This is a genomic window from Pseudomonas fluorescens group sp. PF-1, from assembly GCF_054481335.1.
In genome coordinates this window covers 1,055,001-1,112,671 of record NZ_JBTMNG010000002.1, presented here as the reverse complement: position 1 = coordinate 1,112,671, position 57,671 = coordinate 1,055,001, and the positions used below count along the sequence as shown (strand labels likewise).

Here is a 57,671-nt window from a genome sequence, read left to right as displayed (position 1 = left end):
GATGGCGAAGCCTGGCTGCTCGGCAGTCACATTACGCCCCTGATGACCGCCAGCACCCACGTCATCGCTGACCCGACACGCACCCGCAAGCTGCTGCTCAACCGGCGCGAGCTGGAAAAGCTGTCCGCCGCCGTGCAGCAAAAGGGTTACGCCTGCGTGTGTCTGTCCTGGTACTGGAGCAAGCACATGGTCAAGTGCGAGATCGCTCTGGGCAAGGGCAAGAAGGAATACGACAAGCGTGATACCGAGCGCGAGCGCGATGCCGGCCGCGAGTTGCAGCGTGCGGTGCGCAACAAGGGCAAGGAAGAGTAATTTTCCAGCCTGGTCACTGCTTTTGTGGCGAGGGAGCTTGCTCCCTCGCCCCATTGAATCTCATGACGACAGCTACATCCCCTTGCGCCGCTCCGCCCGAGCCATGCGCTGCACTTCCTGACGCACCTCCTCCAGCACTTCCTGCACATACAGGATGTGTCGACTGGAAACTTCGCGCGCCTGTTCCGCACGACCTTCGACAATCGCCAGGTACAACTCGCGATGCTGTGTGATCAGCATGTCCCGGGTTTCGGTACGCTGCTTGTACATGCCGCCAATGTTGGTCACCACGTTGCGCTTGAGCAAATCAAACAACCCACGAATGGTGTGCAACAACACGGCGTTATGACTGGCCTCAGCGATCGCCAGGTGAAACTTCGCGTCCGCCGCGCCCTCTTCCGCCCGGCTCACTTCATCGTGACGTGAATAGCAGTCCTGCAACTCGTTAAACGCCGCCGTCAGCCGCTCACGATCGACATCCGTAGCGCGTAACGCAGCGTAATAGGCACAGGACGCTTCAAGGGTATGGCGAAACTCCAATAGATCGCGCTGCGCTTCAGGATTGCTCTCCAGCAGGTGCAGCAATGGATCGCTGAAGGTTGTGCCCAGGGACTCCACGACGTAGTTGCCGCCACCCTGACGACTGACCAACAACCCCTTGGCAGCCAGCTTTTGTATGGCTTCACGCAATGAAGGGCGAGACACACCGAACTGCTCGGCCAATACGCGCTCGGCCGGCAAGCGCTCGCCTGCCTTCAGCGTGCCCTCGAGAATCATGCCCTCAAGCCGCTCGACAATATCGTCAGACAAACGGCGCTGACGAATCTGATCAAACCCCATAACTCAATTTCTCCACGGCCCCGACGATTCGCCGGCGGCTCTATTCTGGCCTATCGGCGCAGCGCCGACACCTGCCAGACAGCCATTGCACAAGCAGATCAGACGACCCGAACGCACAGGCATTCGACAAGAATTTTAGAGCGGCAAATTGACACACCGCCTCCAAGGCTTTTACCCTAGCCAACAGCGATTGTAAATTGGTATTACCAATTAACCAAGAACGCTGATCAGTGCCTGACCAACAACAATTAGGGGCCACCCCATATGCAAACCTGGCAACAGCTCTACAGCCCGCTCGGCAGCCTCGGCTTGTCCGCCCTCGCGGCCGTTATCCCTATCGTGTTTTTCTTCCTGGCCCTGGCCGTGTTCCGCCTCAAAGGGCACGTGGCCGGTAGCATCACCCTGGCCTTGTCGATTCTGGTGGCAATCTTTGCCTTCCAGATGCCGGTCGACATGGCATTCGCCGCCGCCGGATACGGCTTCGCCTACGGTCTGTGGCCAATTGCCTGGATCATCGTGGCCGCCGTGTTCCTCTACAAACTGACGGTCAAGAGCGGGCAGTTCGAAATCATTCGCAGCTCCGTGCTGTCGATTACCGACGACCAGCGCCTGCAAGTGCTGCTGATCGGCTTCTGCTTCGGCGCCTTCCTGGAAGGTGCAGCCGGTTTCGGTGCGCCGGTCGCGATTACCGCCGCGCTACTGGTCGGGCTGGGCTTCAATCCACTGTACGCCGCAGGCCTGTGCCTGATCGCCAACACCGCCCCGGTGGCGTTTGGCGCCCTGGGCATTCCGATCATTGTTGCCGGGCAAGTGACCGGTATCGATGCGTTCAAGATCGGCGCCATGGCCGGTCGTCAACTGCCGCTGCTGTCGCTGTTCGTACCGTTCTGGCTGGTGTTCATGATGGACGGCCTGCGGGGTGTCCGTGAGACCTGGCCGGCAGCACTGGTGGCGGGCTTGAGCTTTGCCGTCACCCAGTTCTTCACCTCGAACTTCATTGGCCCGGAACTGCCGGACATCACCTCGGCCCTGGCCAGCCTGATTTCCCTGACGCTGTTCCTGAAGGTCTGGCAGCCGAAACGCGCCGCCGGCCAACACATCGCCGGCGCCGTCTCGGCGTCCGTGGTCACCGCCAGCGCTGGCGGCTTTGGCCAGAAGCGCACCACCGTCGCTTCGCCTTACAGCCTGGGTGAAATCTTCAAAGCCTGGTTGCCGTTCCTGATCCTGACCGTGCTGGTCACCATCTGGACCCTGAAACCGTTCAAGGCCATGTTCGCCGCCGGCGGCTCGATGTACAGCTGGGTGTTCAACTTCGCCATTCCGCACCTGGATCAAATGGTGATCAAGGTTGCACCGATCGTCGCAGCGCCGACGGCTATTCCGGCGGTGTTCAAGCTTGACCCGATTTCTGCGACCGGCACGGCGATTTTCTTCTCGGCGCTGATCTCGATGCTGATTCTGAAGATCAACATCAAAACTGGTCTGACCACTTTGAAAGAGACCTTCTACGAACTGCGCTGGCCGATCCTGTCCATCGGCATGGTGCTGGCGTTCGCCTTCGTCACCAACTACTCGGGCATGTCCTCGACCATGGCCCTGGTATTGGCAGCCACTGGCGCCGCGTTCCCGTTCTTCTCGCCATTCCTCGGCTGGCTCGGTGTGTTCCTGACCGGTTCCGACACTTCGTCCAACGCCCTGTTCAGCTCGTTACAGGCGACCACCGCGCACCAGATCGGCGTTAACGACACCCTGTTGGTGGCGGCGAACACCAGCGGTGGCGTGACCGGCAAGATGATCTCGCCACAATCGATCGCCGTGGCCTGCGCCGCGACGGGCCTGGTGGGCAAAGAATCGGACCTGTTCCGCTTCACCCTCAAGCACAGCCTATTCTTTGCAACGATCGTCGGCCTGATCACGTTGGCCCAGGCCTACTGGTTCACCGGCATGCTGGTGCACTAAACGCCACAAGCGGCATGGAAAAAACCGACGCCGGACCACGATTCCGGCGTCAGCTATTCACCACCCGGTCTGTAAGGCTGCTGAAAGAATCACTCTCTATATTCAGCGGCCTCAGCGGACGGATAACCGGGATCACCCGGAGACACGCCTGATGAGCGAACTTTTTTACAACGCTGTGCCGAATGCGACCCGTGTCGCCCCGCCACTGCCCGAGCCTCGGCAATACCCCAGCGAAAAACCGCAAAGGGTCTACCTGTTCGGGACCTGCGTAGTGGATTTGTTCTACCCGGAAGCCGGAATGGACGCGATCCACTTGCTGGAGCGCGAAGGCATCCGTGTCGAGTACCCGCAAGGGCAAAGCTGCTGCGGCCAACCGGCCTACACCTCGGGTTACACCGAGCAGGCAAGGACCGTGGCGCGCTCGCAACTGGCGCTGTTCGCCGGGGATTATCCGGTGGTGGTACCGTCCGGTTCGTGCGCGGGCATGCTGCGTGAACACTATGCCGACTTGTTCAAGGACGAGCCGCAAACGTTGAAACAGGTTCAGGCACTGGCGGCCAGAACCTACGAACTCGCCGAATTCCTGTTGCATGTCTGCAAGGTGCGGCTCAAGGACAGCGGCGAGCCCGTGAAAGTGGCGTTGCATACCTCGTGTTCGGCACGCCGGGAAATGAACACCCACTTGCATGGCCGCGAGTTGCTGGCGCAACTGAGCAATGTGGAGCGAGTGGAGCACAGTCACGAAAGTGAATGCTGTGGCTTTGGCGGGACTTTCAGCGTCCGTATGCCGGACATTTCCGGCGCGATGGTGGCCGACAAGACCCGGTCATTGAAAGAATCCGGCGCGCACAAGGTACTCAGTGCCGACTGCGGTTGCCTGATGAACATCAATGGCTCGCTGGAAAAACAGAAGGAAGCGCTGCGCGGCCAACATCTGGCCAGCTTCCTTTGGCAGCGTACCGGAGGTGCCCGATGAGCACTTCCACGATTATTCCTACGGTCGCCGTAGAAGAAGATTTCCGCACCCGCGCTCACGAGGCGTTGGGTGACACGCAATTGCGAAACAACTTTCGCAAGGCGATGGATTCACTGATGACAAAACGGGCAGCGGCGTTCAGCGATGCCCATGAAAGAGAACATTTGCGAGCGCTGGGCAATGCTGTCCGCGCCCGAGCATTATCCAAGTTGCCCGACCTGCTCGAGCAACTTGAACAGAACCTGACCCGCAACGGTGTGAAAGTGCACTGGGCGGAAACGGTGGACGAAGCCAATGGCATCGTCCTCTCGATCATCCGTGCTCACGAGGGGCGGCAAGTGATCAAGGGCAAATCGATGGTCAGCGAAGAAATGGAGATGAACCATTTCCTCGCTGATCAGGGCATTGAATGCCTTGAATCGGACATGGGCGAATACATCGTCCAGCTCGACAACGAGAAGCCTTCACACATCATTATGCCGGCAATCCACAAGAATGCCGGTCAGGTCGCGTCCTTGTTCCACGACAAACTTGGCGTGGAATACACCAAGGACGTTGACCAACTCATTCAGATCGGTCGCAGGGTCCTGCGGCAGAAATTCTTCGAAGCGGACATCGGCGTCTCCGGTGTCAACTTCGCCGTGGCCGAAACCGGCACCCTGCTGCTGGTGGAAAACGAAGGCAACGGCCGCATGACCACCACGGTGCCGCCGGTGCATATCGCCGTCACCGGCATCGAGAAAGTCGTGGAGAACCTGCGTGACGTGGTGCCACTGCTGTCACTGCTGACCCGCTCGGCCCTGGGCATTCCGATCACCACTTACGTCAACATGATCTCCGGCCCACGCAAGGCGCATGAGCTCGACGGCCCGCAGGAAGTGCATCTGGTCTTGCTCGACAACGGTCGCAGCCAGGCCTTTGCCGACAGCGAATTGCGCCAGACCCTGAACTGTATTCGCTGCGGCGCCTGCATGAATCACTGCCCGGTCTACACCCGAATCGGCGGCCATGCCTACGGCGAGGTTTACCCTGGCCCTATCGGAAAAATCATCACCCCGCACATGGTCGGCCTGGCGAAAGTCCCGGACCACCCGAGCGCCTCGTCGCTGTGCGGCGCCTGTGGTGAAGTGTGCCCGGTAAAGATTCCGATCCCTTCATTGCTGCGTCGCCTGCGCGAAGAAAACGTCAAAGCCCCGGACAGCCCTCATCAAGTGATGCGCGGCCAGGGCAGCAAATATTCGGGCAAAGAGCGATTCATCTGGAACGCCTGGGCGAAACTAAACAGTTCGCCGACGCTGTATCGCCTGTTCGGATTCTTCGCCACACGCCTGCGCGCCCTCACACCGAATAATGTTGGCCCGTGGACACAGAACCACAGCGCACCAAAACCCGCTGCCCGCTCACTGCATGACATGGCCCGCGAGCATCTGGCCAAACAGGGAGATCGTTGATGAGCGCCAAGCAAAACATCCTCGCCAAACTGCGTAAAAGTCTGACAGGCACCACGCCGGTGCCTGACAACTTCGATGTCGATCTGGTGACGCAGCCCTACACCTACGCGCCGGAGCAACGCATCGCTCAATTGCGCAAATTGATGGAAGCGGTACACACGGAAATCCATCTGACCTCGGGTGAAGACTGGCCTGCGCTGCTCGCGCAATTGCTGCAAGAACGACAGTTACCGAGTCTGCTGATCGCACCGACGACGCCCCATGGTCAACGCATCACTCAACACTGGTCGAATAATCCGCACCTGCCGACACTCAAAGCCTACGACCGTCCCGTCGAGGAGTGGAAAGCCGAACTGTTCAACGACACCCCGGCCAGCCTGACCGCCACCCTCGGCGCAATCGCTGCCACAGGCAGCCTGATCCTCTGGCCGACGCGTGAAGAGCCGCGATTGATGAGCCTCGCGCCACCGGTGCATTTCGCCCTGCTCAAGGCGAGCGAGATTCGCGACAACTTCTATCAGGTGCAGCAGGAGTTCGAATGGGCCAAAGGCATGCCGACCAATGCGTTATTGGTGTCCGGCCCGTCGAAGACGGCCGACATCGAACAGGTGCTGGCCTACGGCGCCCATGGTCCGAAAGACCTGGTGGTATTAATCCTGGAGGACCAATGAGTCTACCGGCCGCTTTTCTGCGTGATGCACAGCAACTGATTCCACAGGAACGACGCTTCGACGACCCGTTGTCGACGCTGGCCTTTGGCACCGACGCCAGTTTCTATCGACTGATTCCAAAACTGGTAATACGCGTCGAATCCGAAGAAGAAGTCGTCACGCTGCTGAAACTGGCCCAGCGTGACCGGGTGCCGGTGACGTTTCGCGCTGCCGGTACCAGCCTTTCTGGTCAGGCGATCAGCGATTCGGTGCTGATCGTGCTGGGCGATAACTGGAACGGTCGCGAGATCCGTGGCCAGGGCACACAAATCCGCCTGCAACCCGGCGTGATCGGCGCCCAGGCCAATGCCTGGCTGGCGCCGTTCGGGCGCAAGATCGGCCCGGATCCGGCCTCGATCAATGCCTGCAAAATCGGCGGCATCGTCGCTAACAACGCCAGCGGCATGTGCTGCGGCACGGCGCAAAACACCTATCACACGCTGGCCGGGATTCGTCTGGTGCTGGCCGATGGCAGTCGCGTCGATACCGAAGACGCCGCCAGCGTCGCGGCGTTTCGCCAAAGCCATGCCGCGCTGCTGGAGCGTCTGGCGACATTGGGCCGCGAGACACGCGCAAACACCGAACTGGCTGCGAAGATTCGCCACAAATACCGTCTGAAAAATACCACCGGCCTGTCACTCAATGCCCTGGTGGATTTCGACGAGCCTGTGGATATCTTGAGCCACTTGCTGGTGGGCTCCGAAGGCACACTCGGTTTCATCAGCGCCGTGACTTACGACACGGTGATCGATCACCCGAACAAGGCCTCGGCGCTGATTGTGTTCCCGGATGTGGAAACCTGCTGCAACGCGGTCACGGTGCTGAAAAGCCAACCGGTGTCGGCAGTAGAGTTGCTGGACCGCCGCAGTTTGCGTTCGGTACAGAACAAACCCGGCATGCCGGCTTTCGTACAGCAGCTGTCGAATAATGCCTGCGCCCTGCTGATCGAATCCCGCGCGGCGTCGTCCACGCTACTGCATGAACAACTGGCGCAGATCATGGCGTCGCTGGCATCGTTCCCGGTGGAAAAACAGGTCGATTTCACTGAGGACCCACTGGAAAACGCACGTCTCTGGGCGATCCGCAAAGACACCTTCCCCGCCGTCGGCGCGGTGCGCAAAACCGGTACCACGGTGATCATCGAGGATGTGACCTTCCCGGTGGAACAACTGGCCATTGGCGTGAACCGGCTGATCGAGTTGTTCGACAAACATCACTACGACGAAGCGATCCTCTTCGGACACGCACTGGAAGGCAATCTGCACTTCGTCTTCACCCAGGGCTTCAATAACCCGGAAGAGGTCGCACGTTATCAGGCGTTCATGGACGACGTCGCGCAGTTGGTCGCGGTGGAGTTCGGGGGTTCGCTGAAGGCCGAACACGGTACCGGACGCAACATGGCACCGTTCGTCGAACTGGAATGGGGCAGCGATGCCTATCAGTTGATGTGGCGACTCAAGCGCCTGCTCGATCCCAACGGCATTCTCAACCCGGACGTGGTGCTCAGCGAAGATCCGCAGATCCATCTCAAGCATCTCAAGCCCTTGCCGGCCGCCGACGAGATTGTGGACAAGTGCATCGAATGCGGCTTCTGCGAACCGGTTTGCCCGTCGAAAGGCCTGACCCTGAGCCCGCGCCAACGCATCGTGATCTGGCGCGACATTCAGGCGAAGAAACGCGCGGGTGTGGACACCACCGAACTCGAAGCGGCTTACGAATATCAAGGCATCGACACCTGTGCCGCCACCGGTCTTTGTGCTCAACGCTGCCCTGTAGGCATCAACACTGGCGAACTGGTGAAAAAGCTTCGCGGCCGGCACGCCACGCATACGAAAACCGCCAATTGGCTGGAAGGAAATTTCGCTACGGCACTGCAAGGTGCGCGCTTGACCCTGCACGTGGCCAATGGTGCACGGATGTTGCTCGGCGCACCGCGGTTGACCAGGCTGTCCGCTACGGTAACCCGGCTTTCCAAAGGGCAAATCCCGCAATGGACCAATGCCATGCCGCAGCCTGAACGGGCGATCCGCTTCAGCCCGACCGTGTCGGACGAGCGCCCGCGCGTGGTGTACCTGGCCGCATGTGTCTCACGGGCCATGGGGCCGGCGGCCGGCGACAAGGAACAAATGTCGCTCTACGACAAAACCCGCGGCCTGCTGGAAAAGGCCGGTTATCAGGTGGTGTTTCCGGACAATCTGGACAACCTCTGCTGCGGCCAGCCCTTCGCCTCCAAAGGCTATGCCGAACAAGCCGAACACAAACGCCAGGAACTGATCGGCGCGCTGCTGCACGCCAGTCGTGGCGGGCTCGATCCCATCTACTGCGACACCAGCCCCTGCACCTTGCGCCTGACCCAGGACCTGGGCGATGTGCGCCTTGACCTGTACGACCCGGTGCGCTTCATCCGTACGCATTTGATGGATCGACTGGACTTCACCCCGCAGGACACGCCGATCGCGGTGCATGTCACCTGCAGCACCCAGCACCTCGGGGAAAGCCAGGCGCTGATCGATCTGGCGCGCAAATGCAGCAAAACCGTGATCATCCCCGAAGGCATTCACTGCTGCGGGTTTGCCGGCGACAAGGGCTTCACCACGCCCGAGTTGAATGCCCATTCGCTGCGCACCTTGAAAGACGCCGTTCAATACTGTGGGGAAGGCATCTCCACCAGTCGCACTTGTGAAATCGGCCTGAGCCAGCATGGCGGGATCGACTATCACGGGCTGGTTTATCTGGTGGACCGCGTGACGCAAGCGCGTCCGGCTTGAAGGTAATGGATTGAAAGGGGCCTCAGCCCCTTTTTCATGCAATTGCAATTTGCGACAGGGTTTGCGCAAACCGGCAAAAAAAAACCGAATTCCTCCTTGCAGCTATAGTCATTTAGCTAGGCCCTGTGAACGGGCTTATAACCACCTCGGCCAGCGGCCTCTTCTGCCGGCAGCACCGAGCCCTCATGCGCAAGGAGATCACCCATGAAGCACTCTGCAATTGCTGGATTGTTCATCACCGCTGCACTGTTGGCCTCGCCGGTATTCGCGGCAGACAAGGATCTTTGTGTAGCGAACATTCAACAAATAAGCGATTTCGTGGACAGTGCGCCCTCCATACCGGAAGGTTCCCTGAACAACGTCAAAGATGCGCTGGAAAAAGCCAAAGCAGCCGAGGCGGCCGGCAACGACAAGGATTGCGTGGAAATCTCCTCCGGCATGATCACCAAAATGCAGATTCGAAATCCAACCCGCAACTGATGCCAGGCGGGGCCAACCTTCGGGTTGGCCTTCCACCCCACATTGGCGTAGACTACGCAGGCTTGTTGCTCATTCAGATTCACGAGCAATGAGTTCGGGGCCGTTTAGGATTCGACGCCGGTCGCGAAACTTTAGGTGCATGCCGAGTTGGTAACAGAACTCGTAAATCCACTGTTGCAACTACTTATAGTTGCCAATGACGACCAATACGGTGCTGCTCTCGCTGCTTAATTGCAGCTGACATGCACTCCTGGTGCCTTCGGGTCCAGCAATCATCAGGGGATGTCTGTAAACCCGAAATGATTGTCATATAGAACAGAATCGCCGTGCAGTACGTTGTGGACGAAGCGGCTAAAACTTACACAACTCGCCCAAAGCACCCTGCCCGTCGGGTCGCTGAGGGTTAACTTAATAGACACGGCTACGCATGTAGTACCGACAGCGGAGTACTGGCGGACGGGGGTTCAAATCCCCCCGGCTCCACCAATCCCTACACAAGCCCCGTTTTTAGGGGCTTTGTGCTTTCTGGCGCTACCGTTTTCGATGAATGCGCCATTGAGGCATGACATTCTTGTGAGGCATCACCCGGTGCGCAGCCTGTAGCACAATCCCTTCTACTGCCTCTCAATCGCCACGGAACATATGGTTTGGGGATCATGATCCCTAAGCCCATCGGTCAACGGCAAACGTGAGACTCGACGCTCGCTCAAAACAGTTCGTCTTCAAACGCGCAAGACAGCGTGCCGTGCACTTTGAATCGGTGCTCGACCGGGTATCCGGTTCAACCCGTTCCAAGCGGGAGAATCCGGACGATGGAGGCGCCTTGAATCTGGCGGAAGGCGAAGGAGTCGCCCCCTGGCCGCTTCCAGTCGCTGCGGGTTCACACCGGATAGCCCACCACCGGACGCCACCTTCCAGACATGAAAAACCCCGCACTTGGCGGGGTCGGCCTGCATCATGGACACAGGCGTTTCAAAGATGCCGGGATCTTCCCCCGGCCTGCCCCATTGGGGCGTTTGAACAAACCTGCCACAGGCAGGCTTTGTCGGGACTCGGTTAGTTGCCCGAGCAACCGTTACCCATCGCGCTGTATTGCATGACGTGTTGCTGACCCTGATGGTCCAGGTAAGTCATCTGCAGAGGGACCACGGCGCAGACGTCATCGGGAACGGCGTCCATGTGAATCACTTTGGCGATGTCGAGGTGTGAGCCGTAGGTGTATTGCTCTACCGCAGACTGATCGGCAAAAGCCATTTGGCTACCCAGCATTACAAAAGAAGCAGCAATCAATGTCTTAAACAATTTCATTTCAAGTGTCCCAACGATGCAAACGATTCACGTCTTCAGTCGGAATGAATAAGGCCGAAGGCTCTACGATGCGCGGCAGGGTGGTTTGCTTGGACCCTTATGAGCTTGCGCTTCGTGGCTTTGTTTGGAAGCTGGGCCCATTTTATTCCGGTGGTGTTTTTGATAAAGACCAAAGACTGAAATGCATTATTGGAAAAATGGTAATAATCAGCACCCTCTACCGCGCTGGAGTTTATTCCCACCGGCCGGGCATTCTGAGTGGCAAAGTCGGAGCCGAATTGGCGCCATGAAGTGCTGTAGCCGGCTCAAACGGTCCATCAAGGAGTGGCCGGAGCAAGTCGTCTTGCGTCGGCATCGTGGCTCACAAAGCCTGTCATCGGATGCAGCCACGCCCAACAAAAAAGGCACTGACGATGATCGCCAGTGCCTTTTCAGTGCCTCGAACGTGTTTCAGCGCGACAACATAAAGGTGTCGTACTCGAGGTCTTCCAGTGCCGTGGACAACCGATGCAACCCCAGCAACACGCAGACCAGCAATGACAGGGTAAAGCCATAGCCGAAGAAGCTCGGCCCCAGGTGCATGCTGAGCAGGGTCAACCCGGCGTTCAGCACCGCGAAAATCACGCACAGTTCCAGCACCACGGCGCGTTTGTCGAGGTAGAAAAACACGTTGAGCAGCGCCATGAACACCACCTGGATGCTCACACCGATCAGGTCAATGTAGAACAGCGGCAGGTAGTAACTGGAAATGCCCAGCCAATCCAGCAAGCGCGGAGCGAACAGGAACAGCAGCACCACCGTCAATCCCTGTACCTTGCAGATTTCCAGCAGGCCCTGGCGGATCGACAAGGTCATTTCGGTTTTCAGCGAACCAATGTGTTGCAGGGTTTCGCCTTCGCGGATGGCCCGGAACAGGCGGTCGTACCATTCGGCAAAATCGGTTTCGATGCGCACCAGGAACACCGCCATTCCGGGGATGATCGCCAGATACGCGAGGAAGATCGGCAAGTCATACAGGATCGACGCACGCAGGGGGCCGACAACGAGATTCGAGGTACCGGGGTTGAACCAGAACAGGAACTTGTCGATCCAGATACCGAAGTTGTAGAAGAACCCGGTCGCCAGCAGGCTGAGAAACACCTGGCGGCGTTGCAGGAAGTCGAAGGCGATCAGCTTCTCCGCGCGGTACTCACGCAGGATGTCGTAGAGAAACAGAAACAGCAGCGTGCTGTGCCCGATCAGCAACGCCAGCAATAAGCCCGGCATCTGCAGGAAGCTCAGCAGGTAGGCACTGGCGACCATCAGCGTGTAACCCACCAGCATCACCAGCAGGATGCGGTTGTAGGCCTTCATCCCTGAAAGAAAGATGATCACCAGCCACAAGTTGCACAACACCACGAAGTTCGACAGCACCAGCAACCGGTAGATCAGCGGCTGGTCGAACAACAGGCTGAGCACCACGATTCCCAACACCCCGGCACCGACGGTTACCAGCAACAGCACGCCCAGCAGGTTGGGCAGAATCTGCTCGTACTTGTGCTCGAACAACCGGTCGGAAACGAATCGGGTGAAGAACAGTTGCAGACCGCCCGTGAGGATCAGCGAGCTGGCCATCAGGTACGTCACCGTCACCAGAAACTGCCCGACCAGCACATTCGGCAGCAACAGGCCCAGGCTGATGATGCCCACCAGCATCACGCTGATGATCGACAGCACCCAGGGCCCGGAGCTGATCAGTCCGGCGTAGACGTATGCGTGCAAAGTCGCGGTGTAGGAATCGCGCGACAGGATCTTGCGTAGTTCGAAGCCAATCCCGGCCATTTAACTGTTCTCCATGGCGGCTTGATACAAGTCGCGATAACGCTGCAGCATCAAGGCTTCGGTGTAGTAGCGATTGACCCGCAGCAAGCCGCTGGCCTGTGCAGCTTCCCAGCGTTGCGGGCTGCGCAGCAGTTCGAGGATCGCCACGCTGGTGGCTTGCGGGTCGGCAATCGCAACCACTTTGCCGGCCAGGCCGAGGTCGCGGTCCTCGACGCTGCCGCCTTCGATCAGCTCGCGGCAGGAACCCACATCGCTGCTGACGACCGGCGTACCGGCGGCCCAGGCTTCGAGAATCACCAGCGGTTGCGCTTCGCTGATCGAGGTCAGCACCATCAAGCCCAGTTGCGGCAGGATGTCCTGGATGCGCTGGAAGCCCAGGAAGCGCACCTTGCCTTCCAACCCCAGACTGGCCATCAGGCTGCGGCATTCGCTGACATATTCCGGGTCCTCCTCTTCCGGACCGACGATCCAGCCTTCGGCCTGGGGCATCGCACTTATCACCCCGCGCATCGCCCGCAGGAAGGTCTTGACGTCCTTGATCGGCACCACACGCCCGATCAAACCCACTACCGGCGCAATGCCGGGAGCGCGGGATTCGAGGGCGGCGGTCCATTGCGGCAGGTCAATACCGTTGGGAATGACCCGGGTGCGGACCGGATCGGCGCCGTCCTTGATTTGCCGCTGTCGGTTACCGTCATACAGCGAAATGATGCTGTCGGCGCTGTTGTAGGTCAGTTGCCCGATGCGCTCGAAGAAACGCACCCATAAGGTACGGATGTAACCCGAGCCGGCATCGAGGCTGCGGTTCAGCGCCTGGCCGGAACTCTCGGCGATCCAACTGGCCTGGGCCAGATCGATCTTGCGCTCCTTGGTATAGATCCCGTGCTCGCTGAGCAGGTAGGAACAGTTCCAGCGCTGCTTGAGAATGCAGCCCAACAGCCCGGCGTAACCGGTGGAAATCGAATGCAGCACCCGCGCCCGAGGCATCTTGCGCGCCGCCTCGGCGAGCATCAGCAAAGGCGACTGCATCGAGCGCAGGGTCCAGAAATAGTTGATGAACGACGGGTCGGCGCAATGCAGGCGATAACCCTCGCTCAACGCCTCCCAACTGGCGCGGCTGCGCAGCACATCGTCGAGGGTCAGATGGCCCTGGGCGATGTTGTCGAGCAAGCGCTCACCCAGTTCGGGCTCCGGCGCGTCCGGGTGATGCAGGAAGCGATACAAATCCTGCAACTGCTGCAGATCGGCGTCCCGTGGCGTGCCTCGGGTATCGGTCGGATGAGTGGCGTCTTCGAGAAAGACTTCTTCGATGTGCAGTACATTCGCCGGCACTTGATAGCGTCGCTGCGAATACGCCGAACGCTGTCCGCCAATGAACATCACCGAAAACGTCAGCTCCGGCAGACCGAGGATCATCTGGTGAATCCAGCTCGACACGCCGCCGCGCACATAAGGCCAAGTGCCTTCGAGCAGCAGGCAGATGTCGGCCATCGGTGCCGCTTGCTTGTGACTCATGTCCAGCTCCTCACCAGGTCAGCGAAGGGGGGTCGCTGACGGGTTTTCTCGGGGAGGCTCGCCAGCAACCCGGGAATCTCGCGATAACGACCCGCCTCGAATGCCAACTCGGCCTGGAAAGGCAGAATCTGCGCCGCGCCCATACCGTTGTCCTGGGCTTCCTGGAGCAACACTTCGGCACGCGCGATATCACCACGCTCCAGGGCAATGCGCCCGGCCAGCAGAAACAGTTCACCGCCCTCTCCCGCTTCCAGGCCCTGCTCGGCATGCTCGCTGGCCTGATTGAGCACGTGCTCGAGTACGCTGCCTTGCGCCAGCCCCAGGTACGCCAGCTCCCAGTACCAGCGCGCCAGCGTGCCATGCAGCACGCCGGCGGCTTTGCCCTTGGCGCCGTTCAGCTGGCCAAGGGCGATCTGGATATGCAAATTGATGTCACTTTCCTGTTTGTCCAGCATCGAATACGCCAGCAAGCGCACATCATCGCTCGGGTCGCCCAGTGCCAGTTTGAGGATCGGTACCGCTTCCTTGCCGCGCATGCGTCGCGTCGCCAATAGCGCGGCCAGACGCTGATCGGGGTCCGGCGCATGGCGCAGCACGTCCTGCAAACCGCCGTCGGCAAAAATCGGTTTATGCAGTTGCTGTTGCGCCCGATATGGCAGGCTCGGAATGCCGACCGCTTGCCAGGCTTGCTTGTCGCGTTTGCGTGGCAGGTACAGCGCCGGAAAAATCGCTGCGACCACGCCCACCGTGCCGAGCACAGGGACGAAGAACGCCATGCTGAAAATGAACAGCGGGCTCCACGGCAGCGGCGAACGATACCGCGCCGGCAACAGCAGCCACACTGCCGCGCACAACATCACGCACGCCAGGCCATGAGTGAGGGTGAACACCAGCAGTTGCTGCACCTCGGGCACGTCCACCCACAGACTGGTCCAACTGCCTGCCTCTAACAACAAGGCTCCGCTAAACAGCCACTTGCTGATCATTCAGACCACACTCGTTGAACAGGAAGTTACGCAGCCCGTTGTGTTCACCAGGCTCCAGGTTGAAAGGCATGACCCGTACGCCGAGGCTGTCCATGTCACTCTCAATGCCAAAGTGTTCGTGTATCAGCAGGTTGATACGTGACAGATAACCTTCGGTGCCCTGCGGGCTGGTCAACGGCAAAAGCACCAGCAGCAGCTGATGGTCGCGGTTGTTGCGCAGCGGCAGGTGCAAATCCAGACCGCGCTGACTGCGCTCCAGCAAGCGTGTCAGCTCTTCGTTGGCCCGGGTCATTTCAAAGGCGAACAGGCCGGCCGACAACTTGTGCTGCTCGACGTCCACCAGCGAACGCTTGAGTTGCAGTGTGAAGTGCTGCGCATCGGCATTGACCAATTGCAGCACCTGCGTGTCGCGCAGCAACAGGTCGGCGATATGTCCGGCCAGCAGCGCCAACAGGCTCAGGGTGCGATCCTGGAAAGCGAAGAACGGCATGTGCCGTACAGCCAGCACCGCCAACAAACGGCCCTCGGCATCGATTAACGGAATACAGGCCTGCAATGAGGAGAATTGCGCCGAACCGCCGGCATCGATCAGTTCCTGGCGCACGCTCACCAGCTCACCACGCTCCAGGCACAGCTTGACCAGCCCGTCTTCGGTGTCCAGATCCCCCATGACCCCGATGGTCGCCAACGGCTTGGGCAACACGTGCCCGGCGTGATCGTCCACGCGATACAAACCGGCTACCCGCAGCGCACCGTATTGCCCCAGCACCGCCACGATCGGGTCGGCCAATGCACCCAGCGCATCGCCTTCCTCCGGCATCACCCGCAGTTTTTCGCGCAGGCCCAGCAACGAGCTGCGCAAGCTTTGGTCACTGCCCGCCACACGCTGTTCCAGCAGATCGTGGGAGACCCGCAGAATCTGATGCGCGCGGGTGAATTCATCGAGTCGATATTGACGATAATCGTTGGCCATCTGCAGACGCTCCAGTCGGCGTTCCCACAGATCGCGCACCTCGCCCACCAACATCCCGCAGACCAGGACGCCGACAATCCAGGACGGCTCAAGCGCTGCATAACCGGCATGGCCGCTGAAGCGCAGCGCGAACACCGCCATCACCAACAACACGGCGCTGAGCAAACCGCGGACAAATCCGTAACGCACACCCAACAGCAGCGGCGCCAGGATCGGCCAGGGGAACCCGCCGTGCATTTGCATCGGGTCTTCCGGCGTCAGCCACAAGCCAAGGCCGATCGCCAGGCCTGTCACCAGGAACGTTTCCAGCCAAGACACCGGGCCGCTGGCGCGAGGCGCCAGGCTGTAATCCTTGTGTGGAGAATTCATTGCGATCACTCGAACCGAAGGGCGCCAACAAGCGTATCGAGCACTTTTTGCGCAGTGCCCGCGAGGCTTTCACGGGACCAGCCGGCACGTGCGCCACTTTTGCTCCAGAGCACCCGACCGCTGTCCGCATCGAGCACGCGCAGGCTGATGCCCACCGCCGGCTCGCCATCCAGGCCGTTCTTGTACTGCCACTCTTCAACGCTGCCGGTGACCACATAATCGAGTTTCTGCTCACGCGCCCAATCCAGCGCACCAGCCAGACGCTCGTTGTCATCCATCAACGCTTGTTCGCCCTGGGTGCTGGCCGGGTAAACCCGTGGTTGCAGACCATGGCTGCTGAGCACGCTGAGCAGGATTTGCTCGCTGCGCTCACCGGCCTGCGGTGTCTGCGAATAGTTGACCATCGGCACAATGCCCCACTGCGAAGTGCGCGGCAGGCTCGGGCTGGCGTCGCCGGTGAAGCTCGCGCAACCAGCGACGAACAGGACCGCCAGCGCCAGGCCCAGATTACGAATTGCTTGCATACGTTTTTCTCCCGTAGAAAATTCCATGATCAGCGTCCGAAACGCACGCCGTAGCTCACACCCAGTGTTCCGCCTGACTTGCCATCCCCGCCCTGTGGCGCGGATTGGTAGCCGAAGGTCAGGGCCAGTTCGTCGTCACCCAGCACTTCAACGCCAATCCCGGTGTTGATGCCGTAGTTGAAGGTTTGATCCGTCCATTGCCAGCCCGCCGTCAGGTCCACCAGCCAGGTGTATTGCGGCTTGGTCCGTACCAGTGCGCCGGGCAGACCACGACGCCAGGAGCTGCCGAAATACAGTTGGCCGTAGCGGCTTTGCAGCAGGTCGCTGGCGGTGACGGTTTCGATGTCCAGTGGATTGATCGGATCAGGCAAACCCGTATCAGGGTCGAACGTCTGCACAGGCGCGGCCCTGATGACCGGGCCACCAAAGTTACTGGACAGGTAATTCAGCGACTCATCCTTGACCTGGTTTTTCTGATAGTCGACACCGCTGCGCACGGTCCAGTTGGGACCGGCGAATTCCAGCGTGTGGTTGAGCTCCATTTTCAGCGCGTGACCATTGCCGAGGTCGTCACCGGCACGGGTGGAAAACGACCGCTGTGCGACCTCCCAACTGAACTGATCGCGAGCGGTCAGGCTGTGACGCCCCCCGAGGAACAGCCGGTCCTGCTGACCGAAAGCACGCATCAGGCCGCTGTCTTCGCTCTTGCGATGCCAGTCGACGCCGGTCTCCAGTTCATCGCTCACGTCCAACTGCCAGGTCCGCGAAAGGCCCAGGCCATTGCGGTCGTTGTCCTTGCGCTGGCTGGTGTCGGCGAACAGTTTGTAGCTGCCGTTTTCCACCGAACGTTGCAAGGTCAGCGCAGCGTTACGCTCTTCGCCGATTTTCGATGGCTCGATCTCGTCGCCACTGTAGTCGCCCTGTTCCAGCTCAAGATCGGCGTACCATTGATCACCCAGGTTGTGCGCAATTTCCAGGCGCGGCGCCTTGAACGCGAGACCGCCGAAATCCTGGTCATGCCACGACAACTGCGCACCTTGCGGCGTGCGTTCGTGGATTTCCACGGCCTGACGACGCAGTTGTTCGCGCACCGCTTGCGGCTGCTCGTCGCCGAGCGCCGTCAGGCTGGTGTCCAGGGCTTCGTTCAGCCGGCCCAGACGACTGAGGGCCTGCGCGCGTTGCGCCGGGTTCAGATCGCTACTGGCCAACAGCGTTTCGACCTGTTCCTTGTTACGGCTACGCAGCGCTTGCTGGATCTGCTCATAACGCTCGACCTTCAAGCCCTGACCGCGTGCCCAGTCCAGCCATTGGTCCTTTTGCGAGTCCTGGTTGGTCGCATCCAGACGCGCCAGCAATCGTTCGAACCACCATTGCAGCATCGCCGGCGAGCCGTCCTTCCACTTCAGCAATTCGTGCTGGGCCTTTTTCGGCGAGTAACTGCTGGCCATCAAACGCAACCAGATGCCATAGCGCCCGGACGACGGCTGGACATTGTCCACCTCGGGGCTGCGCAGCAACTTCAGGCGCAGGCGCTGGGCCGCATCCTGATAGCCGGCACTCTCCAGCGCATCGGCGTAGGCCGCTTGCACCAGCCAATCCTGCGGACTGGTCTTGAGGTACATCCGATACCAGGCCAGCGCTTCGCTGTCGCGACCGAGCATCTGGCTGGCACTGGCGAACGGTAGCCACAAAATCCGGTCTTCACGTGCCCGGGCTTTCCATTGAGTCAGCAACGGCTTGAGTTCGGCCGTATTGCCCTGATCGACGTAAAGCCACATCAAACGCTCGCGAAACAGGTTGTCCTCGGGGAATCGCGCCAGCCCTTCCTGATACAGGCGCTGCGCCTCTTCGGGCTGGTCTTTGTGCACGGCCAGTGCGCCGCGCACGGCCAACACTTGAGCCTGCCCGTAAGCGGCCGGGTATTGCTCGGCATCCTTGAGCAACGCCTCCACTTGTGACCAGTCCTGCAGTTCCTCGGCTTGCTGCAATGCTTCGACCAGGCGCTGCGGGTCATGGCTGCGCTGCCAACCGCCGACCATCAACTGCAAGGCGCGCCGGGGATTGCTGGTGCGATAAAGGGTGATCAATTGACTCTCGTCGCCGCTGTTGAGCGAGCCCTTGAGCGCCAGCATTTTTTCCAGGGACACCTGCAGTTCATCGTCCAGTTCCAGGTCCCAGGCCAGCGCGGCACGGGATCGCCAGTAATTCGGATCGGTGATTTTGCGGTTATCGACCTGCAACACCTGCCATGCGGCTTTGTTATCAAACAGCTTCAGGTAGGTATCGACCCAATCGACCCGTTCGGTGGTGGTCAGGGCAAAGCGTTTCGAGTAGTCCTTGTAGACCTTGGCCTTGGACGCGTACTGCCCGGTGTTTTCCAGGTTTTGCAGTAGACGCGTCCAGGCCAGACGATGCTGGGGGTACTTGCGCAGGTAAGCGTGCAGCCAGGCTTCAGCCTGTTGCGGCGTGCCCCGCGATTCGTGGCCGTAGATCAACGCGTCCAGCTCGATGTCGGTCAGCGGCCGTTGCGCCATGATCTCGGCGAGCAATGGAATCGAGCGGTCGAAGTCGAACTGCTGGCTCGCCAGGCGCCAGGCGTGCTCACGGGTTTGCGCGTCTTCGCGCAATTTCAGCAGGCGAATCCAGTAGTCGAGGGCCGTCTCGGTTTCGCCGTTCCACTCGCCGAGCTGAGCCATTTGCTCCAGTAATTGCGGGTCTTCGGGATGTTCGAGCAGCAGTTGCTGACCGCTTTTCCAGGCGCCCGGCAAATCGCCGAGTGCCAGGCGCATGCTGAAATCCTTTTGCAGGATTTGCGGATCGTCAGGTTGCAAGACGCGCCATTGTTGCAGGAAGCGTTGCGCCAGATCGAAGCGTTTGCTCGCGATCGCCACATCGACGCCCTGCTGCACCCAAGCCGTATCGGTTTGTGGATTGATCAGCCCGTCGACTTCATCGGCGAGCACCTGCACGGCCTGGTCGCCCTGCCCGGAAGCCAGGAGGCTGTTGAACGCCAGTTGCGCGTATTCACGGCGCTCGGTCGCCTGTTCGGTGGCCTTTTTCAGCTCCAGGTAAATCTCGGCGGCACGTCCCGGTTGCTCGCCGGCCAGGTACCACTGCGCGGCAGACTTGAGGGCATCGCTTCGCTGCTGCGGATCACGCGCGGCGATCTCTTCATAGACGCTGGCGGCAAAGGCTGGCGCCTGCAAGTTCAACGCGAGCTTGGCCAGGCTTTGCAATTGCGGCAGCGGCAACAGGTGATGATCGAAGCTTTTCAGGCGTTCGACCAACGCCTGCTGCGTGATCAGATCGCTGCCCTTGGCCGCTTCCAGCGCATCCAGTTCAAGCCGGTAATAGGCCTGCAATTCCCGGTTCGGCTTGGGCCAGTTCTCCAGATGCTGACGAGCCTTGGGGTAATCGCCGAGACGGATCAACAGATCGATCAGTTGCAGGCGCAGGCGATCGTCTTCGGGGTGGGCCGTCAGCAGCAGCTCGGCATAGTTGGCCGAGACGGCATCCGGTTCACGGCCATCGGGCTGGAACACTTCTTCGCGCTGGAACGTCGCCCACAGCAGGCCACCCACGGTGACCGCCACCACCGCCAATGCCCATGGGTTGAGCAGGCGACTGCCTTTAGTGACTGAGGCGTTAGTTGCAGAGGAGCTGACCATGACTCACCTGCTTCATCGGTAATTGAAAAGTCCACAGGCCGGCGGACGCCTTGCCTGTAAAACGCTGTCCATCCACTTCGACCCGGCAGGCGCTCGCCGAACGCACCGAGAAGCTCAGGTCGACTTGACCGGCAAACGAAAAGCTCACGCGTTGGTCATCCAGGTAACGCCAGTCCAGCAACGGCAAATTGGCTTCTTCAAGGGCCGGGCGTGAATCCCGGTCAGGGCGCAACACCAGCAATGCACGGTCACTGCTCAAGTGCACGTAGCGTCCCTGAGGCACATCACGCACCCCCGCAATACCTTGGGAACGCCGCAGATCCGGCCACCCCATTTGCGGATCAAGGCGCACGGTGCGCAACGCATCCATGCCGCGAATCTGCCAGTCGCCCTCGGCGGTGCGCGCCAGACTGGCCTGATACAGACCGTGCAGGCGATCAAGGTAATCGCTCATCCACAGCGACATCGGCTGCTGTTCGCGCATGTAGCCGTAGATCTCGTTCATCGCTTTGATCGAGGCCTGCTTGGTGCTCGAATAGAAATGGTAATAGAGGTGCAGGCCGCGCAGGCGTCGCGGGCTGTCGGTCAGCTCAAAGGTGTCAATCACATCGCGAAAACCGTAATACGGGCCTTTCCACAGATTGGTGTAGAGGTTTTCGTTGATGATCGGCGCGTAGTACTGCAGACCGCCCGAGGTCGGTCGCAACAGCGGGTTCAGACCGGTCAGCGACGGGTTGGCCTTGGTCAGCATGGTCTCGGCGCCGTTGACGTTTTTCAGGCCCGCGTCATAGGCCAGTTTGATCGTGGCCGCCGAAGGCAAGGCGTCGCCCGGCCAGAAGACCAGCTTCACCGGTTTTTCCGGGGTCGTCAGTTGCTGATTGATGTAGTCACGCGAACCAAAAATCTCGCGGCGGAAATCCAGTTTGTCGTAATTCGGAATGGCCATTTTCAAGCCATATTCCGGATTGAAGCCTTCGCGTTTCTGCGCCACTTCCGGCTGCATGAAAAACGGATGGCTAAAGGTGTGCGTCGCCACTTCGACTTTCGGGTTGGCGAACAACTCGCGAGCGATGGGCTCCAGCTCGCGGGCCAGGAACGGAAACATTCCGCGCGGGGAAATCTCGCCCTCGACAATCGATACCGAGGTCAGGAACGGGTTGGGCCGGATGAAATCATCCAACACCTGTTTGCCTGCGTAAGGCGTGCCACGCACTTCGGCGCGCGAGGGAAAGCCGTCGCCATCGATGTGCACCGTGGCGATGCGCCGCCCGTTTTCGGTGGTGGTGTCCGGCCGTGGCTGCACCGGCAGTCGCAGGCTGGCCTGGAGAAACGCGAACGGATCGAGAATCCAGCGACTGCGCTCGTTGTTGGTTTCCAGGATGTACGGCGCGAGTGCCAGACCGCCCCAAGTGGCTACCGCGACAGGGGTAAACGTTTGGCCGCCTTCGCCAGTCAACAGCAACGATGCTTTAGGACCATTGGGCAGCACAGACACCGCACTCAGGTCACGGGATCGCGGCTGCACCGGTGCTTCGAACGCCCCGAGCAGCGACTTGTCCTGATAGGTGATCGTCAGCGCTTGAGTGGCCGGAGGAGCCCGGCGTTCAAGGCCCAGGCGCTTGAGCAGCAGCTTGTCTTCAACCGGCAGACCGGCGAAGAACACCAGCGGCACCTGTTCGTCCAGACGCTTGCCCAGCCAGCGATTGAACGCCGGGCTGTCCTGCGGCGGGCCGCTGGTCATCCAGGTAATGATGCCCGCATACAAACCGCTGAAACGGTGCTCCGGCAGCGTTTCGTCAGCCGCCAGATAGTCGACCCGATAGCCCAGGTATTCGAGCAGGCCGCCCAACAGCGTGTGCCCGGCGTTGCGAATCACATCGCCTTCGCGCGGGTCGTAAATCAAGGCGATGCGACGTGGCTGGACTTCAATGCTGCTGATGCCCATCGAATCCAGATCGGGGGTGCCAATGTACGGGATGAAACCTTCTTCACGCAGACGCTTGGCCAGCTTGCGCGCTTCCTCGCGGCGCTCTGGCGGCAAGTAGTCGATGGCCACCAGCGCAATGCCTTTGGCGCGCAAGGGTTGCAGCTGGGTTTCCAGCCACTGGCGGTCAGCTTCGGGCACCGGACGATACCGTTTGGCGGACGCGTCCCAACCGGCATGGATGGACTCGACGGCCACGGCGGCTGCCACGCCATCGAGCTCTGCCAGCACTTCAAAACCGCGATTGAAAAACAGCTTCAGGTCCGGCTGACGCTGGTGCAGCTCCCGCAGGAAACTGGCCAGGGCATGGCGTTGCGCTTCTTGCTCCGCTTGCGGCATCAACTGGAAGCTGTCGAGCGTGTCGAGGAACAGCCCGGCGTAACCTTCGGCTTGCAGTGCCTTGGCGCGGCTGAACAAATGCTCACGCCAGGCCGGCGCGGCGAGGTCCATGACCTGGCTGTCCCAGGCGCCGTTGCGAACCGGGCTGACGGCTTTGCCCAGGCCGGCCTTGTCGATGGCCGCCTTGTTGCCGCTGAATTCACCGACGGACAGGTAGGCAAACGGCTGGCTGCCCAACTTGCGCAGGGTTTTGACGTCCCCCGCCGACACATGCCCCGGCTCGACCACCGACCAGTCGAACTGGGCCAGCTCGGAGATCGGCGGCTCGTCGGCATACCAAAAGGTCACGCTGGAGGGTGGCGTCAATGCGGCAGCCTGTACGGCGGGGCCACTGACACACAATGCCAGAGCGGCTAACAGTCGCTTGGCGACCGAGCGGACACGCGTCCTGCGAAAAACGATTTCCATAACTCACTCTTGAAATGACTGAACCGTTACCGCTTGAACATCGGGCAGTAAAACCGGCCGAATCAAAGACTGCGGATAAGTTGCGCTAGACCGTTGCCGATGGACGTCGGTTCCGGAAGATTGAAGCGCTCGAGCAGGCGCGCGTTATTGGCGCGCGAATGGCGAATATCGCCCTGACGTGGCGCCTGATAATTCACCGTCAAGGGGTTGCCGGTGGCCGCGCCCAGTTCAGCGATCAAATCATTGAGGCTGGTGGAGCGGCTCAAGCCGATGTTCACCGCACCGGATTGCGGTTCGCTCGCCTCCACCGCCTGGAGCAGGATGCTCACCAGGTCCAGGACGTAGACGAAGTCGCGGGTCTGCTCACCGTCACCGAAAATCGAAACCGGCTGCCGGTTCATCGCCCGCTCGGTGAAAATGCTGATCACACCGGAGTACGGCGAAGACGGATCCTGGCGCGGGCCAAAGATGTTGAAGAATCTCAGGATCACCGGTTCCAGGCCGTGTTCGCGGCGATAGAAATCCAGGTAATACTCGCTGGCCAGTTTGTCGCTGGCATAGGGCGTGAGCGGCGACTTGGCGGTGTTTTCATCAATGGCCGAACCTTCGCCGTTGTTGCCATAGATGGCCGCGCTGGAGGCGAACACGACACGCTTGATCCCGGCCTTCAACATGTTTTCACAGACGTTGAGCGTGCCGACAAAATTGCTTTGATGGGTGCTGACCGGATCGTCCACCGACGCTTGAACGGAGGCCACGGCGGCCAGGTGAACGACCGCGCTGCAATCACGCATGGCCTGGCTCACCGCGGCGCTGTCGGCGACATCACCGACGACCAGGTTCAGGTTGGCATTATCCATTGGCAAGTTACTGACTTTGCCGGAGGACAGGTTATCCAGCACACGCACTTTGTAACCTTTCGCCAGCAACGCTTCCACCAGGTGTGATCCGATGAAACCAGCACCGCCAGTAACGAGTATTCGCTCAACAAACATGAAAATTCTTCCTGAAAAATCAAGCGGATACTGGATTTGAAGTCCGCCAACGGTTTGAGCTCGCGCCATCACAGTCGCGAATGCCCCGTGAAACTTGCCAGTCGCGAGTGACATTTTTATGGCGGTAGGCCATCAAAACGCCGCAGATAATGGGAGATCGGGCGGCCACTGTCAATAGACCGTCTATTTTTCTCATTGCTTTCAAAACCATAGAGAATTTGTCATTTTTTTGACGACGTTTATTCCAGATTTCGTGCCGGATCATTTGTACGGCCTTCGGGGAGCGCCAACGCTCTGACAAATGAACTTTTCTTCACCCCATCGATTGGCCGCAACCTGTACATTTTTCTCGCTCATTCAAGAAACTACGGTTTGCCCGCCCTCCCGCGGGCTTTTTTTTGCCTGTAAATTGTGGGTCGTCCACCGTAACCTCGAGCGCCCGATGACGATCCTCACCCTCCCCTGCAAACGCCTGACGCTGGCCATCCTCAGCCCCAGCCAGGCTGCGCTGGAAAGCGACTTCTACCAGCGCAATCAGGCACACCTCGCCCCCTGGTCTCCGGTTCGCCCCGACGACTACTACCGTCCGGAAAAAATCCGCTCGCGCCTGGCGCAACAGGCCTTTGCCTTCGAGGACGGCTACGCGGTGCACTTTGCAGTGCTGGATCGCGACGGCCAGCAGATGATCGGCGCATGCAATTTCAGCGGCATCATTCGCGGGGCATTTCAGGCGTGTTACCTCGGCTATCACATCGACCAATCCCACCAAGGCCAGGGTTTGATGCATGAAGCCCTGCAAGCGGGTATCCGTTACATGTTCGAGACAATGAACCTGCACCGGATCATGGCCAACTACATCCCCGACAACGAGCGCAGCGCCCGGTTGCTGGAGCGCCTGGGTTTCGAGCGCGAAGGCTATGCCAAGGCGTACCTGAACATCGGCGGGCGCTGGCAGGATCATGTGCTGACGGCGCTGGTCAGCAAGGTCTACGAAGACCCTGATCAATGCTGGTCAAGACAGCTTTCCTAAGCTTTCACACCTCGTTCACGTTTTGTTAAGGATTCGCTTCGTATGCTCGGGATTCGTACTCCTTCCCCGGTCCCCGAACGCCTATGTCGCGCTCCACTTCCTCACTGTTATTGCTTGCCGTGCTGCTGTTTTTCTTCGCCCTGGGCAATCACCAGCTGCAAGGCTCCACCGAGGCGCGGGTCGCCGGCATTGCCATGGAAATGCACCTGGACAACGACTGGGTAACCCCTCGCCTGTTCGGCGAACCCTTCCTGGAAAAACCGCCCCTGAGCCTGTGGCTCGACGCCGGAGCCATCGGCGCGTTCGGCAGCACGCCGTGGGCGGTGCGGCTGACCTCGGCCTGTGCAGGGTTGTTCAGCGTGATGCTGTTGTTCGCGATGCTGCGGCGCTTCGGCCGGCCAACAACCCTCGCCTGGACCGCTGCATTACTGTTGGCGACCATGGCCAGTTACTGGAGCAACGTGCGTGGCGTCGGCGAAGACGCGTTGCTCGCCCTCGGTGTGACGCTGACGCTACTGGCGTTCTTCCAGGGGCACCGACAATCGAGCCTGAGCAATGCGCTGTTGTTCGCCCTGGGAATCGCCATCGCCACCTTGAGCAAAGGCATCCTGGGGCTGGCGATGCCGGGGGTGGTGATCTTCGCCTTTTTGCTGGCCGAAAGCCTGATGGACAAGCGCCTGCACCTGGCGCACTGGCTACGCCCAGGGCTGCTGACGCTGCTGGGATTGCTGCCACTGATGATCTGGCTGGCGCTGCTGTATCAGCGCGGCGGCATCCAGGCAGTGACGGAACTGCTGCTGACCAACAGCGTCGGACGCTTCAGTGGCTCCTTCGTGGAAGCCGGTCATTACGAACCGTTCTACTACTACCTGGCCAAACTGCCCGAGGCATTTTTGCCCTGGAACATTCTGGTGTATCTGGGGCTGTGGCATTTCCGCAAAAGCCTGAGGGCCAACCGTTACCTGTTGTTCTTTACCCTGTGGATACTGGCCCAGTTCGTCATGCTGACGTTGGCGTCGAGTAAACGCACGGTGTACCTGATGTCGATGACACCGGCCGCGGCCGTCATCGCCGCCGAGTACGCGAGCGTCCTGTACGCAAAACTGAAGGCCCGGCAAGACGTCTCGCCCCTGGCGAGCAGCATTATCCGGCATCGTCGCAGCGTGGCGGTTGGCACGCTGTCCGTGGTGATCGCCAGCTACCTCGCCGCGGCACAATGGGCGCTCCCCCACGCCGATCGCACATTGTCGTTCCTGCCGCTGACCGAGCAGATCCGGGCCCTGCAGGCCAACGGTCAGCAAGTCGCGCTGTATCAGGCCAACGAACGACTGGGCGGCGCCAGCGTGTTCTACACCCACCGCGTGCTCAAAGGACTGGATACCGAGGCGCAGCTGCATGAGTTCCTGACCGCGTCGCCTTCCAACGTGGCGGTCATGGGCGCCGATGCAGAACCGCCCGCGCCATTGAAAGTGCTCAAATCCATGACGGTCGGGAAACAGCATTACTACTTTGTCGGGCAATAAAAAACCCGTGATCCCTGGGGATCACGGGTTTTTCGTATCCGGCGCCTGAAGTTAACTGGCCGTTTGAGCCTGCGCTACAGCTACCCGCCGCTCGTGCTTTTGCAGAACCGGCTGATCCAGCCGCGCCCGACCGTAGAACGCCAGCGCCGTCAGCAAACACGCCAGCCACACGAAGATCCCGGCCCAGAAGGTGTGGGACATGTAGTGCCAGCCTTGCAGAACACGCGTGGTGCCGTAGACGAAACCCAGCAGCAGCGAGCCGTACATTACCGCTTTGGAAAAGCGCCAGCGGTAGCGACGTGCCACGAAATACAACGCCAGCATGGTGAAACCACCCGAGGCATGGCCGCCTGGCCAGCAACGGCCATCGCCTGCTTCCCTGAACAGCTGGAAGTTCTGGTACCACTCGATGTGGGCGATTTTTCCACCGTAAAGCGTCGTTTCAATCGGGCAGTACACGCTGGTATGCGACTTGAGGAAATGGATCACTCCCGTGCAAATCGCGAACGCAAATACCACAAACAGAAAATCCCGACGATGGTCCCTGGCAAACCGAAGCACAGGGGCGGCTTTGGTCCGCTCCAGAAAGTTGCCCAGGCGTGGATGTTTTTGCGGGGTGACTAATGGCCAGACAAACGACAGGATCGCGCCGATCAACGCAATTTCAGCGGTCCAGTTGGGAATGATCCGCGCCCACTTGTGGGTGAGCTTCTCAAAGAAGTGAACCTGGTCGATTGGGAAGGTTTGGGTAATCGGATCAAAGAACAGATTGCTGAACGCGATGTCGATTGAGGTCATGTCGAACATCAGGAAAACCACGGCGGCGCAGGCCAGCGGAATACCGAAATTCAACCAGTAGAAACGGTGGGATGTACTCTGCATCGTGTGTCCTGATCAAAAAGATGAATTCATTTACTCGTCACCGATGGCCAGTCCGAGGCGTCGATGAAGCCTAGCATGCGAGGTGTCTGTGGGGTTTCGGCGGAAACGAACAACGAAGCGCCATAGCCTGGAGTGGAGCCTGTTAACTTGAGGTCTTTCTCGAGCTGCTCCATGCATTCGCTGTGGGTTACCAGGATCAGGTTGCGTCCGGCCACTTTATGCGCCAAAGCGTCGCGCAGCATAGTGCCCTTGCAACTGATCAGCCAGTCTTCACCGGTGCCGACCTTGTTGAACATGTAGGCCGCTGTCTGTGCTGTACGCAGCATCGGGCTGTTGTAGATGTCGGCCTTGCTCAGCCCCAACTGCTCGAAGTGCTTGCCGACTTCCACCGCGACGCTACGCGAACGTTCGGTAATGCCATCGTTGCCCACCAGGCAGGCAGCGCTGGAGTGATCACAACGCTCGACATGGCGTACCAGCACGATCATGTCGCCCTTGGCCCAACCGGCCAGCAATGCCTGAGCGCCGGCCACATTACCATGGGCCAGGTCCGGCGCGGCGGCAGGCCGCAGCAGAAAAAGGATCAGGGGTACCACCAGCAATGCCGAGGCCAGCACCGCGATTGCATTGCGATAACGGGCAAATCGGCTCAGGTCGATCGAGCGTTTTACTCCGAACAGAGTGAGTCTCAATTCCATATCTAGTCGCCTCGCCGGCATGCACCATTATTTTTATGCGGCGAGGCTAGAGAGGCGGGCGTCGTCTACAGGTGAAACCCATGTGAAAAAAAGCTTAAGAATTGGCGCGGTCCGACGCACGGTCAGCCCCTACACAAAGTGCAACACTTTCGCGTAAAAGCCATTGCAAAAAACGTTTCAGCTCCAGGAATCGCGGCCGATACACCCTGCTTACATAGCTTGGAGGCTCCCAACAACAACAATCTTCCAGCCACCGACGATCAAGAAGCACTGCGTTACTGGAGGAATTTTCATGAATAGCTGGTTCGGCAACATCAGCGTGAACCTGAAACTGGGCCTGGGCTTTGGCCTGGTTCTGGCACTGACTTGCGTCCTCGCCTTGACCGGCTGGACCAGCCTGGGCGGTTTGATTGACCGCAGCAACTGGATGAGTGACATCACCCAGCTCAACGCCAGCCTGACCAAGCTGCGCGTGGCGCGCCTGCAATACATGCTGACCAACGGCGACGAAGCCACCGCCCAGAACGTGCAAACCACCCTCGAAGCCTTTTCCGCTCAACAACAAGCGCTGCTGGTGAAGTTCAAGAGCCCGGAGAACCTCAAGCTGCTCAATGAGCAAGGCACCGTCATCGACGCCTACAAGACGTCCCTGAACAAAATGCGCGGCGCCTACCGTGCCGGCAGCAGCGCCCGCGATGTCATGATCGCCAATGCTGAAACGGCCAACACGCTGATCAACGATCTCAATAGCCGCGTGCAACAACTGCCGCCGAGCGATCAGCGCTTCGAACAGTTCCAGGCCATCACCGCCGCCAAGGAAGCCTTCTTGCTGGCCCGCTACGAAGTGCGCGGCTACACCGCGACCACCAACGCCGAAACCGAGCAAAAGGCCGTCGCCCAACTGGACGCCGCCATCGCCAGCCTGAAACAGCTCAACGCGCATTTCGCCGACGTTCAGCCAGACGCCCTGCAGCGACTGGAAAGTGCGCTGGGCAACTACCGTAGCGCCTTGCAGGCTTACAAAACCGCAAACGGTGATGTGGTACAGGCACGCAAGGAAATGACTGACGAGGGTGCCGCCATCGTCAGCCTGAGCGATGCGCTGTATCAGATTCAACTCGACCGCCGTGACGCCGAAAGCGACAACGCCCGCACCCTGCAACTGGTCAGCACATTGCTGGCATTGTTGGTGGGCATCATTGCCGCCGTCGTCATTACCCGACAGATTACCGGCCCGCTGCGCGACACCCTGGCCGTGGTCGATCGCATCGCCAGCGGCGACTTATCCCACGATGTCCAGGTGACGCGCCGCGACGAACTCGGTGTATTGCAACAAGGCATCGCGCGCATGGGCGTGACCCTGCGCGACCTGATCAGTGGCATCCGCGACGGCGTCACCCAGATCGCCAGCGCTGCCGAAGAATTATCGGCCGTGACCGAACAAACCAGCGCCGGGGTCAACAGCCAGAAAGTCGAAACCGATCAGGTCGCCACCGCCATGCACGAAATGACCGCCACCGTGCAGGAAGTTGCGCGCAATGCCGAGCAGGCCTCGCAAGCGGCAGCCGCGGCTGATGGTGAAGCTCGCGAAGGTGACAAAGTGGTGGCCGAAGCGATCGACCAGATCGAACGCCTGGCCAGCGAAGTGGTGCGATCCACCGAAGCCATGGGCGTGCTGCAACAGGAAAGCGACAAGATCGGCAGCGTCATGGACGTAATCAAGGCCGTGGCCGAACAGACCAACCTGCTGGCGCTCAACGCGGCCATTGAAGCGGCGCGCGCCGGTGAAGCCGGACGTGGTTTTGCCGTGGTGGCCGACGAAGTCCGAGGCCTGGCCCAGCGTACGCAAAAATCCACCGAAGAAATCGAAAGCCTGGTGGCCGGTCTGCAGAACGGCACCCAACAAGTGGCAATGGTGATGAACAACAGCCGCGTCCTGACCGACAGCAGCGTGGCCCTGACCCGCAAGGCCGGCGCTTCACTGGAAAACATCACCCGCACGGTGTCCAACATCCAGTCGATGAACCAGCAGATCGCAGCCGCCGCCGAACAGCAAAGCGCCGTGGCCGAAGAGATCAGCCGCAGCATCATCAACGTGCGCGACGTCTCCGAACAGACCGCTGCGGCCAGCGACGAAACGGCAGCGTCCAGTGTTGAACTGGCGCGGCTGGGGAATCAGTTGCAAGCGATGGTGAGCCACTTTCGGGTCTGACGCTGGATCAGCGCTGAACCACAGATCCCATCGCGGGCAAGCCCGCTCCCACAGGTTCAGTGAGTACCCTGTGGGAGCGGGCTTGCCCGCGATGGCGATCTGATTGTCACCGCACATGCTCACACACTGATCGCGTTGGTAAACACCAACCGATTGCCGAACGGATCGGCGATGGTCATGTCCTGGCTGCCCCACGGCATCGCCTGGATCTGCGGGTGAGCGAAGGGGTATTGCTTGGCCAATAATTGTTGCTGGAGCGCTTCCAGTTCATCGGTCTCGATGCGCAGGGCCGAGCCCGGCATGCTGTCACCCTGGTGTCCGGACAGATGCAGCACGCATTCACCGTGGGAAACCTGCAGGTACAACGGGGAGTCGGGTTCGAAACGATGCTGCCAATCGATCTTGAACCCGAGGAAGTCGACGTAGAACTCAACGGCCTTGATTTCATCGAAGATCCGCAGGATCGGGGTGGTTTTGCCCAAGCTCATCGCGTTGCTCCCAGACGGAAATTGCCCGGCGTGTAGCCGGGCTGTACCTCAGCAATTCGGCTTGGTCATGGCATTCTTTAATCTCAATGTGCCACTACTGTGATGCAACGCCAAAACCTCACTCAAACCCGTCTCGCAAATCCCCTTCCCGCGCCAGAAACCGCCCTGCCCTGCGCCCGTTCGCCTGACCGTCGCAGTAACTCAGAACCCCGTTGACCCACACGCCGTCGATGCCTTCGGCCGCCCGTTGCGGATCATTGAAGTCCGCCACGTCGCGAATAGTCGCCGGGTCGAACAACACCAGGTCGGCCCAATGTCCTTCGCGGATCTCGCCCCGCTCCTTCAAACCGAATCGCGCCGCTGAGAGCCCGGTCATTTTGTGCACGGCGGTGTGCAGCGCAAACAGCCCTGCGTCGCGGCTGAAATGTCCGAGCACCCGAGGGAACGCGCCCCACAAACGAGGATGGGGAAACGGGTCTTCCGGCAAACCGTCGGAGCCGACCATCGACAGCGGATGCGCGAGGATTCTGCGTACGTCCGCCTCGTCCATCCCGTAATACACCGCACCGGCCGGTTGCAGTTGGCGGGCGGCATCGAGCAACGACAGGTTCCATTCGGCAGCGATGTCCATCAGGTCGCGGCCGCCCATCTCCGGATGCGGCGTCGACCAGGTGATGGTGATGCGATGGGCGTCGGTGATTTGTTTGAGGTCCAGGGTCGAAGAGCTCGCCGCATAGGGATAGCAATCGCAGCCCACCGGGTGGGTTTGCGCGGCACGTTCGAGGGATTCCAGCAGCTGCGGGCTGCGGCCCCAGTTACCGGCGCCGGCACATTTGAGGTGGGAAATGATCACCGGGACTTTCGCATGACGGCCAATCCGGAACGCCTCGTCCATGGCCTCCAGTACCGGTTCGAATTCGCTGCGCAAGTGGGTGGTGTAGACGGCGCCGAAAGCTGTCAGTTCTTCGGTCAGTTGCATGATTTCATCGGTGGACGCCGAAAACGCGCTGGCATAAGCCAGGCCCGTGGACAGTCCCAGCGCACCGGCCTCCAGGCTCTCGCGCAGCTGTTCGCGCATCGCGGCAATTTCATCGGCCGTGGCGGTGCGATACAGATCGTCGAGATGGTTGCTGCGCAGTGCGGTGTGGCCCACCAACGCGGCGACGTTCAGCGTCGTGTTCGCCGCTTCGACCGCCGCGCGGTAATCGCTGAACGTCGGATAAACAAAAGCGGCGCGGCTGCCCAGCAGGTTCATCGGGTCCGGCGGATCGCCGCGCAAACTCACCGGCGAAGCACTGATGCCGCAGTTGCCGACGATCACCGTGGTCACGCCCTGGCTGAGTTTGGGCAGCATTTGCGGCTGGCGGATCACCACGGTGTCGTCATGGGTGTGCACGTCGATGAAACCCGGCGCCAGCACGCGACCGGCGGCGTCGATCTCCTCGGTGGCGCGGGCGTCGTGCAGGTCGCCGATGCGCTCGATGCGACCGTTCAGTATCGCCAGGTCGGCGGGGTAGCCGGGGCTGTTACTGCCATCGATGATCAGCGCGTTGCGAATCAGCGTGTCATACATCATCTCAGTCTCCCAACAGCAAGTGATCATCGCCGCCGCGGTAATCGTCCAGGGCGAGTTTGAACCGCCGCAGACGTTCTTGATGGTGGACTTTCATCGCGCCTGCCACGGGCGGGACCTCAGTCGTGCTGCACGCGCGCCCGCTTGAGCAGCTTCTTGCAGCGTTCGGACAAGTGCAACACCCGCAGGTGCTTCCCAGCCTTTTCATAGCGCTCGCGCAATGTCTTGAGCGCGGCGATGGCCGAGTAATCGACGAAGCTCAGGTGGCGACAATCGAGGGTCACCACGGAAGGGTCGTTGGCAGGATCGAACTGATTGAGAAAGGGTGTGGTCGAGGCGAAGAACAGCGTGCCATGCAGCAGGTACAACTTGCTGCCGTCGGCTTCGACGTGAGTGTCGGCATACAACTCGCGGGCCTGCTGCCAGGCGAAGTTGAGGGCCGCGATGATGATGCCGCACAGCACGGCCGTCGCCAGATCGGTGAACACCGTGATCACCGTCACTGCGATGATCACCAGCACGTCATTGAGCGGCACCTTGTTCAGCACCCGCAGCGAGGCCCAGGCAAAGGTCTGCTGCGACACCACGAACATCACCCCGACCAAAGCTGCCAGCGGAATGCGCTCGATCAGCGGCGACAGAAACAGAATGAACAGCAAGATCGCCACCCCGGCGACCACACCGGACAAGCGACCACGACCACCGGAACTGAGGTTGATCACGGTCTGGCCGATCATCGCGCAACCACCCATGCCGCCAAACAGGCCGGACACCACGTTGGCCGCGCCCAACGCCACGCATTCGCGATCGGGGTAGCCGCGGCTCTCGGTGATTTCATCGGTGAGGTTCAGGGTCAGCAGGGTTTCCAGCAAACCGACCAGCGCCATCAGGATCGCGTAAGGCGCGATGATGCGCAGGGTTTCCAGGTTCCAGGGAAGGTCCGGCAGGGCAAACGTCGGCAGGCCGCCGGCGATGTGCGCCATGTCGCCCAGGGTTCGGGTCGGCAGGCCGAGCAGGTAAACCGCCAGGCCAACGCCCAGAATCGCCACCAAGGCTGGCGGGACCGTGCGGGTCAGGCGCGGCAGCACATAGACAATCGCCATCGTCACCGCGACCAGGCCGATCATCATGTACAGCGGCGCACCGCTCAACCAGGCCTCACCGCTTTTGAAGTGCTCCAGTTGCGCCAGGGCAATGATGATCGCCAGGCCGTTGACGAAGCCGAGCATCACCGGGTGCGGCACCATCCGCACCAGTTTGCCCAGCCGCAGCAGCCCGAACGCCAGCATGACCAGGCCGCCGAGTAACACCGTGGCCAGCAAGTACTGCACACCGTGCTGCACTACCAGCGCGACAATCACCACCGCCATCGAACCCGCGGCCCCGGAGACCATGCCCGGCCGACCACCGAACAGCGCGGTCAGGGTGCAAATGATGAACGCGCCATACAGCCCCATCAGCGGATTGAGGTGGGCCACCAGCGCGAAGGCGATGCATTCGGGCAGCAAGGCGAAAGACGTGGTGAGGCCGGCCAGGGCATCGGCGCGTAGATGTTTTGGTTTCATGGGGACCGCATGCAGGGAGTCGCAAGAAAGAGTTTGCGGATGTTACGGAATCGCGGGCGGCCCGGCCAGTTTATGCGACTTCGAAAACGCCATCGCGAGCAGGCTCGCCACACAGTGAACCGCGTTCTCCATACCGGCGCGGTCTAATGTGGGAGCGAGCCTGCTCGCGATGAACGATGACGCGGTCCAGAGCGAACTCACACCATTTCGTTAAGAATCCATTCAACCACCGACGTGCGCTTCGGCACCCAGCCCAGCAACGCCCGCGCATGCTTGCCGCGAACCCGACTGTTGGAGCCCAGGCCATAGTTGGCCATTTCATAACCCCATTCGGCTTCGGCGTCTTTCAGCGCCCAGTCTTGCGGCTTGCCCAGTTTCAACACCTCGGCCATCGCCGTGGTCATGTCGATGAACGACGCTTCGCCGCTTTCGACAAAGTAGAACGTGCCGGGGACGTTTTTGCTCAGCGCCAGCAGGTACAGGGCCACCACGTCTTCGATGTGCACGTTGGACCAGATGTTCTGGCCGGTCCCGACGTGGCGCACCACGCCACTTTTACGCGCCTGTTTCAGCAAACGCGGCAACTGCACGCTGTCGCGATGGACGCCCAGGCTGTGGCCGTAGATCAGGGTGTTGCAGATGACCGCCGAATTCACGCCGTCCCTGGCCGCCGCCAGGATCAGGTTGTCGATGGCCACCCGTGCAGCCTTGTCGACGGTCGGTTCCGGCAGGTTGTCTTCGTAGTAGATGACATCGCTGGACTTTCCGCCCGACGCATCGCCGACGATGCTCGAACCGCTGGTGTGCAGGAACACCTTATTGGAACCGCGCAGGGCGTCGAGCAGGGCTTGCACCGCACCGCGATGGTCACTGCTGGCGGTGTTGATCACCGCGTCGGCGGCGCGGGCCTGATCGGCCAATAGTGCGCTGTCGTCAAGAGTGCCGATGACCGGGGTGATGCCAAGCGCCGTCAGTTCATCCGCTTGTTCGGCGCTGCGCACCAGACCGGTGACCCGATGACCCGCGCGGATCAGGCCCGTGGCGATCGAGCCGCCGATGAAGCCGGCGGCGCCGGTGACGAATACATTCATGGAGGAACTCCCTGCGTTGATCAGTGATGCACCGAGTATCAAGCAGCGATCCCTGACGAAAAATCCCTGCCGGGCCAATTCACTCTTGCGCAGGAGTCACGAATCAATCGCTGAAATCGTCGGCTGCGTACAGCGCCAATTTGCTCTGGATGAAATCCAGGAAACATTGAATTCGCAGGGCCAGTTGCGAGTTGCGGTAATACACCGCGTTGATCGGCTGGCGATAACCACTGTTGAACTCGGCCAGCAAGACTTTCAAGCGTCCGGCGCGGATGTCGTCGATGGTCATGTAATGCGACAGACTGGCGATGCCCTGCCCTTCCAGCGCCAGATGACGAATGGTTTCGCCGCTGGAGGCACTGAGCGAGGCCTGGATCGGCCAGCGGTCACCGTGCACGTAGCGCAGCGGCCATTGGTTGAGGCCTTCGTTCTGGGTGAATCCCAACAAGGTGTGAGCGGTGAGGTCGGCCACGGCGGTGGGCGTACCGTGCTTTTCCAGGTACGCCGGGCTGGCGACGATGTGCAGCGGACTGCAACCCAGGGAGCGGGCATGCAGGGTCGAGTCGGCCAGGGTGCCGATGCGGATGGCGATGTCGGTGCTCTGTTCGAGCAGGTCGATGATCAGGTCGTTGCTGTTGAGTTCCAGTTGAATGTCCGGATAGAGCCGGCGGAACTCATCGATGTAGGGCACGATCGCGTGCAGCATGAATGGCGATGCGGCGTTGATGCGCAAACGCCCGGACGGCGTTTGCTGGCGCGAGGACAGGCGTTCTTCGAGTTCGTCCATCTGATCGAGAATCAGCTTGGCCTGTTCGAAGAAGTACTTGCCCTCCTCGGTCAGGTCCATGCGCCGCGTCGTGCGGTTGATCAACGTGGTATCGAGCTTGGCCTCCAGCCTCGACAGCGTGCGGCTGACCGCCGAAGGCGTTTGCCCCACCTGCTCGGCCGCCGCAGAAATCGACCCGCACTCAATCACGCAGACGAAAATCTGCAACTCATCGGATCTGGCTTTCACGTGTGTTCCTTATCGATAGTCCTGCTCATTTTCAAAGCAGAGCCGACTCCAGGTGCCCGCTCCAGCTATCGATAGTAGCGGAGCCTCAAGCCTTCAGGCCAAACACCTCAATCAAATGCTGCTCGTAGCGCACCACATCGCCTTCGATGTTCGGGCGTTTCATCACGTCGACACAAAGGAAGGTCGGCAACCCGGTCATGCCAAGGAATTCATTGGCCTTGTGGAACGGAAAGTACACCGCGTCCACGCCTTTGCCTTCAAAGAAGTCGGTCGGGTCGTCAAAGGCTTGCTGCGGTGCGTTCCAGGTCAGGGACAGCATGTACTGTTTGCCCTGGATCAAGCCGCCGCTGCCGTACTTCTGCGATGCGTCGGAACGGGTACGTCCGTCGCTGGCATAGAGACTGCCATGGCCTTCGGTGAACACTTCATCGATGTACTTCTTCACGGTCCACGGCGCGCCCATCCACCAGCCGGGCATCTGGTAAATGATCACGTCGGCCCAGAGGAACTTGGCGACTTCTTCCGCGATGTCGTAGCCCTCGTCGATGAACGTGGTTTTGACATCCACGCCACCACGGTCCAGCACGCTCAACGCGGTTTCGTGGAGGGTGGTGTTGTAGCGGCCATCGGAATGGGCGAATTGTTTGCCGCCATTGAGCAACAGGACTTTTTTCATGGGGGATCTCGGAAAGGTCAGAAAGTTGGATGGCGGCAGCGTACCGATTCACCTCGCGCGGAATAAGCGCCTTCATCGCAAAATTCATTTGACCCACAAGCACGAATTGATGGGTGATTGTTGACTTAGACTAGCGCTCATTCTGACTTGAGGAGTATTTTCGATGAGTGAACTGCAAGGCTTCATCCTGCACGCCAAGACCCGCCCGGAAAAATCCGACGCCTTCGAAGCTTTTTTCAGCGGCCATGTAGAAGCCAGCCGCGCCGAGCCCGGCTGCATCGAGTACCACATGCTGCGCGACAAGCTGGACCCGACCCTGTTCATCTTCTATGAGATCTGGCAGTCCCAGGCCCACCTCGACGTGCATGCAAATCTCCCGCACATGAAGCAGTTCCTCGATCAACGCGACGAATACCTGGAGCGCGATTTCGAGATCCGCGCCATCAACATGATCAGCCCGTCGTCCGCTAGCCGCTGATCAACAAGTGGCCGCCGAGCACGCCGAGGCCGATTAAGAACACGCGTATGAACAACACGGCGCTGATCCGCTGGCGTAGCGATTGCCCCAGCCACATGCCGAGCACTGCCGGAATCAGCGCCAGCAAGGACGCGCTCAACTCGCCGCCACCGAGCGCGCCACGCCATAACAAGCCACCCGCCAGGGCGAGTGTCGACACGGTAAACGACAGGCCCAGCGCCTGTACCAGTTCATCCTTGCTCAAGCCCAGCGCTTGCAGATACGGCACCGCCGGGATCACAAACACGCCGGTGGCCGAGGTGATGATGCCTGTCAGTCCACCGCACAGTGGACCGAGCCAAGGTTCGCTGCGGGCACCTGCGCGCAAGGTCGGCAGAAACAACCCGCTCAACGCATAGAGCAACAGCGCCGCCCCCAATCCCCGCACCACCCAGTGCCCGCCCGCCATACCGATCCACAACGTGCCGGCCCCGGTGCCGACGAAAATCGCCAGCAGCATCGGCCAGAGTCGTTTGATCAAACCGCGCAAATGTCCGCCGAATGCCAATTGCCAGACGTTGGTCAGCGTCGCGGGAATGATCAACAGCGCAGCAGCCTGTGACGGGGCCATAGCCAGACCGAGCAAGCCCATGGCGATGGTCGGCAGACCCAGGCCGATCACACCCTTGATCGTGCCGGCCAGCAGAAAGGTCACCATGACCAGCAATGTCAGGGCGAAACCGATATGTTGGTAAAACGAGGCAAGTGTATTCATGGGGCCATGGTGAGCCCGCCGTGGTCGCTTGAAAATCTGCCATATACTGAGGCTGCCTCTCTTAAAACAAGAGGCTGAGAAATGAGGCGCGACGACTGACGCCATCGCGAGCAGGCTCGCTCCCACAGTGGACCTGTGAAATGACACAAATCCCCTGTGGGAGCGGGCCTGCCCGCGATGGTCGTTAACGATAACGCGTGTTTACTGGTTAAACGCGGCGCTCTTTAGTCCATCGCGAGCAGGCTCGCTCCTACATGAGGCCTGCGAACGACACCAATCCCTTGTGGGAGTGGGTTTGGTCGCGATAGGTCCCCTTCAGACAACAGATAGCCAAAGGCTGACGATGCACTTCGACCTGACCGACCTGCGCCTGTACCTGAATATCCTCGACAGCGGCAACATCACCGCCGGTGCCGCGCGCAGTCACTTGTCGCTGGCAGCGGCGAGCGCACGAATCCGTGCCATGGAAGCATCAATCGGCATTGATTTTCTCGAGCGTGGCCGGCGTGGCGTCACTCCCACGCCGGCGGGAAAAGCGCTGGCGCAGCACGCCCGGCTCTTGCTGCAACACGCCGAACGCATGCAGCAGGACCTCGCCGAATACGCCAATGGCGTCAAAGGTCAGGTGCGGCTGTTGTGCAACACCACCGCGCTCACCGAGTACCTGCCGGAACTGCTCGCGGACTTTCTGCGCGAACATCCCAACCTGGACATCGACCTGCAGGAACTGCCCAGCGCCCGCATCACGCATGCCTTGCGTCAGGGCGCGGCCGACCTCGGTATCGTCTCCGATGCCGTGGACACCGACAACCTGCAGACCCTGCCGTTTCGTGACGATCCCCTGGGCTTGATCGTGCCCCGTCATCACCCTCTGGCCGACACCCGGTCGATCGCCTTCAGCGATACGCTGCACCACGATTACGTTGGATTGAACGCCAACAGCGCGTTGGCGACGTACCTCGAAGAACAAGCGCTGCATGTCGGCGCGCGCTTGCAGATCCGCATCCGCGCGGATGGTTTCGATGGCGTGATGCGCATGGTCGCTCGCGGCGCGGGACTGGCGATTGTGCCGTTGGCGGCGGTCGAACGCTGGCCGGGAGAAGCCCCTTTCAACTGCATCGCCCTGCAGGAACCCTGGGCCCGACGCACGCTCCAGCTCTGCGCCAGGGATTTCGCGACACTGCCCGGTTATGCCAAGGCCTTGCTGCACGCCTTGACTCTCCCCTGAGGGGCAGACTTTACCCTTGAGGCTTTCAACTTCAAGGACAGCGGCAATGGGCAAACGAATGCTGGTGATTCTGGGTCATCCGTCGAGCAAAAGTTTTTGCGCCGCCCTCGCCGAGCGCTACACGCAATCGGCGCTGCAGGCCGGGCACGAGGTGCGCCAATTGCTTCTCGGGAAACTGGACTTCGACCCCATCCTGCGCGAGGGCTATCAACAGGTTCAGCCACTGGAAGCGGACTTGCGCCAGGCACAGGCAGATATTTTGTGGGCCGAACATCTGACGCTGGTCTATCCGATCTGGTGGGGCGGGATTCCAGCCTTGCTCAAGGGCTTTTTCGATCGCGTGTTGCTGTCCGGTTTCGCCTTCAAGTACCGCGAAGGCAAGGCCTTTCCCGACAAACTGCTGCACGGTCGCAGCGCCCATTTGCTGGTAACCATGGATACGCCACCCTGGTACTACCGCTGGATCTATCGCATGCCGGGGCTGCACGAGGTCCGCAAAACCACACTGGAGTTTTGCGGCATCAAGCCCACCAAAACCCTCACGTTCGGGCCGATTCTCGGGGCCAACGCAGCGCAACGGCAGACCTGGCTCGAACAGGTGCATGCTATCGCCGCTCATTGAATGTCCCGGATAATGCGCAGGGCCTAAAGGCGCATTGTTCGGGACATTTAAAAAGGGACTTTCATGTACATCGGTCAAGCTGCGCGACTCTCGGGAAGCACCGTCAAAAGCATCCGCCACTATGAAGCCATCGGCTTGTTGCCCCCCGCGCAGCGCCAGGGAAAGTACCGCACTTACTCGCAGCAACACGTCGAGTTGCTGATGTTCATCAAGTGCGCCCAACAGCTGGGCTTCAGGCTCAAGGAAATGCAGGCGATGTTCGAACAGCACCGGGGCGAGGCCTTTCCATGGGCACTTGCGCGAGTCGCCATCGCCGACAAAAAACGCGAGCTGATGGACAACATCGACGCCCTCCAACAACGCCACCGGGCGCTGGAGGACTTAGAGGCGAGCTTGCAGAATGCTCAAGAACAGTGCCGGCTCGACAAACTTTGATAATCATCGGCCGGCAACAGGGCTTCGGAAGACTTACGCGGCCGGACGCTGGCTGCTGCGTTTCTGGATACCTCGATGTCGAGCACAGACAACTGACGCACCACCAAGCCCTATAGGGTGCGACTTCAGTTCTCCCCAACGCTCGGAGTCATCATGTCCGCACCGATTACTGTTCTTCGCGACACTCACCCGCTGCCGGTGCTCGACGCCTGCAAATGGGAAAAACTCGAAGGCGATCCGCATACCGTCAACCTCAACGCCTACACCAGCGAAGACGGCAGCAAGATCATGGGCACCTGGATCTGCACGCCGGGCAAGTGGTACGTGGAATACGTGAAGTGGGAGTACTGCCACTTCCAGGAAGGCTACTGCATCATCACCCCGGAAGGCATGGCGCCGATCCACCTGCGCGCCGGTGACATTTTCGTCATCGAGCCAGGCATGAAAGGCACGTGGGAAGTGGTGGAGACCGTGCGCAAGTATTTCGTGTTTGCCTGATACAAAAAAACCGGGAGATCACCCGACGTGATTTCCCGGTAAATGTCCATCAATACCTGTAGGAGCGAGCTTGCTCGCGAAAAACCTGAGACCGCCAAGGGGGGTCAGGCTTGTCGCGTTATCGTTAACGACCATCGCGAGCGAACTCGCTCCTACAAGGGTTTGCGATAGCTGTTGATGATCGCCGAAAAGTCGTTGCCGCCTTCCCCACGCAAACTCATCGCCTGATACAACTGCTGGGCCACCGCGCCGAGCACCACCGGTTGGTGCGCCTGACGTGCCGCTTCGGTGGCCAGCCCCAGATCCTTGAGCATCAGTTCGGCACCGAAACCACCGGTATAGCCGCGTGACGCAGGCGCCGTTTCGACGATGCCCGGCCATGGGTTGTACATCTCCGAACTCCAGCAACGCCCGGTGGAGCTGTTGATGATGCCCGCCAGCACCTTGGTGTCGATGCCCAGGGCATCGCCCAGGGCCATGGCTTCGCTGACGCCGACCATCGAAATCCCCAGCAGCAGGTTGTTGCAGATTTTAGCGATTTGCCCGGTGCCGACCTCACCGCAATGGACGATGTTGCAGCCCATCTGCGCGAGTACCGGTTGCAGGGTGGCAAACAGTTCCGGCGTGGCGCCGACCATGAAGGTCAACGTCCCGGCAGCGGCGCCCCCCGTACCGCCGGACACCGGGGCATCGGCCATGGCCACGCCCTGTTTGGCGGCAGCGGCGGCCACGTCACGCGCGGTCTGCGGGTCGATGGTGCTGCAATCCACAGCCGGTACGCCTTTGCCGATACCGGCCAGAACGCCGTCTTCACCCAGCCATACACTGCGCACATGGACGGCCGCCGGCAGCATGGTGATCACCAGCTCTGCACCCTCAGCCGCTTCCCGCGCCGAGGCACTGATGCTGCCGCCCAACTGCTCGAGTTCCGCCAGCACGGTTTTGTTCAGGTCGACCAGGCGCAGGGCATGGCCGGCCTTGATCAGGTTGCGCGCCATCGGCGCGCCCATGTTGCCCAGACCGATAAAAGCGATTTTCATGTCCGGCTCCTTAACGCAAGTTGATGGTGGTGTTCACACCGTCGTTGACGCTGTCGTCATCGAACCAGCGACTGGTGACCGTCTTGGTCTGAGTGTAGAACTGCACCACTTGCTTGCCGTACGGGCCGAGGTCGCCGAGTTTGGAACCACGGGAACCGGTGAAGCTGAAGAACGGCACCGGCACGGGGATCGGGATGTTGATACCGACCTGGCCGACGTCGATTTCGCTCTGGAATTTGCGCGCCGCCGCACCGCTCTGGGTGAACAGGCCGGTGCCGTTGCCGAACGGGTTGGCGTTGACCAGGGCGATGGCCTCGTCGAGGGTATTGACCTCCAGCACCACCAGCACCGGGCCGAAGATTTCCTGGGTGTAGATCTGCATGTCGGTGGTCACGCCGGAGAACAGCGTCGGGCCGACAAAGTTGCCCTGCTCGAAACCGGGAACCGTGATGTCGCGACCGTCCAGCTCCAGTTTCGCGCCTTCCTTGATGCCGCTTTCGATCAGATCGAGAATCCGCGCCTTGGCCTTTTTCGAGATCACCGGCCCTACGTCGGTGCCTGGCTCACTGCCCGCGTTGACCTTAAGCTTTTGCGCCAGGGCCTTGAGGTCAGGCAACCACTGTTTGGCCGCGCCCACCAGCACCACCACCGACGTGGCCATGCAACGTTGACCGGCCGCGCCGAAACCGGCGCCCACCAGCGCATTCAGCGCTTGTTCGCGATTGGCATCCGGCAGCACCACGGCGTGGTTCTTGGCGCCCATCATCGATTGCACGCGTTTGCCGTGCTTGCCGGCCAGGTCGTAGACGTGAGTGCCGACCGCAGTCGAGCCGACGAACGAAACCGCCTTGATGTCCTTGTGGGTGCAGAGCGCATCCACCACGTCCTTGCCACCGTGCACGACGTTGAGCACGCCTGCCGGAACGCCGGCTTCGATCGCCAATTCCACCAGCAGCATGGTCGACAGCGGGTCCTGCTCGGACGGCTTGAGTACGAAGGTGTTGCCGCAGGCGATGGCCATCGGGAACATCCACAGCGGAATCATCGCCGGGAAGTTGAACGGCGTGATGCCGGCGCAGACGCCGATCGGTTGACGCAGGGTGTAGGTGTCGACACCGCCCGCCACGTTTTCAGCGAACTCACCCATTTGCAGGGTGCCAATGGAGCAGGCGTGTTCGACCACTTCCAGGCCACGGAAAATGTCGCCCTCGGCGTCGGCGATGGTTTTGCCTTGCTCGTTGCTGAGCACGACGGCGATGCGTTTGGAATGTTCGCGAATCAACGCCTGCAGCTTGAGCATGATGCGCATCCGCGCGCCGATCGGCGTCAGCTTCCAGGTCTGGAAGGCGCGATGGGCGGCGCTGATCGCGGCGTCGACTTCTTCAGTGGTGGCAAACGGCACCTTGGCCAGCACCTGTTGGGTCGCCGGGTTGATGATGTCGTGCCATTCAGTGGTCTTGGATTCGACCCACTCGCCATCGATCAACAGCTTGACCTTGTGCAGCGTGGTTTCGTTAGGCGTAAGCGAAGCGTTCATGTGGGTCTCCGGATGCTTGTTTTTATCTTGGGAGCCAAGGCGAAAAAGTCGCCTTGCGATGAGGCGTGTGTCGCGAATTGGTTGTGGGACTGTTTTTGGAGTATAGATGTGCAAACTTCTAATAAGAACGCACATAAAAGCCGGTCCATCATGCAAAAAAACATCACGTCTTTAGGCTCGCTAAACTGGGACGACCTCAAGTTTTTCCTCGAAGTTGCCCGAACCCGCAAGGCCAGCACCGCAGCCAAACGCCTGGCCGTCGACTACACCACCGTGTCGCGGCGCATCAGTTCGCTGGAAGCCTCATTGGGGACGTTGCTGTTCGAGAAGTCCCGGACCAGCGGTTTCGTCCTGACCGCCGAAGGCCAGCGATTGCTGGGGTACGCCGAGTCGATCGAAAGCACGTTGCACATGGCCTGCGAGCAGGTGTCCGGCTCCGGGGTGGCGTTGTCAGGGCATGTGCGCATGGGCTGTACCGAAGGGTTCGGCAGTTTTTTCATCACGCCTCAGCTTAGCCATTTCGTCGACGCCTACCCGGCCATTTCGGTGGACATCCTGCCGCTGCCGCACTTCATCAGCCTGTCCAAACGCGAGGCGGACATCGTCATCGCCCTGGAGCGCCCGGAACACGGGCCGTATGTCTGCTGCAAACTGACGGACTATCGCCTGCAGCTGTATGCGACCCAGGAATACCTGGACAAACACCCGGCAATCCGCCGCCCGGCCGACCTCAGTGAGCATTCATTCATCAGCTATGTCGACGACCTGGCGTTCAGCTCGGAGCTGCTGTACCTGGCCAACGTGCTACCCGGTGCCAGTGCCAATCTGCGCAGCACCAGCGTGATCGCGCAATTCGTGGCAGCGCAGCAGGGCCGGTCACTGGCGATCCTGCCGTGCTTCCTCGCCGCTCAAGGCCCACGCCTGCTGCCGGTGCTGCCGGAAGAAATCAACATCACCCGGCAGTTCTGGATGTACTGCCGCGAAGACCTGCGCAAGCTCAAGCGGATCACCCTGTTGTGGGATTACATCCGTTCGGTCACTGAGCAGAATCAGCGGCTGTTGATGGGGGAAAGTCGGGCGATGTTGTTCGCCGATTAGTCGGCGCTCACCACGATGGAGACGCGGCGGTTTTCCGCACGGCCGTCCGCTGTGTCGTTGGAGGCCACGGGCTGGCTGCTGCCAAGCCCACGCAGTTGGATGTTGTCCTGTTTCATACCGGTGCTGGCCAGCACCGTGGCGACGCTTTTTGCCCGGCGCAGGGCAAGCTGTTCGTTATAGGCTTCTTTGCCGGACGCATCGGTATGACCATCGACTCTGACGCGCTCGATCCCGACACCCAGTAACGATTTGCCAATGCGCTCGACGATCGCGGTGCTCTGCGGGTTGAGGCTGTCGATATCACTGCCAAACAGCACTTTGCCGGACAGGCCGAACGCCCAGCCTTCATCGGTCAGCTTGAACCCTTGTTGCTTGAGCACGGCAATCTGCGCCGGGGTCAGACCTTTTTGCGGGACCGACTGGCAACCCGTCAGGGTCAGGATGGCCATTACCAGGGTGATCGTGAACAGTCGCAGGGAACGCTGAATGAGTGAGGACACGGGAAATTAGCTCCTGATTTGAACATCGGCGACAGGGTGCTCCGCCCCTGCCGTGTGTTGAGCGCCTCGGGCAAGGCGCTTGGCTTGATACATCGCCGTGTCGGCCGCGCTGAGTAACGCGACCGGTGTCGCGCCATGATCGGGGTAGACGGCAATGCCGATGCTGAGTGAGGTCAGCACTTGATGATCGCCCGGCAACGGGATGGGGACTTCCATGCTGGCCAGGATGTTGTCGGCAATGCGCTCGGCGTCTTCGATCTTGTGCAGCGGTGTCAGCAGCACGGCAAACTCATCGCCGCCCAAGCGAGCGACCAGATCCTCTTCCCGCAGTTGCGCCCGCACGCAATCGGCCACGGCGACCAACACCGCGTCCCCTGCGGCATGACCGAAGTTGTCGTTGATTTCCTTGAACCTATCGCTGTCGAGAAACAGCACCGCCACCCGCTCGTTGAGTTTGTTGGCATTGCGCAATGCCCGTATCAACCGCCCCTCAAAAAACGCCCGGTTCGGCAACCCCGTGAGGCTGTCGTGACTGGCCTGGTGGGCCAGGGTTTCGTTTTCGCTTTGCAGGTGGGTTTGCCAGGATTCCAGCTCATCGAGCAGGGCATTGAAGTCGTTGCCCAGGTTGTCGAGTTCGGCAATGGAAGCGGCGGGCACGCGTTGGTCGAAGGCACGCTCGCTGCGCACGGCATGAGCCACCGAGGCCAGATTACGAAGTGGACCAATGATCCCGCGAAGCTGTCGGCGTGCCAGAGAGAACGCGACCCAGGCGCTGATCGCCGTACACAGCACAATACCCATCAGGCCACTGAGCAAAAAGCGCATCAGGTTGCCGCCATGGCCGGTCAGCAAAATGCTGCCGATCTGCCGATCCTGATGGATGATCGGCAGGTTGATGGGTTTTTCCAGAAAGGCCTTGGCGATCTGCATTTCGAGTCTGGAAAATAACCCGGTTTCCGGCCGCTGCCAGCGCGCCAGCAATTGACCACGTGCGTCCAGTACCTGGGCATCGGCCACTTCTTCGGTGGACGCAATCAACGCCAGCGCCTCGGTGGCGGCGGCTTTGTCGTTGAACACGACGGCGGCTTCCACGGTGTAATTGATCGAACGTGCGATCAGGTGCAGGTTGTGGTCGGCATAAACGCGCAAGGCCAGTACGCCAAGCAAGGTCAAGGAGACACTGGCCATCGCCACGCCCACCAGCGCGACAATCAGATGACCGCGGCCGAGGACGGAGCGCAAAGTCGGGCGACTGCCCGGTTTGAATAGGCTCATGGTGCCGCCGGCTTGCGTCGGGACAGTTGCAGCACGCTTGGGTGAATGCGTACGCCACTGCGGGCAACGGAGTCGAGGTTGACGTCAAAGGACACCTGATCATCACTGACCCGCAGGCAAAACAGACTGCCCACTGCGCATTGATCGTCGCTTTCGCTGATGCTCAGCACCGGGCGACCGGTCAGCGAGGCAAACAGCCGTCCGCGCTCTTCCTGGGTCAATTTGCCGATGTAGACCGCATCGCATTCACTGGTGATAGCCGGATTGTCAGCCAGAAGCCGCTGCACCGTCACGGGCCGGCCGGTCGACTGGGTCGTGCCTTTGACCAGATCGTCGGTGTATTCGGTGGGGCCGACGATGCACAGCCGAAGTTGCGCAGGCTCAACTGGCCAACGGGCATAGCTGAGAATCCCGAGCACCACTTGCGTGACCGATCTGGCCCGCTGGTCGGCCATGCCCGTTGGTGCTTGCGACTGAGCGAAAACCACGCCAGACAACACAAAGAGAACACCGGCAAGCAGCGCTTGTTTGCAGCCAACCACACGCCCTGTCGTCCTGACAGCCACCTTCATGCAGGGATTCTCTTCGAACGTAACGAAATGATGCCGCAACGATAGCACAGCGTTTAAACGCCAGCGAGACTGTGCACGATCGTACTTCGAACCGTTTGCGCAGCCTCGTGACGCCTGGCTCAGCCTATCGTTTCTACTTCTTCCTTGAGCTCCAGCATCAGCCCGCTCAAGCGTTTGACCTTGCGCCTGACCGCTTCTTCAAAGACCCCGGCGCGCGGCTCGATCAAGGTGAACCAGTCCTTGGCCCGGGTAATCCCGGTGTAGATCAACTCTTTGGTCAGCACCGGGTTCAGGGCATCGGGCAGAATCAACGCGGTGTGGGTAAATTCCGAGCCCTGGGATTTATGCACGGTCATGGCATACACGGTTTCAACGTCGTTGAGTCGACTGGGCAGGACGAAACGCACCCCGCCCTGTCCGTCGTTGCGCGGGAACGCCACGCGAAGCACCTGTTTGCCGGCGTCAGGCCCATCACGCTCGGGAAGCTTCAGCGCAATACCGATGTCGCCGTTCATCAGGCCCAGGCCATAGTCGTTGCGGGTCATCAGCACTGGCCGTCCCTCGTACCACTGCTGGTCGCTGTCGATCAGACGGGCCTTGAGCAATGCGTCGGTCACTCGCCGGTTCAAGCCCTCGACGCCCCAGGGTCCCTTGCGCACCGCGCACAGCAACTGAAAAGCGTCGAAGGCTTTCAGGACATCCCGCGCCCACTCCATCCAGCACGCCTCATCGAGCGGACGGTCGAGGGCCGGCCGCTGGGTGCGCAACAAGCTCAGGTAATGCCGGTAACCTTGTGGTCCTTCGCCATGGCCATCGAGCAACAGGCGCTCCAGCGCCCGGTCCTGTTCGTTCTTGAGGGACAGGGAAAACACATCGTCATGGCTGCGAGCCGCCAGCAATTTGCGGGCTTCATCCGGTTGCTGTTGATTGACCCAACGGGCGAGTTGACCGATTCCACTGCCTTCGCCAAACCGCCGCGAGTGACGCAGCATCACCACTTGCTGGGCCAGTGGGTGAGTGCCCTGGGTGTCTTCCTGCAAGCCACTGGCCGCCAGGCTTTCGCCACTGACGGCTTCCAGCCACTGGCGTGTTTGCGGGCTGTACCAACCGGCCTCGGCATCGCGACACAAATCGCCCAGCACAGCACCGGCCTCGACCGATGCCAGCTGATCCTTGTCGCCCAGCAACACCAGGCGAGCATGGGCTGGCAGCGCGTCGAGCAGGCTGGCCATCATTTCCAGGTCGATCATCGAGGCTTCGTCCACCACCAACACGTCCAGCGGCAAGCGATTGCCCGCGTGGTGACGGAAATGTCGCGTACCGGGGCGGCTGCCGAGCAGACGGTGCACGGTGGTGACATCCGAAGGGATTTTCTGGCGTATGGCGTCGGTGACTTTCAGCGTTCTGACTTGCTGACTGATGGATTCGGTCAGGCGCGCCGCCGCTTTGCCGGTCGGGGCGGCGAGACGAATGCGCAGCGGTTTGCCCGCCTCCACCGCTGGCGCCTGAAGCAACGCCAGCAAGCGCACGACAGTGGTCGTCTTGCCGGTTCCCGGTCCGCCGGTGACGATGCTGAAGGCGCCTCGGGTAGCGAGGGCGCAGGCCAGTTTCTGCCAGTCGATCACGTCCCCCGGTTTGGCCACACCGAACAGTCCGCTGAGGCGCTCGGACAAGTCGCCGGGGGTTGCTTCGTGTTCGGCCAGGCGTTGACGCAGCGCGTTGTCAATACGGCGCTCGTAAGCCCAGTAACGGCGCAGGTACAGGCGCTTGCCCGACAACACCAGTGGACGGCTTTGCACCGCCTCACACCCGTCGGCCGCCAACGCGACCAGACTGCTGGAGGCCAGCACCTTGCACCAATGGGCGCCGTCCAGCGCGACCAGCAACTGCGATGGCAACACCATCGCGCCACTGTGCAGATCACCCTCCGGTGGCAGCGACAGGGCGAAGTCCGGCTCCTTCAATGTCTCGAACAAGTCGAGGCAAACATGCCCGTGGCCCAACTGGTGACTGGTCAATGCCGCGGCCAGCAGCACCAATGGATCATCGTCCGGCGCCAGTTCATGAAGAAAGGCCACGAAGGCTTTGTCCAGTGCACGCAACCAGCCACGTTCGACCCAGCGGGTGAGCAGCAACAGCAAGTCGTCAGCACGGCTCAGGGGGGCAAGCTCGGCGAGGCTCTCGGCGGCCAATGAAGTGGGCAACAGGTCAGCGAAGGTGCGGCTCATAGCAATACTCCCTGTTCCCAGGCGGGTTCGGCCTTGGGTTCTGGCTTACCTTGAAACAGCCGGTCCATTCGTTCGATCAGCTCTTTTGGAGGGCGGGCGAAGTACACGCCCTGGCTGGAGGCACGCGTGCCGCGCAAGAACAGGTACAACGCGCCGCCGACATGCCGGTCGTAGTCGTAATCGGCCAGCCGGGCCTTGAGTTGCCGGTGCAGCGCCAGGAGGTACAACACGTATTGCAGGTCATAGCGGTTGTCGAGGATCGACTGCTCCATGGCCTGTTCGGTGTAGGCCGCGTCGTCGACGCCTAGCCAGTTGGATTTGTAGTCAGCGACGTAGTAACGACCGTCGTGCTCGAAGGTCAGGTCGATAAAGCCCTTGAACATGCCATTGAGCAACACGGGTTCGGCGGCTACCCGCGCCACGCCGTTGTGCGTGTATTGGCACACCAGCGCGTCGAGCTTGAGCACGTCGACCTTGTGGCTGGCGAACCAGAATTCCATTTCGACCTGGTACTGGGTCAGTCGCTCGAAAACCACCGGCGGGTGCCCTGTACCGACCGGCAACGGCGATTTGAGCAAGTGCTGCAGCCAATCGCTCAACGTGGTGATCCAGCCTTCCCAGCCACGGCGATTGCAGCGACGGGCGATCGCATCTTCCACGGCCTGAGGGCTGGCGGTAAAACCTTCGCCGCCCGCCCATTCGAGCAATCCATGAAGAAAGGTGCCCGGGTTCGGACCGCGAGGGAATCGATGGATATCGGCGCCCCCGGCGACCATTTCATGGGGCGCTTGTGGATCGAGACGTTCGTCGTCAAAGAGTTTCTGCGCCTGCGGGCTCTCCGGCGCTTCAACGCTGCCGACACTCAGGATGTCGCTGATTCGCAACGCGCTGTAGGAAGCGATCCACCAGTTTTCGCTGGCCTTGCGTTTCGGCATCAACGGGGCCAGTAACGCTGCTTCGTTCTGCGGTGGGTGGTAATGCTCGGCGGTGGCTTCGGGCATTTCGCCGTAAGCCAGCGCGGCACAGTCCTGTTGCAGGTCTTCCAGCCAACGCTTCAGCCCTGCCGATTCAGCCAATGCAGCGCCGCCGCCCAACAGATAACCCAGTGCCGAAAGGTGCAGCACCGAGCTGTTGTTATTGCCGCGCTTGAGGTCCGTCACGCCCAGCCAGCAGGCATGCTGCGCCCGGGTCAGGGCGACATAGAGCAAGCGCAAATCTTCGGCCAGACGTTCATCATCGGCCAGGGCAATCAACTCGGCGGTCGGACTCAAGGTCACCTGGGCCTTGCCCGTGGCGTCGTGGTAATGCAACGGCAGTCGGCTGCCATCCACCGGTTTCGCCGAACAAATGAACGGCAGGAACACCAAGGGATATTCCAGCCCCTTGGATTTGTGGATGGTCACGACCTTGACCAGTTGCTCATCGCTTTCCAGACGCAGGATCTGCTCTTCGCCGGCCTGGCCGGACAATGCCAGATGCTCGGACAGATGTCGGATCAGGGCCTGCTCGCCATCCAGTTCGGCCGCCGCCTGCTGCAACAACTCGCAGAGGTGCAACAGGTTGGTCAGCACTCGCTCGCCATCGCTGCGAGCCATCAACGCCTGGGGCAGCTGGAAGTCATGCAGCAGACGGCGCAACATGGGCAACACGCCCTGCTTGCGCCAAATCTCGCGATAACTGCGGAACTGCATCACCCGCGATTCCCAGGCCAGTTCGTCCTGATTCAGCCGCTCAAGTTCCGCCAGCGACAGATTCAGCGTGATACAGGCCAACGCAGCCCGCAGAGGGCGTTCGACATCCGGCTCGGCACAGGCCTTGAGCCAGGCCAGCACATCGTGAGCTTCTTGAGCGGCGAACACCGAGTCCTTGTCCGACAAATAAACGCTGCGTACGCCACGGGCCGAGAGTTCGGCACGCACAGCCTGCGCTTCCTTGCCATCACGGACCAGGATCGCAATGTCCGCGGGTAACAGCCCTCTGAAGTCCTTGCCATCCTGAGTGAAACCCGCAAGCCCCTGTTGCCCGCCATTGAGCAGTCCGGTGATCTCGCTGGCACAGGCGGCCGCCAGTTGTTGCCGATAAACCGCACCAGACAAGGGTTGCTCGGCGGACAAGTGCCAGATGTTCAGGGCCGGTACGACCTGACCATCGACGCACAGGACTTCTTTACGGCCCTGGGAGTCGACCGGCAGGAACGGCACCGGGTTGTCGCCGTTCGTTTCGCGGAACAGGAACGCACCACGCCCGGATTCACGGGATTCCGCACGCTCGAAGACATGGTTCACGGCACCGACCATGCCATGACTGGAACGGAAATTGGTGCCCAGGGTGTGCAGTCGGCCAGCAGTGGCCTGACGCGCTCGAAGGTAGGTATAGATGTCGGCACCGCGGAAGGCGTAAATCGCCTGCTTCGGGTCGCCGATCAGAAACAGGCCGTTTTCGGGGTTGTTGTCTTCGATGCAGTAGATGCTCTCGAAGATCCGGTACTGCACTGGGTCGGTGTCCTGGAACTCATCGATCAGCGCTACCGGAAACTGCTCGCGGATCAGGGCGGCCAAGCGCTCGCCGCCATCGGATTGCAACGCAGCATCAAGACGCAGCAACATGTCGTCGAAGCCCATTTCCGCACGGCGACGTTTCTCTTCTTCGAAGCGTGCACCGACCCAACGGGCGGCGTGTTGCAGCACGGCGGCATCAGGCGTCGGCAATTGCTCAAGTGCGGTTTTCAGGCCGGGCATTGCGTCCAGGCCAGGGTGACTGGGCACGTCGCCCTTCTTCCAGGCTTCGGCCATACCCTCGGGCGTCAGGCGCGTGAAACCAGTGCCGATGTCCAGTTGCTCAAGGGATTCATCCTCGGCCCAGGCTTTGAGTTTCTCGAACCAGGGCTCGAAGTAACGCGCCTGCATCTTGCGACCGTCGACATTTTTGCTGGCAACACCCTCGTGGCAGATGGCGAGCAACTCGTCCGCCCACTGACGCCACGGCCTCTTGAGTTCGAGCAAGGCCGCCCGTCGTTGCTGCAGACATTCGGTGATCAGTTCGACAGGTTCTTTACCTTCAATACTGTCGCGCTCACTGGCGAACAGTCCGCGAACGCGCGGCAACAATGCGGCCGGGCCACCCCAGTTGTTGCGCACCCAGTTCAGGGTATCGCCTTGCATCGGGTAGCAGAACAGTCGCCAGTAATCGCGCAAGACCTCGCCGAGCAAATCGCTGTGATCGGTTTCCAGGGTCTGGGTAAACAGGCTGCCACTGTCGAACGCGTGTTCACGCAACATCCGCTGACACCAACTGTGGATGGTCGAAACGGCGGCTTCGTCCATCCACTGGGCGGCGATGTCCAGGCGGTTCGCGCAACCGGGCCACTGTTCGGGCGGGTACTCGTTACGCAGGTCTGCAATCAGCCCATCGGGTGCCGATGTTTCATCACGGAAATACCGGGCGGCTTCTGCCAGCCGTGTGCGAATGCGTTCGCGCAGCTCTTTGGTGGCAGCATCGGTGAAGGTCACGACGAGGATTTGCGGCGGCAATAGCTCGCGCCCGAAACCACTCGGTTCGCCGCCATGGCCAAGGACCAGGCGCAGATACAGGGCAGAAATGGTAAACGTCTTGCCGGTCCCGGCACTGGCTTCGATCAGTTGACTGCCGCGCAGCGGGAATGCCAGGGCCAGAGGTGTCTTGCCGGTCATGAGCGCGCCTCCTCGCTGGACAACGAGCGCCAAGTTGCCTCGAGTAGTGGCCGATACAACGCGCTGCACCAATCGACGAACGTCTCATCGGCGGTCAGTGCATCGTAATCAGCGAATTGACGGGCCAGCGCCACGCTCTCCCTTCGCTCCCCGTCAGTGTTCACGCCATCACCTTCATACGCTTTGCGAGCGGCCGCTTCGGCTTTGACCGGCTCGGTTTGACCCAACCAGGCGAACGCAGTCTTGACGGCAATCGGCAGCGGCTGGCGCATGCCCGATTGCCAGGCCAGCAACAGGTCCCCCAGAATTCGCGATGCAGACGCCTGCTCCATCGGATCAAGTACCAGGCTGTCGTCACTGGCCACCAATGCAGTCGTCATGGCCATGCCGCTGGCGCAAGCGACCAGATGATTGACCCAGGGTCGCGTCAGGCGATGCCATTTGCGTGACTTGATCGAGCCGATGCTGTTGGGGATGGTTGTGACCGAGAGCAAACCACCGTCCGCTCGTTGGTGCAGACCGCTGAGCCAACCCTCGACAGGCAGACCATGCAGCTCCAGATTGACCGGCAGGGCACTGGTCAGCGGCGTCGGCCATAAGGCCAGGAGCTGATGGTAGCGTTGCAGCAGATCGGGTAACGGCTCTATCAACTCTTGCTGAAGGCATTCGCCAAATCCTGCCATCGGCAGCAGCCCACTGTTTTGCAGGCGCCGGGCCTGCGCCTCCAATACCTGATCGACTTCGCCCGGTTGCGTCAGTGCGGCGTCGAGCAAACTGTCGCTGAGGCTATAGCGTTGCAGTGCATCGAGCACAAAGGGCTCTTCATCCGCCAAAGGCACTTCGGCAGCTTCGAAAAACACCTTCAAGCGCTGGCTGAAGAAATGCCGCACAGGGTTGCGCAGGAAGTCCTGCAATTGGCCGAGACCCAGCGGCTCTTCCGGAACGTGGGCTTCCAGTATTTCGATATCAACTGCTTGTTCGGCAGCGTGATGAAGCACCTGCCATTCATTGGCGTAGCTAAACAACGCATCGCCTTCATGGAAGTAACGCGCGCTGAAAGGCTGCAAAGGGTGTTCCTGAGTGAGGGTCTCAAGCAGGTCCTCGTTGGCGTCGGTCAATCGCCAGCCGCTGGCCAGGTGGTCGCGGAGCTGGCCGATCAGCACCGACGCCGGGCGTTCGCTGTTATCGCGGATACTACGGCCGACCCAACTGATGTAGAGCTGGTCACGGGCCGACAACAGCGCTTCCAGCAGCAAGTAACGGTCATCTTCGCGTCGCGATCGATCACCGGGGCGGTAGTCACTGCCCATGAGATCGAAATCCAATGGAGGCTGTGCACGCGGGTAGTCGCCGTCATTCATCCCCAGCAGACAGACCAGTTTGAAGGGAATGGCTCGCATGGGCATCAAGGTGCAGAAGTTAACGGCTCCGGCCAGAAAACGCTGCGACAAGCGTCCCTGATCGAGACCGGCCAGCCAGGCCTCACGGACGACGGTCAGGGGCAGTTCATCCTGCAAGCCTACCGATTCACAATTCTCGAGCCAGGTTTCGCGCAAGGCTTCCAGTTGGGTCAGCAAATAGTCGTCATGCTCGTTACTGGCCTGGAAGAACAATGACATCAACGCCTGTAATCGCACACTCCATTGCCGGGGCGATGCCGGCTGCGTGAGTTCGTGGTGGGCGATCTCCAGCGCATCGAGCAACGCCACCAGTGGGCCAATGAGCGCGGCATCCAGCCCGCCGATCTCGTCGTAGGGTTCGATACCTTCGCAAGCGCTGCCACTGCCCACGGCATAACCCAGCAACATCCGGCGCAGGCCAAAACGCCAACTGTTTTGCTCCAGCGCCTGCGGCAGTCCCAATCCTGCCCGCTGCTCGGCATTCATGCCCCAGCGAATACCCGCGCCTTCAATCCAGCGGTGAAGGGTGGGCAGATCACGCTCCTCAACGCCGAAGCGAGCGCGCAATGCCGGGACATCCAACAGATCGAGAATTTCGCTGACAGGGAAACGGCTGTCCGGCAGCTTGAGTAGATGTTCGACGGCGATCAGCAGCGGGTCGCGGCCACGCTGGCCTTGGTCAGCGAGCGTGAAGGGAATGAAACGCGGATCATGACGATCAAGCTGGCCGAACGCTGCTCGTATATGCGGGGCATAACTGTCGATATCCGGGACCATGACGATCACATCCCGTGGACGCAAATCTGCATCGGCGCTGAAACGTGCGAGCAATTGATCGTGAAGGATTTCGACTTCACGTTGAGCGCTGTGCGCGATGTGAAAACGGATCGACTGATCTGTCTCCAGATCTACAGCCGGCCAACGTTCGCGAGTCTCGTTCAGGGGACGCAGCTCAAGGATATCGTCCTGCAACTGATTGAGCATGTTCAGGGGCTGGCTGTCACTGAACAGGTCGATGCGGCCGTCGCGAAACGCAGAGCGATAGCTGTTGGGATCATCGTAGCTATCGAGCAGGTTGATATAGTCCCGCCCCTGCTTGCCCCATGCGGCCAGCAACGGATGGGCATGCTGATGAAGGGTTTGCGGGTCGAGTACAACCGGCATGCCGTTCTTGCGAGCCTGGCGTTTGTATTGATGCCGCAGCAGGTCCTTATCGGCGACGATGTCCGCCCAATGGTGGCGACACGGGTTATGCACGCACAGCAGCACCTGGCTGAAACGAGCCAGTCCGGCCAAGGCTTCCAGGGCCTGTGCGGGCAGAGACGAAATGCCGAAAACGATGACCCGGGAAGGCAGCCCGACAGGGGCAACATCGAGGCGGTTGATCCGCTCGATGAACCGCTGGTGTACACCGGCGCGGCTTTGCGCCATGCCCTCTTCGCCGACATCCAGCAGCAGTGCGCGCCACAATTCCGCTTGCCAGCAATTGGCCGGGGTCAGCGGTTTGGCTTCACCTCTGCCGTTGCGTAATTGATGCCGACCTTCAGCCCAGTCTTCGAGCCAGTCGGCACGGTACACCTGGTACTGGTCGAACAAATCCGCCAGCCGCTCAGCCAATTGATAGCGTTTGCGCAGATCGGTGTCATGGGTCAGGAAGCGCTGCAGGGGCTCGAAATGCGGTTGATTGATCAGTTGCGGAAGCAGACGCATCAGGCGCCAGGTCAAGGGAGCCTTATCGAGCAGGGAAGTGACCGGAATTTCGTCACGACCAAGGACCATGCGATACAGCTGCCACATGAAGCTGCCCGGTAACTGTACGTCGATGGCAGCGGCGATACCGCAGCCGCCCATGTCATCTTCTTCAGAGTCTTCAGCCAGTGCCAACTTGAGCCACTGCGCAATGCCATTACTCTGCACAAGTGCAATTTCATTTTCCAAGGGTGCCAGCGGGTAACGCCGCATCCAGCTCACCACCAGGCTGCGTAACTCGTCGAGGCGGTTGCCGTGAACCACCATAAAACCAGCACTGAGGGACGTTGCATCCGGCATAAAGGCTTCCTTGGAAAGCTCAAAATCGAGGGACGACTTTAGCATTGAAGGCGACTTGCTTCATTGTAGGAGCGAGCTCGCTCGCGAAGAACTTCAGGGCTGCGGGTGGCCTCAGACAGTAACGTCATCGCTGCCGCGGCCATTTCCGGCGCAGTACTTTCCTGCGGACAAAAACAAAACCCCTACCTGCATACGCAGATAGGGGTTTTGGAATTTAATCTTGACGATGACCTACTCTCACATGGGGAAACCCCACACTACCATCGGCGATGCATCGTTTCACTGCTGAGTTCGGGATGGGATCAGGTGGTTCCAATGCTCTATGGTCGTCAAGAAATTCGGGTACCGAACCGTCTTTCGACGCTTCAGCAAATTGGGTATGCGATAGTTTGTGCGGCTTTTGTGAATGGTTGCGAACTTTCGGTTCATTGCGTCTTCACACACCGCAATCTGGCCTTTCGACGCAAATTGCTTGGGTGTTATATGGTCAAGCCTCACGGGCAATTAGTATTGGTTAGCTCAACGCCTCACAGCGCTTACACACCCAACCTATCAACGTCGTAGTCTTCGACGGCCCTTCAGGGAACTCAAGGTTCCAGTGAGATCTCATCTTGAGGCTAGTTTCCCGCTTAGATGCTTTCAGCGGTTATCTATTCCGAACATAGCTACCCGGCAATGCCACTGGCGTGACAACCGGAACACCAGAGGTTCGTCCACTCCGGTCCTCTCGTACTAGGAGCAGCCCCTCTCAAATCTCAAACGTCCACGGCAGATAGGGACCGAACTGTCTCACGACGTTCTAAACCCAGCTCGCGTACCACTTTAAATGGCGAACAGCCATACCCTTGGGACCGGCTTCAGCCCCAGGATGTGATGAGCCGACATCGAGGTGCCAAACACCGCCGTCGATATGAACTCTTGGGCGGTATCAGCCTGTTATCCCCGGAGTACCTTTTATCCGTTGAGCGATGGCCCTTCCATACAGAACCACCGGATCACTAAGACCTACTTTCGTACCTGCTCGACGTGTCTGTCTCGCAGTCAAGCGCGCTTTTGCCTTTATACTCTA

Annotated in this window: 43 protein-coding genes, 2 rRNA genes, 1 other RNA gene and 2 pseudogenes (2 of these 48 cut by a window edge); 18 read left to right on the top strand and 30 right to left on the bottom strand. The window is 60.4% G+C overall.

Annotated elements, in window-relative coordinates; genetic code table 11:
• Positions 1–312, top strand: partial view of an SsrA-binding protein SmpB gene (gene smpB / locus ACX3YD_RS19700; RefSeq protein ID WP_458960825.1) — the 3' portion only. Its footprint begins 171 nt before the window's first position; only the last 312 of its 483 coding nucleotides appear in the window; its start codon lies beyond the left edge, outside the window; its stop codon occupies positions 310–312.
• Positions 313–384: 72 nt separating this feature from the next.
• Here the strand turns inward: smpB and ACX3YD_RS19695 are convergent, their stop codons facing one another.
• Entirely contained in the window at positions 385–1,152 is a 768-nt protein-coding gene (locus ACX3YD_RS19695) for an FCD domain-containing protein (protein WP_047537454.1), read from the bottom strand.
• A 264-nt stretch (positions 1,153–1,416) separates the two neighbouring features.
• Here ACX3YD_RS19695 and ACX3YD_RS19690 point away from each other — a divergent pair, with 264 nt between their 5' ends.
• From ACX3YD_RS19690 to ssrA, 7 genes are all read left to right on the top strand, one after another.
• Positions 1,417–3,111 (top strand): lactate permease LctP family transporter, encoded by a 1,695-nt coding sequence (locus tag ACX3YD_RS19690; RefSeq protein ID WP_458960824.1) that lies wholly within the window; start codon positions 1,417–1,419, stop codon positions 3,109–3,111.
• 151 nt (positions 3,112–3,262) lie between these two features.
• The gene (locus tag ACX3YD_RS19685; protein ID WP_047537444.1) at positions 3,263–4,087 is read left to right on the top strand and encodes a (Fe-S)-binding protein; all 825 of its coding nucleotides are present in this window, start codon (positions 3,263–3,265) and stop codon (positions 4,085–4,087) included.
• On the top strand, positions 4,084–5,538 hold the full coding sequence (locus tag ACX3YD_RS19680) for a LutB/LldF family L-lactate oxidation iron-sulfur protein (protein ID WP_458960823.1): 1,455 nt from the start codon (positions 4,084–4,086) through the stop codon (positions 5,536–5,538). The genes ACX3YD_RS19685 and ACX3YD_RS19680 overlap by 4 nt, the downstream gene beginning before the upstream one ends.
• Complete coding sequence (locus ACX3YD_RS19675) at positions 5,538–6,209, top strand: LutC/YkgG family protein (RefSeq protein WP_458960822.1); 672 nt, start codon at positions 5,538–5,540, stop codon at positions 6,207–6,209. The genes ACX3YD_RS19680 and ACX3YD_RS19675 overlap by 1 nt, the downstream gene beginning before the upstream one ends.
• On the top strand, positions 6,206–9,016 hold the full coding sequence (locus ACX3YD_RS19670) for an FAD-binding and (Fe-S)-binding domain-containing protein (protein WP_458960821.1): 2,811 nt from the start codon (positions 6,206–6,208) through the stop codon (positions 9,014–9,016). Before ACX3YD_RS19675 ends, ACX3YD_RS19670 begins: the two co-directional genes overlap by 4 nt.
• A gap of 204 nt (positions 9,017–9,220) precedes the next feature.
• On the top strand, positions 9,221–9,496 hold the full coding sequence (locus ACX3YD_RS19665) for a hypothetical protein (protein ID WP_458960820.1): 276 nt from the start codon (positions 9,221–9,223) through the stop codon (positions 9,494–9,496).
• A gap of 96 nt (positions 9,497–9,592) precedes the next feature.
• Positions 9,593–9,982, top strand: a transfer-messenger RNA (tmRNA) gene (ssrA, locus tag ACX3YD_RS19660).
• A gap of 570 nt (positions 9,983–10,552) precedes the next feature.
• Here ssrA and ACX3YD_RS19655 read toward each other — a convergent pair.
• The 9 genes from ACX3YD_RS19655 to ACX3YD_RS19615 all read right to left on the bottom strand — a co-directional run bounded on the left by ACX3YD_RS19655 (position 10,553) and on the right by ACX3YD_RS19615 (position 24,446).
• Positions 10,553–10,804, bottom strand: a complete 252-nt coding sequence (locus tag ACX3YD_RS19655) for a DUF2790 domain-containing protein (RefSeq protein ID WP_047537250.1) — start codon at positions 10,802–10,804, stop codon at positions 10,553–10,555.
• A gap of 450 nt (positions 10,805–11,254) precedes the next feature.
• On the bottom strand, positions 11,255–12,625 hold the full coding sequence (gene pelG, locus ACX3YD_RS19650; RefSeq protein WP_130203845.1) for an exopolysaccharide Pel transporter PelG: 1,371 nt from the start codon (positions 12,623–12,625) through the stop codon (positions 11,255–11,257).
• Complete coding sequence (pelF, locus tag ACX3YD_RS19645; protein WP_458960819.1) at positions 12,626–14,140, bottom strand: GT4 family glycosyltransferase PelF; 1,515 nt, start codon at positions 14,138–14,140, stop codon at positions 12,626–12,628.
• Positions 14,137–15,126, bottom strand: coding sequence for a HEAT repeat domain-containing protein (locus ACX3YD_RS19640; protein ID WP_090467081.1), 990 nt, complete (start codon positions 15,124–15,126; stop codon positions 14,137–14,139). Before ACX3YD_RS19640 ends, pelF begins: the two co-directional genes overlap by 4 nt.
• Positions 15,104–16,468, bottom strand: coding sequence for a PelD GGDEF domain-containing protein (locus ACX3YD_RS19635; RefSeq protein WP_458960818.1), 1,365 nt, complete (start codon positions 16,466–16,468; stop codon positions 15,104–15,106). Before ACX3YD_RS19635 ends, ACX3YD_RS19640 begins: the two co-directional genes overlap by 23 nt.
• Before the next feature lie 5 nt (positions 16,469–16,473).
• A complete protein-coding gene (locus ACX3YD_RS19630) occupies positions 16,474–16,992 on the bottom strand; it encodes a penicillin-binding protein activator LpoB (RefSeq protein WP_458960817.1) in 519 nt (172 codons plus the stop codon).
• A 29-nt stretch (positions 16,993–17,021) separates the two neighbouring features.
• Positions 17,022–20,660: a tetratricopeptide repeat protein gene (locus tag ACX3YD_RS19625; RefSeq protein ID WP_458960816.1), complete on the bottom strand. Its 3,639-nt coding sequence runs from the start codon at positions 20,658–20,660 to the stop codon at positions 17,022–17,024.
• Positions 20,638–23,451, bottom strand: a complete 2,814-nt coding sequence (locus ACX3YD_RS19620) for an endo alpha-1,4 polygalactosaminidase (RefSeq protein WP_458960815.1) — start codon at positions 23,449–23,451, stop codon at positions 20,638–20,640. The genes ACX3YD_RS19625 and ACX3YD_RS19620 overlap by 23 nt, the downstream gene beginning before the upstream one ends.
• A gap of 62 nt (positions 23,452–23,513) precedes the next feature.
• Positions 23,514–24,446: an SDR family NAD(P)-dependent oxidoreductase gene (locus ACX3YD_RS19615; RefSeq protein WP_103404048.1), complete on the bottom strand. Its 933-nt coding sequence runs from the start codon at positions 24,444–24,446 to the stop codon at positions 23,514–23,516.
• A 442-nt stretch (positions 24,447–24,888) separates the two neighbouring features.
• Between ACX3YD_RS19615 and rimJ the strand changes: the two genes are divergently transcribed.
• On the top strand, positions 24,889–25,476 hold the full coding sequence (gene rimJ / locus ACX3YD_RS19610; protein ID WP_103404049.1) for a ribosomal protein S5-alanine N-acetyltransferase: 588 nt from the start codon (positions 24,889–24,891) through the stop codon (positions 25,474–25,476).
• An 83-nt stretch (positions 25,477–25,559) separates the two neighbouring features.
• A complete protein-coding gene (locus ACX3YD_RS19605) occupies positions 25,560–26,999 on the top strand; it encodes an ArnT family glycosyltransferase (RefSeq protein WP_103404050.1) in 1,440 nt (479 codons plus the stop codon).
• Positions 27,000–27,050: 51 nt separating this feature from the next.
• Here the strand turns inward: ACX3YD_RS19605 and ACX3YD_RS19600 are convergent, their stop codons facing one another.
• Both ACX3YD_RS19600 and pmrG read right to left on the bottom strand, forming a co-directional pair.
• Positions 27,051–27,881 carry a phosphatase PAP2 family protein gene (locus ACX3YD_RS19600; protein WP_103404051.1) on the bottom strand — a complete coding sequence of 277 codons (831 nt, stop codon included), beginning with the start codon at positions 27,879–27,881 and terminating at the stop codon, positions 27,051–27,053.
• A gap of 26 nt (positions 27,882–27,907) precedes the next feature.
• A complete protein-coding gene (gene pmrG, locus ACX3YD_RS19595) occupies positions 27,908–28,579 on the bottom strand; it encodes a lipopolysaccharide core heptose(II)-phosphate phosphatase PmrG (protein WP_458960814.1) in 672 nt (223 codons plus the stop codon).
• A 292-nt stretch (positions 28,580–28,871) separates the two neighbouring features.
• Between pmrG and ACX3YD_RS19590 the strand changes: the two are divergent.
• Positions 28,872–29,885 (top strand): annotated as a pseudogene (locus tag ACX3YD_RS19590) (methyl-accepting chemotaxis protein); the annotation flags it as partial.
• 42 nt (positions 29,886–29,927) lie between these two features.
• The gene (locus ACX3YD_RS19585; RefSeq protein ID WP_404943280.1) at positions 29,928–30,791 is read left to right on the top strand and encodes a methyl-accepting chemotaxis protein; all 864 of its coding nucleotides are present in this window, start codon (positions 29,928–29,930) and stop codon (positions 30,789–30,791) included.
• Between the two features lie 119 nt (positions 30,792–30,910).
• Here the strand turns inward: ACX3YD_RS19585 and ACX3YD_RS19580 are convergent, their stop codons facing one another.
• From ACX3YD_RS19580 to ACX3YD_RS19550, 7 genes and pseudogenes are all read right to left on the bottom strand, one after another.
• A complete protein-coding gene (locus ACX3YD_RS19580; RefSeq protein ID WP_103404054.1) occupies positions 30,911–31,279 on the bottom strand; it encodes a glyoxalase superfamily protein in 369 nt (122 codons plus the stop codon).
• Between the two features lie 118 nt (positions 31,280–31,397).
• Positions 31,398–32,855, bottom strand: a complete 1,458-nt coding sequence (locus tag ACX3YD_RS19575; protein ID WP_458960813.1) for an N-acyl-D-amino-acid deacylase family protein — start codon at positions 32,853–32,855, stop codon at positions 31,398–31,400.
• Position 32,856: 1 nt separating this feature from the next.
• A pseudogene (locus ACX3YD_RS19570) lies at positions 32,857–32,937 on the bottom strand (MurR/RpiR family transcriptional regulator); the annotation flags it as partial.
• A gap of 34 nt (positions 32,938–32,971) precedes the next feature.
• Positions 32,972–34,417, bottom strand: coding sequence for a SulP family inorganic anion transporter (locus ACX3YD_RS19565; RefSeq protein ID WP_103404055.1), 1,446 nt, complete (start codon positions 34,415–34,417; stop codon positions 32,972–32,974).
• 197 nt (positions 34,418–34,614) lie between these two features.
• Positions 34,615–35,508 (bottom strand): NAD-dependent epimerase/dehydratase family protein, encoded by an 894-nt coding sequence (locus tag ACX3YD_RS19560; RefSeq protein ID WP_458960812.1) that lies wholly within the window; start codon positions 35,506–35,508, stop codon positions 34,615–34,617.
• A gap of 103 nt (positions 35,509–35,611) precedes the next feature.
• On the bottom strand, positions 35,612–36,523 hold the full coding sequence (locus ACX3YD_RS19555) for a LysR family transcriptional regulator (RefSeq protein WP_458960811.1): 912 nt from the start codon (positions 36,521–36,523) through the stop codon (positions 35,612–35,614).
• Positions 36,524–36,608: 85 nt separating this feature from the next.
• Positions 36,609–37,199, bottom strand: coding sequence for an NAD(P)H-dependent oxidoreductase (locus ACX3YD_RS19550; RefSeq protein ID WP_458960810.1), 591 nt, complete (start codon positions 37,197–37,199; stop codon positions 36,609–36,611).
• A gap of 163 nt (positions 37,200–37,362) precedes the next feature.
• On the opposite strand from ACX3YD_RS19550, the gene ACX3YD_RS19545 reads away from it, so the two are divergent.
• On the top strand, positions 37,363–37,677 hold the full coding sequence (locus ACX3YD_RS19545; RefSeq protein WP_458960809.1) for a putative quinol monooxygenase: 315 nt from the start codon (positions 37,363–37,365) through the stop codon (positions 37,675–37,677).
• Here the strand turns inward: ACX3YD_RS19545 and ACX3YD_RS19540 are convergent.
• A complete protein-coding gene (locus ACX3YD_RS19540) occupies positions 37,667–38,431 on the bottom strand; it encodes a sulfite exporter TauE/SafE family protein (RefSeq protein WP_458960808.1) in 765 nt (254 codons plus the stop codon). The two genes, ACX3YD_RS19545 and ACX3YD_RS19540, sit on opposite strands and share 11 nt — an antisense overlap.
• A 343-nt stretch (positions 38,432–38,774) precedes the next feature.
• Here ACX3YD_RS19540 and ACX3YD_RS19535 point away from each other — a divergent pair, with 343 nt between their 5' ends.
• The 4 genes from ACX3YD_RS19535 (at position 38,775) to ACX3YD_RS19520 (ending at position 41,214) form a co-directional block, all read left to right on the top strand.
• Entirely contained in the window at positions 38,775–39,659 is an 885-nt protein-coding gene (locus ACX3YD_RS19535) for a LysR substrate-binding domain-containing protein (RefSeq protein ID WP_458960807.1), read from the top strand.
• A gap of 46 nt (positions 39,660–39,705) precedes the next feature.
• Positions 39,706–40,281: an NAD(P)H-dependent oxidoreductase gene (locus ACX3YD_RS19530; RefSeq protein WP_458960806.1), complete on the top strand. Its 576-nt coding sequence runs from the start codon at positions 39,706–39,708 to the stop codon at positions 40,279–40,281.
• Positions 40,282–40,344: 63 nt separating this feature from the next.
• The gene (locus ACX3YD_RS19525; RefSeq protein ID WP_458960805.1) at positions 40,345–40,716 is read left to right on the top strand and encodes a MerR family transcriptional regulator; all 372 of its coding nucleotides are present in this window, start codon (positions 40,345–40,347) and stop codon (positions 40,714–40,716) included.
• Positions 40,717–40,869: 153 nt separating this feature from the next.
• On the top strand, positions 40,870–41,214 hold the full coding sequence (locus ACX3YD_RS19520) for a cupin domain-containing protein (RefSeq protein ID WP_030128140.1): 345 nt from the start codon (positions 40,870–40,872) through the stop codon (positions 41,212–41,214).
• A gap of 152 nt (positions 41,215–41,366) precedes the next feature.
• Here the strand turns inward: ACX3YD_RS19520 and mmsB are convergent, their stop codons facing one another.
• A complete protein-coding gene (gene mmsB / locus ACX3YD_RS19515) occupies positions 41,367–42,254 on the bottom strand; it encodes a 3-hydroxyisobutyrate dehydrogenase (protein WP_458960804.1) in 888 nt (295 codons plus the stop codon).
• A 10-nt stretch (positions 42,255–42,264) separates the two neighbouring features.
• On the bottom strand, positions 42,265–43,791 hold the full coding sequence (locus tag ACX3YD_RS19510; RefSeq protein ID WP_103404065.1) for a CoA-acylating methylmalonate-semialdehyde dehydrogenase: 1,527 nt from the start codon (positions 43,789–43,791) through the stop codon (positions 42,265–42,267).
• Positions 43,792–43,941: 150 nt separating this feature from the next.
• Here ACX3YD_RS19510 and ACX3YD_RS19505 point away from each other — a divergent pair, with 150 nt between their 5' ends.
• Positions 43,942–44,889: a LysR family transcriptional regulator gene (locus tag ACX3YD_RS19505; protein ID WP_458960803.1), complete on the top strand. Its 948-nt coding sequence runs from the start codon at positions 43,942–43,944 to the stop codon at positions 44,887–44,889.
• On the opposite strand, the gene ACX3YD_RS19500 is transcribed toward ACX3YD_RS19505, so the two are convergent.
• From ACX3YD_RS19500 to ACX3YD_RS19465, 8 genes are all read right to left on the bottom strand, one after another.
• Positions 44,886–45,338: an OmpA family protein gene (locus tag ACX3YD_RS19500; protein ID WP_103404074.1), complete on the bottom strand. Its 453-nt coding sequence runs from the start codon at positions 45,336–45,338 to the stop codon at positions 44,886–44,888. The genes ACX3YD_RS19505 and ACX3YD_RS19500 overlap by 4 nt on opposite strands.
• A 57-nt stretch (positions 45,339–45,395) precedes the next feature.
• On the bottom strand, positions 45,396–46,664 hold the full coding sequence (locus ACX3YD_RS19495; RefSeq protein ID WP_458960802.1) for a diguanylate cyclase domain-containing protein: 1,269 nt from the start codon (positions 46,662–46,664) through the stop codon (positions 45,396–45,398).
• Positions 46,661–47,236: a YfiR family protein gene (locus ACX3YD_RS19490; RefSeq protein WP_458960801.1), complete on the bottom strand. Its 576-nt coding sequence runs from the start codon at positions 47,234–47,236 to the stop codon at positions 46,661–46,663. The genes ACX3YD_RS19495 and ACX3YD_RS19490 overlap by 4 nt, the downstream gene beginning before the upstream one ends.
• Positions 47,237–47,355: 119 nt before the next feature.
• Positions 47,356–49,464 carry an exodeoxyribonuclease V subunit alpha gene (gene recD / locus ACX3YD_RS19485; protein ID WP_458960800.1) on the bottom strand — a complete coding sequence of 703 codons (2,109 nt, stop codon included), beginning with the start codon at positions 49,462–49,464 and terminating at the stop codon, positions 47,356–47,358.
• Complete coding sequence (recB, locus tag ACX3YD_RS19480) at positions 49,461–53,153, bottom strand: exodeoxyribonuclease V subunit beta (RefSeq protein ID WP_458960799.1); 3,693 nt, start codon at positions 53,151–53,153, stop codon at positions 49,461–49,463. The genes recD and recB overlap by 4 nt, the downstream gene beginning before the upstream one ends.
• The gene (recC, locus tag ACX3YD_RS19475) at positions 53,150–56,602 is read right to left on the bottom strand and encodes an exodeoxyribonuclease V subunit gamma (RefSeq protein ID WP_458960798.1); all 3,453 of its coding nucleotides are present in this window, start codon (positions 56,600–56,602) and stop codon (positions 53,150–53,152) included. Before recC ends, recB begins: the two co-directional genes overlap by 4 nt.
• 218 nt (positions 56,603–56,820) lie before the next feature.
• Positions 56,821–56,936, bottom strand: a 5S ribosomal RNA gene (rrf, locus tag ACX3YD_RS19470).
• 149 nt (positions 56,937–57,085) lie between these two features.
• A 23S ribosomal RNA gene (locus tag ACX3YD_RS19465) occupies positions 57,086–57,671 on the bottom strand; it runs 2,306 nt beyond the window's last position.

Coding starts and splice junctions, on each gene's coding strand:
- ACX3YD_RS19695 (WP_047537454.1), bottom strand. CDS start 1,152: ATGGGGTTTGATCAGATTCGTCAGCGCCGTTTGTCTGACGATATTGTC.
- ACX3YD_RS19690 (WP_458960824.1), top strand. CDS start 1,417: ATGCAAACCTGGCAACAGCTCTACAGCCCGCTCGGCAGCCTCGGCTTG.
- ACX3YD_RS19685 (WP_047537444.1), top strand. CDS start 3,263: ATGAGCGAACTTTTTTACAACGCTGTGCCGAATGCGACCCGTGTCGCC.
- ACX3YD_RS19680 (WP_458960823.1), top strand. CDS start 4,084: ATGAGCACTTCCACGATTATTCCTACGGTCGCCGTAGAAGAAGATTTC.
- ACX3YD_RS19675 (WP_458960822.1), top strand. CDS start 5,538: ATGAGCGCCAAGCAAAACATCCTCGCCAAACTGCGTAAAAGTCTGACA.
- ACX3YD_RS19670 (WP_458960821.1), top strand. CDS start 6,206: ATGAGTCTACCGGCCGCTTTTCTGCGTGATGCACAGCAACTGATTCCA.
- ACX3YD_RS19665 (WP_458960820.1), top strand. CDS start 9,221: ATGAAGCACTCTGCAATTGCTGGATTGTTCATCACCGCTGCACTGTTG.
- ACX3YD_RS19655 (WP_047537250.1), bottom strand. CDS start 10,804: ATGAAATTGTTTAAGACATTGATTGCTGCTTCTTTTGTAATGCTGGGT.
- pelG (WP_130203845.1), bottom strand. CDS start 12,625: ATGGCCGGGATTGGCTTCGAACTACGCAAGATCCTGTCGCGCGATTCC.
- pelF (WP_458960819.1), bottom strand. CDS start 14,140: ATGAGTCACAAGCAAGCGGCACCGATGGCCGACATCTGCCTGCTGCTC.
- ACX3YD_RS19640 (WP_090467081.1), bottom strand. CDS start 15,126: ATGATCAGCAAGTGGCTGTTTAGCGGAGCCTTGTTGTTAGAGGCAGGC.
- ACX3YD_RS19635 (WP_458960818.1), bottom strand. CDS start 16,468: ATGAATTCTCCACACAAGGATTACAGCCTGGCGCCTCGCGCCAGCGGC.
- ACX3YD_RS19630 (WP_458960817.1), bottom strand. CDS start 16,992: ATGCAAGCAATTCGTAATCTGGGCCTGGCGCTGGCGGTCCTGTTCGTC.
- ACX3YD_RS19625 (WP_458960816.1), bottom strand. CDS start 20,660: ATGGTCAGCTCCTCTGCAACTAACGCCTCAGTCACTAAAGGCAGTCGC.
- ACX3YD_RS19620 (WP_458960815.1), bottom strand. CDS start 23,451: ATGGAAATCGTTTTTCGCAGGACGCGTGTCCGCTCGGTCGCCAAGCGA.
- ACX3YD_RS19615 (WP_103404048.1), bottom strand. CDS start 24,446: ATGTTTGTTGAGCGAATACTCGTTACTGGCGGTGCTGGTTTCATCGGA.
- rimJ (WP_103404049.1), top strand. CDS start 24,889: ATGACGATCCTCACCCTCCCCTGCAAACGCCTGACGCTGGCCATCCTC.
- ACX3YD_RS19605 (WP_103404050.1), top strand. CDS start 25,560: ATGTCGCGCTCCACTTCCTCACTGTTATTGCTTGCCGTGCTGCTGTTT.
- ACX3YD_RS19600 (WP_103404051.1), bottom strand. CDS start 27,881: ATGCAGAGTACATCCCACCGTTTCTACTGGTTGAATTTCGGTATTCCG.
- pmrG (WP_458960814.1), bottom strand. CDS start 28,579: ATGGAATTGAGACTCACTCTGTTCGGAGTAAAACGCTCGATCGACCTG.
- ACX3YD_RS19585 (WP_404943280.1), top strand. CDS start 29,928: ATGGGCGTGACCCTGCGCGACCTGATCAGTGGCATCCGCGACGGCGTC.
- ACX3YD_RS19580 (WP_103404054.1), bottom strand. CDS start 31,279: ATGAGCTTGGGCAAAACCACCCCGATCCTGCGGATCTTCGATGAAATC.
- ACX3YD_RS19575 (WP_458960813.1), bottom strand. CDS start 32,855: ATGATGTATGACACGCTGATTCGCAACGCGCTGATCATCGATGGCAGT.
- ACX3YD_RS19565 (WP_103404055.1), bottom strand. CDS start 34,417: ATGAAACCAAAACATCTACGCGCCGATGCCCTGGCCGGCCTCACCACG.
- ACX3YD_RS19560 (WP_458960812.1), bottom strand. CDS start 35,508: ATGAATGTATTCGTCACCGGCGCCGCCGGCTTCATCGGCGGCTCGATC.
- ACX3YD_RS19550 (WP_458960810.1), bottom strand. CDS start 37,199: ATGAAAAAAGTCCTGTTGCTCAATGGCGGCAAACAATTCGCCCATTCC.
- ACX3YD_RS19545 (WP_458960809.1), top strand. CDS start 37,363: ATGAGTGAACTGCAAGGCTTCATCCTGCACGCCAAGACCCGCCCGGAA.
- ACX3YD_RS19540 (WP_458960808.1), bottom strand. CDS start 38,431: ATGAATACACTTGCCTCGTTTTACCAACATATCGGTTTCGCCCTGACA.
- ACX3YD_RS19535 (WP_458960807.1), top strand. CDS start 38,775: ATGCACTTCGACCTGACCGACCTGCGCCTGTACCTGAATATCCTCGAC.
- ACX3YD_RS19530 (WP_458960806.1), top strand. CDS start 39,706: ATGGGCAAACGAATGCTGGTGATTCTGGGTCATCCGTCGAGCAAAAGT.
- ACX3YD_RS19525 (WP_458960805.1), top strand. CDS start 40,345: ATGTACATCGGTCAAGCTGCGCGACTCTCGGGAAGCACCGTCAAAAGC.
- ACX3YD_RS19520 (WP_030128140.1), top strand. CDS start 40,870: ATGTCCGCACCGATTACTGTTCTTCGCGACACTCACCCGCTGCCGGTG.
- mmsB (WP_458960804.1), bottom strand. CDS start 42,254: ATGAAAATCGCTTTTATCGGTCTGGGCAACATGGGCGCGCCGATGGCG.
- ACX3YD_RS19510 (WP_103404065.1), bottom strand. CDS start 43,791: ATGAACGCTTCGCTTACGCCTAACGAAACCACGCTGCACAAGGTCAAG.
- ACX3YD_RS19505 (WP_458960803.1), top strand. CDS start 43,942: ATGCAAAAAAACATCACGTCTTTAGGCTCGCTAAACTGGGACGACCTC.
- ACX3YD_RS19500 (WP_103404074.1), bottom strand. CDS start 45,338: ATGGCCATCCTGACCCTGACGGGTTGCCAGTCGGTCCCGCAAAAAGGT.
- ACX3YD_RS19495 (WP_458960802.1), bottom strand. CDS start 46,664: ATGAGCCTATTCAAACCGGGCAGTCGCCCGACTTTGCGCTCCGTCCTC.
- ACX3YD_RS19490 (WP_458960801.1), bottom strand. CDS start 47,236: ATGAAGGTGGCTGTCAGGACGACAGGGCGTGTGGTTGGCTGCAAACAA.
- recD (WP_458960800.1), bottom strand. CDS start 49,464: ATGAGCCGCACCTTCGCTGACCTGTTGCCCACTTCATTGGCCGCCGAG.
- recB (WP_458960799.1), bottom strand. CDS start 53,153: ATGACCGGCAAGACACCTCTGGCCCTGGCATTCCCGCTGCGCGGCAGT.
- recC (WP_458960798.1), bottom strand. CDS start 56,602: ATGCCGGATGCAACGTCCCTCAGTGCTGGTTTTATGGTGGTTCACGGC.